Annotated in this window: 51 protein-coding genes, 3 tRNA genes and 3 pseudogenes (2 of these 57 running past the window's edge); 29 read left to right on the top strand and 28 right to left on the bottom strand. The window is 74.3% G+C overall.

The window, feature by feature from the left end; all coding sequences use genetic code 11:
- The 5 genes from ACFY0X_RS03785 to ACFY0X_RS03765 form a co-directional block, all read right to left on the bottom strand.
- Nucleotides 1–776, bottom strand: the 5' portion of a protein-coding gene (locus tag ACFY0X_RS03785; protein WP_387748419.1) for a 1-aminocyclopropane-1-carboxylate deaminase/D-cysteine desulfhydrase. The gene continues 136 nt to the left of window position 1, outside the view; the window shows 776 of its 912 coding nt (coding positions 1–776); its start codon is at nucleotides 774–776; the stop codon falls past the left edge of the window.
- A gap of 101 nt (nucleotides 777–877) precedes the next feature.
- Entirely contained in the window at nucleotides 878–1507 is a 630-nt protein-coding gene (locus ACFY0X_RS03780; protein ID WP_387748417.1) for a GPP34 family phosphoprotein, read from the bottom strand.
- Between the two features lie 38 nt (nucleotides 1508–1545).
- Nucleotides 1546–1818, bottom strand: coding sequence for a hypothetical protein (locus tag ACFY0X_RS03775; RefSeq protein ID WP_387748415.1), 273 nt, complete (start codon nucleotides 1816–1818; stop codon nucleotides 1546–1548).
- Between the two features lie 9 nt (nucleotides 1819–1827).
- Nucleotides 1828–2775: an SPFH domain-containing protein gene (locus ACFY0X_RS03770; RefSeq protein WP_387748413.1), complete on the bottom strand. Its 948-nt coding sequence runs from the start codon at nucleotides 2773–2775 to the stop codon at nucleotides 1828–1830.
- 302 nt (nucleotides 2776–3077) lie between these two features.
- Nucleotides 3078–3151 (bottom strand) — tRNA-Ile (locus tag ACFY0X_RS03765).
- A 188-nt stretch (nucleotides 3152–3339) separates the two neighbouring features.
- On the opposite strand from ACFY0X_RS03765, the gene ACFY0X_RS03760 reads away from it, so the two are divergent.
- Both ACFY0X_RS03760 and ACFY0X_RS03755 read left to right on the top strand, forming a co-directional pair.
- The gene (locus tag ACFY0X_RS03760) at nucleotides 3340–4194 is read left to right on the top strand and encodes a trypsin-like serine peptidase (RefSeq protein ID WP_387748411.1); all 855 of its coding nucleotides are present in this window, start codon (nucleotides 3340–3342) and stop codon (nucleotides 4192–4194) included.
- 118 nt (nucleotides 4195–4312) lie between these two features.
- Entirely contained in the window at nucleotides 4313–5059 is a 747-nt protein-coding gene (locus tag ACFY0X_RS03755; protein ID WP_387748409.1) for a trypsin-like serine peptidase, read from the top strand.
- Nucleotides 5060–5227: 168 nt separating this feature from the next.
- On the opposite strand, the gene ACFY0X_RS03750 is transcribed toward ACFY0X_RS03755, so the two are convergent.
- Together ACFY0X_RS03750 and ACFY0X_RS03745 are read right to left on the bottom strand one after the other, a co-directional pair.
- Nucleotides 5228–5300 (bottom strand) — tRNA-Asn (locus tag ACFY0X_RS03750).
- Between the two features lie 61 nt (nucleotides 5301–5361).
- Nucleotides 5362–5434 (bottom strand) — tRNA-Asn (locus ACFY0X_RS03745).
- Between the two features lie 241 nt (nucleotides 5435–5675).
- Between ACFY0X_RS03745 and ACFY0X_RS03740 the strand changes: the two genes are divergently transcribed.
- From ACFY0X_RS03740 to ACFY0X_RS03725, 4 genes are all read left to right on the top strand, one after another.
- Nucleotides 5676–5969, top strand: a complete 294-nt coding sequence (locus ACFY0X_RS03740; protein WP_387749263.1) for a hypothetical protein — start codon at nucleotides 5676–5678, stop codon at nucleotides 5967–5969.
- 106 nt (nucleotides 5970–6075) lie between these two features.
- Entirely contained in the window at nucleotides 6076–7509 is a 1434-nt protein-coding gene (locus tag ACFY0X_RS03735; protein WP_387748407.1) for an FGGY family carbohydrate kinase, read from the top strand.
- 122 nt (nucleotides 7510–7631) lie between these two features.
- Complete coding sequence (locus ACFY0X_RS03730) at nucleotides 7632–9035, top strand: glutamate decarboxylase (protein ID WP_387748405.1); 1404 nt, start codon at nucleotides 7632–7634, stop codon at nucleotides 9033–9035.
- Between the two features lie 388 nt (nucleotides 9036–9423).
- Nucleotides 9424–10617 (top strand): DUF2690 domain-containing protein, encoded by a 1194-nt coding sequence (locus tag ACFY0X_RS03725; protein WP_387748403.1) that lies wholly within the window; start codon nucleotides 9424–9426, stop codon nucleotides 10615–10617.
- A 27-nt stretch (nucleotides 10618–10644) separates the two neighbouring features.
- Here the strand turns inward: ACFY0X_RS03725 and ACFY0X_RS03720 are convergent, their stop codons facing one another.
- The 5 genes from ACFY0X_RS03720 to ACFY0X_RS03700 all read right to left on the bottom strand — a co-directional run bounded on the left by ACFY0X_RS03720 (nucleotide 10645) and on the right by ACFY0X_RS03700 (nucleotide 17585).
- A complete protein-coding gene (locus ACFY0X_RS03720; RefSeq protein ID WP_387748401.1) occupies nucleotides 10645–11826 on the bottom strand; it encodes an RNA polymerase sigma factor in 1182 nt (393 codons plus the stop codon).
- 142 nt (nucleotides 11827–11968) lie between these two features.
- On the bottom strand, nucleotides 11969–13876 hold the full coding sequence (gene dnaG, locus ACFY0X_RS03715; protein WP_387748399.1) for a DNA primase: 1908 nt from the start codon (nucleotides 13874–13876) through the stop codon (nucleotides 11969–11971).
- A gap of 64 nt (nucleotides 13877–13940) precedes the next feature.
- Nucleotides 13941–15251, bottom strand: coding sequence for a deoxyguanosinetriphosphate triphosphohydrolase (locus ACFY0X_RS03710; RefSeq protein WP_387748397.1), 1311 nt, complete (start codon nucleotides 15249–15251; stop codon nucleotides 13941–13943).
- 168 nt (nucleotides 15252–15419) lie between these two features.
- Nucleotides 15420–16427: an SGNH/GDSL hydrolase family protein gene (locus ACFY0X_RS03705; protein ID WP_387748395.1), complete on the bottom strand. Its 1008-nt coding sequence runs from the start codon at nucleotides 16425–16427 to the stop codon at nucleotides 15420–15422.
- Between the two features lie 213 nt (nucleotides 16428–16640).
- The gene (locus tag ACFY0X_RS03700; RefSeq protein WP_387748393.1) at nucleotides 16641–17585 is read right to left on the bottom strand and encodes a PAC2 family protein; all 945 of its coding nucleotides are present in this window, start codon (nucleotides 17583–17585) and stop codon (nucleotides 16641–16643) included.
- Between the two features lie 730 nt (nucleotides 17586–18315).
- On the opposite strand from ACFY0X_RS03700, the gene ACFY0X_RS03695 reads away from it, so the two are divergent.
- Nucleotides 18316–19050 (top strand): GNAT family N-acetyltransferase, encoded by a 735-nt coding sequence (locus ACFY0X_RS03695; protein WP_387748391.1) that lies wholly within the window; start codon nucleotides 18316–18318, stop codon nucleotides 19048–19050.
- A gap of 370 nt (nucleotides 19051–19420) precedes the next feature.
- On the opposite strand, the pseudogene ACFY0X_RS03690 reads toward ACFY0X_RS03695, so the two are convergent.
- Nucleotides 19421–20317: pseudogene (locus ACFY0X_RS03690) on the bottom strand (ADP-ribosylglycohydrolase family protein); the annotation flags it as partial.
- A gap of 112 nt (nucleotides 20318–20429) precedes the next feature.
- Here ACFY0X_RS03690 and ACFY0X_RS03685 point away from each other — a divergent pair.
- The gene (locus ACFY0X_RS03685; RefSeq protein WP_387748389.1) at nucleotides 20430–21425 is read left to right on the top strand and encodes a hypothetical protein; all 996 of its coding nucleotides are present in this window, start codon (nucleotides 20430–20432) and stop codon (nucleotides 21423–21425) included.
- Nucleotides 21426–21469: 44 nt separating this feature from the next.
- Here the strand turns inward: ACFY0X_RS03685 and ACFY0X_RS03680 are convergent, their stop codons facing one another.
- The 6 genes from ACFY0X_RS03680 to ACFY0X_RS03655 all read right to left on the bottom strand — a co-directional run bounded on the left by ACFY0X_RS03680 (nucleotide 21470) and on the right by ACFY0X_RS03655 (nucleotide 29532).
- Nucleotides 21470–22006, bottom strand: a complete 537-nt coding sequence (locus ACFY0X_RS03680; protein WP_387748387.1) for a ribonuclease — start codon at nucleotides 22004–22006, stop codon at nucleotides 21470–21472.
- Nucleotides 22007–22262: 256 nt separating this feature from the next.
- Nucleotides 22263–24971 (bottom strand): pyruvate, phosphate dikinase, encoded by a 2709-nt coding sequence (gene ppdK / locus ACFY0X_RS03675; RefSeq protein ID WP_387748385.1) that lies wholly within the window; start codon nucleotides 24969–24971, stop codon nucleotides 22263–22265.
- A 564-nt stretch (nucleotides 24972–25535) separates the two neighbouring features.
- On the bottom strand, nucleotides 25536–26705 hold the full coding sequence (gene dusB, locus ACFY0X_RS03670; protein ID WP_387748383.1) for a tRNA dihydrouridine synthase DusB: 1170 nt from the start codon (nucleotides 26703–26705) through the stop codon (nucleotides 25536–25538).
- A gap of 87 nt (nucleotides 26706–26792) precedes the next feature.
- On the bottom strand, nucleotides 26793–27683 hold the full coding sequence (locus tag ACFY0X_RS03665) for a hypothetical protein (protein ID WP_387748381.1): 891 nt from the start codon (nucleotides 27681–27683) through the stop codon (nucleotides 26793–26795).
- A gap of 2 nt (nucleotides 27684–27685) precedes the next feature.
- Entirely contained in the window at nucleotides 27686–28330 is a 645-nt protein-coding gene (locus ACFY0X_RS03660) for a response regulator (RefSeq protein WP_387748379.1), read from the bottom strand.
- Nucleotides 28318–29532, bottom strand: coding sequence for a histidine kinase (locus tag ACFY0X_RS03655; RefSeq protein ID WP_387748377.1), 1215 nt, complete (start codon nucleotides 29530–29532; stop codon nucleotides 28318–28320). Before ACFY0X_RS03655 ends, ACFY0X_RS03660 begins: the two co-directional genes overlap by 13 nt.
- Nucleotides 29533–29922: 390 nt before the next feature.
- Here ACFY0X_RS03655 and ACFY0X_RS03650 point away from each other — a divergent pair, with 390 nt between their 5' ends.
- Both ACFY0X_RS03650 and ACFY0X_RS03645 read left to right on the top strand, forming a co-directional pair.
- Entirely contained in the window at nucleotides 29923–30345 is a 423-nt protein-coding gene (locus ACFY0X_RS03650; protein ID WP_387748375.1) for a hypothetical protein, read from the top strand.
- Nucleotides 30342–30782 carry a hypothetical protein gene (locus tag ACFY0X_RS03645; RefSeq protein WP_387748373.1) on the top strand — a complete coding sequence of 147 codons (441 nt, stop codon included), beginning with the start codon at nucleotides 30342–30344 and terminating at the stop codon, nucleotides 30780–30782. Before ACFY0X_RS03650 ends, ACFY0X_RS03645 begins: the two co-directional genes overlap by 4 nt.
- Before the next feature lie 42 nt (nucleotides 30783–30824).
- On the opposite strand, the gene ACFY0X_RS03640 is transcribed toward ACFY0X_RS03645, so the two are convergent.
- Nucleotides 30825–31751: a helix-turn-helix transcriptional regulator gene (locus tag ACFY0X_RS03640; protein WP_387748371.1), complete on the bottom strand. Its 927-nt coding sequence runs from the start codon at nucleotides 31749–31751 to the stop codon at nucleotides 30825–30827.
- A gap of 102 nt (nucleotides 31752–31853) precedes the next feature.
- On the opposite strand from ACFY0X_RS03640, the gene ACFY0X_RS03635 reads away from it, so the two are divergent.
- From ACFY0X_RS03635 to ACFY0X_RS03625, 3 genes and pseudogenes are all read left to right on the top strand, one after another.
- A complete protein-coding gene (locus tag ACFY0X_RS03635; protein WP_387748369.1) occupies nucleotides 31854–33347 on the top strand; it encodes an MFS transporter in 1494 nt (497 codons plus the stop codon).
- 375 nt (nucleotides 33348–33722) lie between these two features.
- A complete protein-coding gene (locus ACFY0X_RS03630; RefSeq protein ID WP_387748367.1) occupies nucleotides 33723–33989 on the top strand; it encodes a type II toxin-antitoxin system Phd/YefM family antitoxin in 267 nt (88 codons plus the stop codon).
- Between the two features lie 64 nt (nucleotides 33990–34053).
- Nucleotides 34054–34978: pseudogene (locus ACFY0X_RS03625) on the top strand (IS982 family transposase); the annotation flags it as partial.
- Here the strand turns inward: ACFY0X_RS03625 and ACFY0X_RS03620 are convergent.
- Nucleotides 34969–35598 carry an alpha/beta hydrolase gene (locus ACFY0X_RS03620; RefSeq protein ID WP_387748365.1) on the bottom strand — a complete coding sequence of 210 codons (630 nt, stop codon included), beginning with the start codon at nucleotides 35596–35598 and terminating at the stop codon, nucleotides 34969–34971. The pseudogene ACFY0X_RS03625 and the gene ACFY0X_RS03620 sit on opposite strands and share 10 nt — an antisense overlap.
- Nucleotides 35599–35715: 117 nt before the next feature.
- On the opposite strand from ACFY0X_RS03620, the pseudogene ACFY0X_RS03615 reads away from it, so the two are divergent.
- Nucleotides 35716–36357, top strand: a pseudogene (locus ACFY0X_RS03615) (phosphatase PAP2 family protein); the annotation flags it as partial.
- A gap of 285 nt (nucleotides 36358–36642) precedes the next feature.
- Here ACFY0X_RS03615 and ACFY0X_RS03610 read toward each other — a convergent pair.
- Nucleotides 36643–37347, bottom strand: a complete 705-nt coding sequence (locus tag ACFY0X_RS03610; protein ID WP_387748363.1) for a response regulator — start codon at nucleotides 37345–37347, stop codon at nucleotides 36643–36645.
- A gap of 61 nt (nucleotides 37348–37408) precedes the next feature.
- On the bottom strand, nucleotides 37409–39058 hold the full coding sequence (locus ACFY0X_RS03605; RefSeq protein ID WP_387748361.1) for a sensor histidine kinase: 1650 nt from the start codon (nucleotides 39056–39058) through the stop codon (nucleotides 37409–37411).
- A 140-nt stretch (nucleotides 39059–39198) separates the two neighbouring features.
- Between ACFY0X_RS03605 and ACFY0X_RS03600 the strand changes: the two genes are divergently transcribed.
- The 3 genes from ACFY0X_RS03600 to ACFY0X_RS03590 are packed head-to-tail and all read left to right on the top strand — an operon-like array spanning nucleotide 39199 to nucleotide 40393.
- The gene (locus tag ACFY0X_RS03600; RefSeq protein WP_387748359.1) at nucleotides 39199–39597 is read left to right on the top strand and encodes a MarR family winged helix-turn-helix transcriptional regulator; all 399 of its coding nucleotides are present in this window, start codon (nucleotides 39199–39201) and stop codon (nucleotides 39595–39597) included.
- Nucleotides 39594–40109 (top strand): MarR family winged helix-turn-helix transcriptional regulator, encoded by a 516-nt coding sequence (locus ACFY0X_RS03595; RefSeq protein WP_387748357.1) that lies wholly within the window; start codon nucleotides 39594–39596, stop codon nucleotides 40107–40109. The genes ACFY0X_RS03600 and ACFY0X_RS03595 overlap by 4 nt, the downstream gene beginning before the upstream one ends.
- A 50-nt stretch (nucleotides 40110–40159) precedes the next feature.
- Entirely contained in the window at nucleotides 40160–40393 is a 234-nt protein-coding gene (locus ACFY0X_RS03590; RefSeq protein ID WP_387748355.1) for a hypothetical protein, read from the top strand.
- Nucleotides 40394–40481: 88 nt separating this feature from the next.
- Here ACFY0X_RS03590 and ACFY0X_RS03585 read toward each other — a convergent pair whose 3' ends face one another.
- On the bottom strand, nucleotides 40482–41585 hold the full coding sequence (locus ACFY0X_RS03585) for a serine hydrolase domain-containing protein (RefSeq protein ID WP_387749261.1): 1104 nt from the start codon (nucleotides 41583–41585) through the stop codon (nucleotides 40482–40484).
- 142 nt (nucleotides 41586–41727) lie between these two features.
- The gene (locus tag ACFY0X_RS03580; protein WP_387748353.1) at nucleotides 41728–42174 is read right to left on the bottom strand and encodes an Lrp/AsnC family transcriptional regulator; all 447 of its coding nucleotides are present in this window, start codon (nucleotides 42172–42174) and stop codon (nucleotides 41728–41730) included.
- A gap of 93 nt (nucleotides 42175–42267) precedes the next feature.
- Between ACFY0X_RS03580 and ACFY0X_RS03575 the strand changes: the two genes are divergently transcribed.
- From ACFY0X_RS03575 to ACFY0X_RS03565, 3 genes are all read left to right on the top strand, one after another.
- Entirely contained in the window at nucleotides 42268–43077 is an 810-nt protein-coding gene (locus ACFY0X_RS03575) for an LLM class flavin-dependent oxidoreductase (RefSeq protein ID WP_387748351.1), read from the top strand.
- On the top strand, nucleotides 43074–43511 hold the full coding sequence (locus ACFY0X_RS03570) for a nucleoside deaminase (RefSeq protein WP_387748349.1): 438 nt from the start codon (nucleotides 43074–43076) through the stop codon (nucleotides 43509–43511). The genes ACFY0X_RS03575 and ACFY0X_RS03570 overlap by 4 nt, the downstream gene beginning before the upstream one ends.
- Before the next feature lie 84 nt (nucleotides 43512–43595).
- Nucleotides 43596–44150, top strand: coding sequence for a DUF6939 family protein (locus ACFY0X_RS03565; protein ID WP_387748347.1), 555 nt, complete (start codon nucleotides 43596–43598; stop codon nucleotides 44148–44150).
- 94 nt (nucleotides 44151–44244) lie between these two features.
- Here the strand turns inward: ACFY0X_RS03565 and ACFY0X_RS03560 are convergent, their stop codons facing one another.
- Nucleotides 44245–44592 carry a winged helix-turn-helix transcriptional regulator gene (locus ACFY0X_RS03560; protein WP_387748345.1) on the bottom strand — a complete coding sequence of 116 codons (348 nt, stop codon included), beginning with the start codon at nucleotides 44590–44592 and terminating at the stop codon, nucleotides 44245–44247.
- Nucleotides 44593–44688: 96 nt separating this feature from the next.
- Between ACFY0X_RS03560 and ACFY0X_RS03555 the strand changes: the two genes are divergently transcribed.
- From ACFY0X_RS03555 to ACFY0X_RS03535, 5 genes are all read left to right on the top strand, one after another.
- On the top strand, nucleotides 44689–45330 hold the full coding sequence (locus tag ACFY0X_RS03555; RefSeq protein WP_387748343.1) for an NAD(P)-dependent oxidoreductase: 642 nt from the start codon (nucleotides 44689–44691) through the stop codon (nucleotides 45328–45330).
- A 93-nt stretch (nucleotides 45331–45423) separates the two neighbouring features.
- The gene (locus tag ACFY0X_RS03550; protein WP_387748341.1) at nucleotides 45424–46830 is read left to right on the top strand and encodes an SMI1/KNR4 family protein; all 1407 of its coding nucleotides are present in this window, start codon (nucleotides 45424–45426) and stop codon (nucleotides 46828–46830) included.
- A 102-nt stretch (nucleotides 46831–46932) separates the two neighbouring features.
- On the top strand, nucleotides 46933–47514 hold the full coding sequence (locus ACFY0X_RS03545; protein ID WP_387748339.1) for an NADAR family protein: 582 nt from the start codon (nucleotides 46933–46935) through the stop codon (nucleotides 47512–47514).
- Complete coding sequence (locus ACFY0X_RS03540; RefSeq protein ID WP_387748337.1) at nucleotides 47511–48647, top strand: hypothetical protein; 1137 nt, start codon at nucleotides 47511–47513, stop codon at nucleotides 48645–48647. Before ACFY0X_RS03545 ends, ACFY0X_RS03540 begins: the two co-directional genes overlap by 4 nt.
- Nucleotides 48648–48715: 68 nt before the next feature.
- Nucleotides 48716–49891, top strand: coding sequence for a hypothetical protein (locus ACFY0X_RS03535; RefSeq protein WP_387748335.1), 1176 nt, complete (start codon nucleotides 48716–48718; stop codon nucleotides 49889–49891).
- A 99-nt stretch (nucleotides 49892–49990) separates the two neighbouring features.
- Here ACFY0X_RS03535 and ACFY0X_RS03530 read toward each other — a convergent pair whose 3' ends face one another.
- Entirely contained in the window at nucleotides 49991–51373 is a 1383-nt protein-coding gene (locus ACFY0X_RS03530) for a glycine--tRNA ligase (RefSeq protein ID WP_224279482.1), read from the bottom strand.
- A gap of 194 nt (nucleotides 51374–51567) precedes the next feature.
- On the opposite strand from ACFY0X_RS03530, the gene ACFY0X_RS03525 reads away from it, so the two are divergent.
- From ACFY0X_RS03525 to ACFY0X_RS03510, 4 genes are read left to right on the top strand one after another with little or no spacing between them, the layout of a single operon-like run.
- Nucleotides 51568–52656, top strand: a complete 1089-nt coding sequence (locus ACFY0X_RS03525) for a metal ABC transporter substrate-binding protein (RefSeq protein ID WP_387749259.1) — start codon at nucleotides 51568–51570, stop codon at nucleotides 52654–52656.
- Nucleotides 52657–52670: 14 nt separating this feature from the next.
- Nucleotides 52671–53435, top strand: coding sequence for a metal ABC transporter ATP-binding protein (locus ACFY0X_RS03520; protein ID WP_387748333.1), 765 nt, complete (start codon nucleotides 52671–52673; stop codon nucleotides 53433–53435).
- On the top strand, nucleotides 53432–54361 hold the full coding sequence (locus ACFY0X_RS03515; protein WP_387748331.1) for a metal ABC transporter permease: 930 nt from the start codon (nucleotides 53432–53434) through the stop codon (nucleotides 54359–54361). The genes ACFY0X_RS03520 and ACFY0X_RS03515 overlap by 4 nt, the downstream gene beginning before the upstream one ends.
- A 35-nt stretch (nucleotides 54362–54396) precedes the next feature.
- Nucleotides 54397–54807, top strand: a complete 411-nt coding sequence (locus tag ACFY0X_RS03510; protein WP_049651097.1) for a Fur family transcriptional regulator — start codon at nucleotides 54397–54399, stop codon at nucleotides 54805–54807.
- A gap of 71 nt (nucleotides 54808–54878) precedes the next feature.
- On the opposite strand, the gene ACFY0X_RS03505 is transcribed toward ACFY0X_RS03510, so the two are convergent.
- On the bottom strand, nucleotides 54879–55493 hold the 3' portion of the coding sequence (locus tag ACFY0X_RS03505) for an isoprenyl transferase (protein WP_387748328.1). 219 nt of this gene lie beyond the right edge of the window; only the last 615 of its 834 coding nucleotides appear in the window; its start codon lies beyond the right edge, outside the window; the stop codon is at nucleotides 54879–54881.

The raw sequence follows: 55493 nt of genomic DNA, 5'->3' as shown, positions 1-55493 counted from the left end.
CGCTCGAACCGCTCGGCGAAGCCGGCCAGCTCGGCCGGGACCCTGCCGTAGCCGCCGCCGTGGTGCCCGTGGTCGATCCGCCAGTTGTCGAAGCCGCGTCCGTAGGCCGCCCGGTGCAGCCGGGCGACCTCCGCCTCCAGGTAGCCCTCGCCGCCGCGCAGCACGGCGACGCCGAGCGCCCGGGCGCCCGCCGGCAGGCCGGCCGCGATGCCGGCCAGGGTGCCGCCGGTGCCGACCGGGCAGCAGACCACGTCCCGCTCGCCGAGACCGGGCAGTTCGGCCGGGATCGCGGCCGCGCCGACGGCGGCCAGGGCGTTGGAGCCGCCCTCCGGGAGCACCAGGCAGGGGCCCCAGCGGCGGAGCAGGGCGTCCGCGCCGTGCTCCCCGCCGGCCCGGCCGGTGGCCTCCCGGTACTCGGCCCGGGTCAGGAACTCCAGCCGCATCCCGGCCGCCTCGGCGGCCCGCAGCGACCAGTTGCGCGGCCGGTCGGCCAGCTCCTCGCCGCGGACCAGCCCGACGCTCTCCAGTCCGAGCGCCCCGGCGGCGGCCGCGACGGCCCGCAGGTGGGTCGAGTAGGCGCCGCCGAAGGTCAGCAGCCGGGTGTGGCCGCGCTCCACGGCGGCGGCCAGGTTGGGCGCCAGCTTGCGCCACTTGTTGCCGGGGACGGTCGGGTGCAGCAGGTCGTCCCGCTTCAGCCGCAGCTCCACCCCGGCGCGGGCGAAGGCCTCGTCGGCGCAGTCCACCAGCGGGGTCGGCAGCAGCGCGGGTTCGAGCATCCGGCCAGCTTACGCGGGCCGCGAACGGCGGGCCCGGCCGCCGGAAGCGGCGGCCGGGCAGGTGGGACGGGCCGGTCGGCCGGGTGCCCGGGAGGGGCCGGTCAGCCCGCCCCTCCGTCCGCGCTCTGCGCGTTGACGGCCCGGCGCAGGGCGCGCGGGACGGGGCCGGCGGCGGGTGCCAGCTTGTCGATCCGGCCGCGGAACTCCCGGCGCTGGCGCCATGTCAGGGCCGAGCCCAGCCGGGCGGCGTCGACCAGCGCGACCAGGGCCGCGTCCGCCGGGTCGACCCGGCTGAACGGGCCGGTCAGCGCCGCCGCGACACCCGCCACCAGCGCCTTGCGCACCCGGGGCTCCCGCAAGGTGACCCGCACGACCGGGAAGAGCCCGAGCACCCGGTGCTGCTCGACCCGGATCCGGCCGGCGGCCTCGAGCCCGTCGCGGACCACCCGGGCCGAGGCCGCCCGGCGCCCGATCCAGGTCTTCCAACTGCGTCGCCTCTCCTGACGGATCTGCTCCAGCAGCGCGGCCGAGAGCGGGTCGAGGCCGTCCGCCGCGCCGTCCACGCCGACCGGGTGCCGGCCGTCGTCGCGGATCAGCCCGCGGCGGAGGAGTTCGGTGAGCGCTGCCGCCCGCACGGCCAGGTCCAGGTGGAGGGCGGCGGTGACGCGCCCCCGCTCGGGGTCGTAGGCCAGCAGGTACAGCTTCTCGGGAAGGGTGGCGGGCAGGTCCATGTCGGTCTCCGCAAGGTCTCGTGGGCCCGGCCGCCGGGTCAGCTCGGCTCGGAGCCACCGGGTTCGGGGCCGTCCTCGGCCGGGTTCTCCCCGGCCGGGCCGTCCTCGGCCGGGCTCTGCTTGGGTGGGCGTCCTCGCCGGGGAAGCCGGGCCGCGCCACCGGGCATCCGGCCCGCGTCGGTGAGGGCCCGGCGGAGCAGGAACTCGATCTGCGCGTTGGTGCTGCGCAGGTCGTCCGCGGCCCATCGGGCGAGCGCGTCGTGAACTGAAGGGTCCAGTCGCAGCAGGAGCTTCTTCCGTTCCGTCGCCAAGGCCTCGCCTTACTGGTAGAGGGAGCCCGTGTTCACGACGGGCTGGGTGCCGCGTTCGCCGCAGAGCACCACCAGGAGGTTGCTCACCATGGCGGCCTTGCGCTCCTCGTCCAGCTCCACGACATCGCGTTCGGCGAGCCGTTCCAGCGCCTCCTCGACCATGCCGACGGCGCCCTCGACGATCAGCCTGCGCGCCGCGACCACGGCCCCGGCCTGCTGGCGCTGGAGCATCACCTGGGCGACCTCCGGAGCGTACGCGAGCCTGGTGATCCGGGACTCGACGACCCGCACTCCGGCCGAGGCGACCCGGGCGGCGATCTCCGCGGAGAGCATCCGGGCGACCTCGTCCGCGCCGTCGCGCAGCGACAACTGGCCCTCGTGGTGGGCGTCGTACGGGTAGCTGGTGGCGATGTGCCGCACGGCCGTCTCGGTCTGGATGGCGACGAAGTCGGCGTAGTCGTCCACCTCGAACATCGCCATCGCGGTGTCCTCGACCTGCCAGACCACCACGGCGGCGATCTCGATCGGGTTGCCGTCCGCGTCGTTGACCTTGGTGGTCTCGGTCTCGTGGTTGCGGATCCGCAGCGATATGTGCCGGCGGTTGGTGAACGGGTTCAGCCAGGTCAGGCCCTCGGAGCGGACGGTGCCCCGGTAGTTCCCGAGCAGCTGCACCACCCGGGCCTGGCCGGGCGAGACCACGGTCAGCCCGAACGTCAGCAGCAGCGAGCCGAGCACCAGCAGCGGTCCGACGACCACCAGGGCGATGCCCAGACCGCTCGTCCTCCCGGCCAGTTGGGCCGCGCCGACGACGGTCGAGCCGATCCCGGCGAGCAGGCCGAGCAGCGAGCCGCCGAGCACCGGCAGACCGGCCGCCCCGGTGATGACCCGTTCGGTGATCTTGGGGACCGGGAGGTCCAGCACAGGGCCGTCCTCGACGGCGAAAGGCTGTGTGGTCATGGGAGCGACTCCTTCGACGAGCATCCGCATCCGATGGCAAAGTGATATCACTTTTTCGCCGCAGAACGCCAGGGATGGGCACGGGGACGCGTGGACGGACGGCCGCCGAGGGGCGGTGGAAGGCGGTCGGGATCCGCCGGGGCCGATGCCCACGGGCGGGTGAATTCCGGCGCGCCACCCGGGAAAGGCAGTGGCCGCGGCCTAGACTCTGCGACGTCGCAGGAGGTGGGAGAGGTGGCGGGGCTCCGGCCCGACGGCCCGCCCGCGGAGGGTCGTGCGACGCTCGTCGCACGCCGAGAAGGTGGGGCGGGTGGGACTCGAACCCACGACCAAGGGATTATGAGTCCCCTGCTCTAACCGGCTGAGCTACCGCCCCGGTTCGCCGCACGCGCCGGTCGTCGGCACGGCAGCAGCAGCCGGCCCCAGCGAGGCCGTCCCGGGCAGCATAGCCGGTCGATCACCCGTGGTGCGCGCCGGGGGCGCACCTGGGTGCGCGACGGTGCGCACCCCCCGGCGGCGCAACCCGGGTGGCGGCGGGGCACCCGTTCGGGGCAGCCTGGGCGGATGACGACACGTGGGACGGGGGCGGCGGCCGCGGCGTTGGCCCTGGTGCTGGCCGCGGCGGGCTGCACCACCGCGGCGGGACCGGTCGGCGGCGCCCCGACCGTCAGCTCGGCACCGCCCACGGCCGCCGCCCCGGTCGACGGCCACGGCTGGAACCGGCAGCGGCTCAAGGCCGCGGCCGGCCGGCACACCGGGGTCACCCGCACCGCCAAGCCCACCGTGCTCAACGGCCTGGTCGGCGCGGTGTTCACGCGCACCGCCGACGGCGACCACTTCTGCACCGCCAGCGTGGTCGACAGCGCCGGGCTCAACCTCGTCGTCACCGCCGCCCACTGCGTCTGGGACCCGGGGCTCGGCCGGCGCGCCGACCTGGTCTTCGTCCCCGGCTACCGGGACGGCGAGACCCCCAGCGGCGTCTGGCCGCTGCTGGCCGTCACCGTGGACGACGGCTGGAACGACCACGCCGACCCGGACCTGGACGTCGCCTTCGCGATCGTCCAGGCGCAGAACGGCCGGCAGGTCCAACAGGTGCTCGGCGCCAACCGACTGGGCGTCAACCGGGGCTACCGCCTCCCGGTGAAGGTCACCGGCTACCCGAGCAGCAGCGGCGTCCCGATCACCTGCTCCAACACCACCGCCCGGCAGAGCCCCACCCAGCTGCGGATCGACTGCCCCGACTACACCGGCGGCACCAGCGGCAGCCCCTGGGTCACCGACTTCGACCCGGCCACCAGGACCGGCACCGTGGTCGGCGTGATCGGCGGCTACCAGGAGGGCGGCGAGAGCCCGGACACCTCGTACAGCAGCTACTTCGGCGACCGCGTCCAGGCGCTGTACGACCGCGCCACCGGCTGACCGGACGGCGGGCGGGCACCCGGTGGTGGCGCCGCCGGGCACGGCCTGGTAGATCTTCCTCACGAACGGCGGAACGCACGGCCCCGGTGCCCGCCCCGAGGAACGAGACGGAGCCCCGATGGACTCCCGCCCGGCACGGCCCGCGCGCACGGCGCGGACGGTCGCGCTGGCCGCCCTGCTGCTGGCCGTCGGCACCGGGTGCGGCGGGCAGGACGGGGCGCCCACGGCCGAGGTCGCGCAGCGGAGCCCCGCCCGGGACCGGATCGGCACCCTCTCCGTCCACACCGCGCAGGGCCCGCGGGCCTGCACCGCGAGCGTGGTGCGCAGCCCCCGGCGCAACCTGCTGGTCACCGCGGCGCACTGCGTGCAGTCCCGGCGGATCGGCCTGCTGGACGGCCTGGTGTTCACCCCCGGCTACCGCAACGGGTCGACCCCGTACGGGACTTGGCCGGTGCAGGCGATCACCGTCGACCCGCGCTGGGCGGCCGGCGACGACCCGGAGTACGACGTGGCGTTCGTCACCGTGGGCAGCGTCGACGGCCGGCAGGTCGAGGACGCGGTCGGCGGCAACCCGATCGGCACCGGCCAGGGCTTCGGGCTGTCCGTCTCGGTCACCGGCTACCCGAACGAGAGCGACGAGCCGATCACCTGCGCGGCCCGGACCCGCTCGCAGAGCGCCACCCAGGAGCGCTTCGACTGCGGCGGCTACACCGACGGCACCAGCGGCAGCCCGTGGATCGCCGGGGACGGCGCGGTGGTCGGCGTGATCGGCGGCTACCAGGAGGGCGGGAGCACCCCCGGCACCTCGTACAGCATCACCTTCGACCAGCGGGTCGCCGACCTCTACCGGAGGGCGACCGCCTGACCCGGCAGCCGGCCGGGCGCCGGGCGGGGCAGCGGGCGGGGCAGCGGGGCGGGCCGCCGGGCGGTGTCGCGCACGTCACGCCCCGGAGCCGGGCGACGACAACACGAAGGCCCCCCGGTCGACCGAGGGGCCTTCGCTCTGAGCAGTCACCGGGCGGACCCGGCGCAGCTCCCGCAATTGGACTCGAACCAATAACCTGCCGGTTAACAGCCGGCTGCTCTGCCAATTGAGCTATGCGGGATCGCGGTACTGAACTTCCGCACCACGGACGGGAGTCGAGCCCCGAAGGACCTTCTCCCGAGCTCCCCCAATTGGACTCGAACCAATAACCTGCCGATTAACAGTCGGCTGCTCTGCCAATTGAGCTATGGGGGATCGGCTTCCGCTCCGGCCCCCGGTTTCCCGGGCTCCTCGGCGCTCGCTGCGGGACATACATTAGCGCACTCGGGGGGGTGGTCCGCCAATCGCTTTCCCCGGTTGCCGCCGGGCCGCCGCCCGGCGTGCCCCGCGCGCGCCCGGCGACGGGGCCGGGGATGCTGGGGCACGGACGGTTCGCCGTCCCGACGGACGGGTAGGGCAATGCGGCAGAAGCCGCCAGGAGAGGGTGGATCCGACCATGTGGAAGCTGTCGTTGGCCGCGGGTTTCGCGGCCGGCTACGTCCTGGGCTCGCGGGCCGGGCACCGGCGCTACGAACAGATCGCCAAGGTCACCCGGCAGATCGCCCGGAACCCCGCGGTCCAGGGCGCGACCGAGCGGGCCCGGCAGCAGGCCGGGGCGGTGGCCGGGAAGGCCGCCGGCGCGGTCGCCGACCGGGTCGGCGACCGGCTGCCGAGCGCCGTCACGGACCGGGTGCCGTACTTCAACCGCTCCCGGACGGAGGACGACGGCTGGGGCACCTTCCGCCCCTGACGGGAGGGTGACACCAGGGCCGAGCGGGCCCGGCCCGGTGTCGCGAACCGGCAACGGCTCACCCGGCCCGGACGCGTCCCGGGCCGGGCTGAGGCATGATCTCGGCATGGCCATCGTCGCGGGGATAGACAGCTCGACCAACCGCACGCGGATCGTCGCGTGCGACGCCGACACCGGCGCCGTCCTGCGCTCCGGCAAGGCGCCGCACCCCGTCCCCGAGGACCAGGACCTGCGCCCGGGCGAGGCCGATCCGCAGGTCTGGCTGCACTCGCTCGGCGACGCCGCGACCGGCGGCCTGCTGGAGGGCGTCCGGGCGATCGGGGTCAGCGCCCAGCAGCACGGGATGATCGGCCTGGACGCGGGCGGGGTGCAGGTCCGCCCGGCGATCCTGTGGAACGACCCGCGCTCCAGCGGCGCCGCCGCCAAGCTGCTGGACGCCCTCGGCGGCCGGGCCGCCTGGACCGCCGCGATCGGCGCCGTGCCCGCCCCCACGTACACCATCGCCAAGCTGCGCTGGCTGGCCGAGTTCGAGCCGGCCAACGCCCGCCGGGTCGCCGAGGTGCTGCTGCCGCACGACTGGCTGGTCTGGCAGCTGCTCGGCCACCCCAAGCGCCGCACCACCGACCGCGGCGACGCCTCCGGCACCGGCTACTGGTCGCCGATCACCGGCGAGTACCGGCAGGACCTGGTCGAGCTGGCACTCGGCCACGAGCTCAGGCTGCCCGACGTCCTGCCCCCGGCCGAGCCCGCCGGGCACACCCCCGAGGGCCTGCTGATCTCGGCCGGCACCGGGGACAACATGGCCGCCGCGCTGGGCCTGGGCCTCGGCCCGGGCGACGCGGTGGTCTCCCTCGGCAGCGCCGGGACGATCTTCGCGGTGCACGAGGAGGCCGTGGTGGACGCCTCCGGCCTGGTCTCCTCCTTCGCCGACGCCAGCGGCCGGCACCTGCCGATGGTCGCCACCCTCAACGCCGCCCAGGTGCTGCGCTCCACCGCCGACCTGCTCGGCCGGGACCTGGACGGCCTGAGCGACCTCGCCCTGCACTCCTCCCCCGGCTCCTACGGCCTGGTGCTGCTGCCCTACCTGGACGGCGAGCGCACCCCCGCGCTGCCGCACGCGGCCGGCACCCTGACGGGCCTGCGGGCCGAGGCGATGACCCCTCAGCACCTGGCCCGGGCCGCCGTCGAGGGCATGCTGTGCAACATCGCCGACGCCCTCGACGTACTGCGTGCCCGGGGCGTGGCGGTGAAGCGGGTGTTCCTGCTCGGCACGGCCGGGCGGCTGCCCGCCGTCCGGCACATCGCCCCGATGCTGTTCGGCGTCCCGGTCGTGGTGCCGCCGCCGGGCGCGCACGCCGCCCGCGGGGCCGCCCGGCAGGCCGCCTGGGCGCTGGCGGGCACCCCGGAGCCCCCGGAGTGGGAGCTGCCGGACGCCGAGACCGTCGAGCCGGACGGGGAACAGGACCTGGCGATCGGCTCGGCGGTGCGTCAGCAGTACCGGGCCGCCCGCGACCAGATCCACCCGGAGGCGGCGGCCTGACCCCCGGTCCGGGGCGACGGACGCCCCGTCGAGAGCGACGGGACCGCGCGGATGCGTCGCCCCGCACCCGGTGGCAGCGTGGGTCGGGACACGGCCACCGACGCGAAGGGCGGCAGGACGCCATGGCGCTGCACAAGGGGGCCGGCGGCGACCGCCGGCTGAGCACCGGCCCGTACCCGACCGTCGCCGACCCGCTGGGCGCGATGGAGCTGGCCCCGCCACTGCACCGGCTCGGCGACCGCCCGGTCGCGGCCGACACCGCGTACCAGCTGATCCACGACGAGCTGATGCTGGACGGCAACGCGAAGCTCAACCTGGCGACCTTCGTCACCACCTCGATGGAGGCGCAGGCCACCCGGCTGATGACCGAGTGCCTCGACAAGAACATGATCGACAAGGACGAGTACCCGCAGACCGCCGAACTGGAGCGGCGCTGCGTGGCGATCCTCGCCGACCTCTGGCACGCCCCCGACCCGGACCGCGCGGTCGGCTGCTCCACCACCGGCTCCAGCGAGGCCTGCATGCTGGCCGGCATGGCGCTCAAGCGCCGCTGGACGCGCCGCAACGCCGACCGCTACGCCGCCGGGGCCCGGCCCAACCTGGTGATGGGCGTCAACGTACAGGTCTGCTGGGAGAAGTTCTGCAACTTCTGGGAGGTCGAGGCGCGTACCGCGCCGATGGAGGGCACCCGCTTCCACCTGGACGCCGAGCGGGCGGTCGCGCTGTGCGACGAGAACACCATCGGTGTGGTCGGCGTGCTCGGCTCCACCTTCGACGGCTCCTACGAGCCGGTCGCGGAGATCTGCGCGGCGCTGGACGCCTTCCAGGAGCGCACCGGCACCGACGTCCCGGTGCACGTGGACGGCGCCTCCGGCGGCATGGTGGCGCCCTTCCTCGACCCCGGACTGGTCTGGGACTTCCGGCTGCCCCGGGTGGCCTCGATCAACACCTCCGGCCACAAGTACGGCCTGGTGTACCCGGGCGTGGGCTGGGCGCTCTGGCGCGACCAGGAGGCGCTGCCGGAGGAACTGGTCTTCCGGGTCGACTACCTGGGCGGCGAGATGCCGACCTTCGCGCTCAACTTCTCCCGGCCCGGCGCCGAGGTGGTGGCCCAGTACTTCGTCTTCCTGCGGCTCGGCCGGAAGGGCTTCCGGGCCGTCCAGGGCGCCTGCCGCGAGGTCGCCACCCACCTGGCCGGACGGATCGGGGCACTGGACGGCTTCCGGCTGCTGACGAGGGGCGACCAGGTCCCGGTGTTCGCCTTCACCACCGAGGGGGACCTCCCGTTCGACGTGTTCGACGTGTCCCGGCGGCTGCGCGAGCGCGGCTGGCAGGTGCCCGCGTACACCTTCCCGGCGAACCGGGAGGACCTGTCGGTGCTCCGGGTGGTCTGCCGCAACGGCTTCTCCCGGGACCTCGCCGACCTGCTGCTGGGCGACCTCGAGCGGCTGCTGCCGGAGCTGCGGCGCCAGCCCGTCCCGCTCAGGCGGCTCGGGGTGCCGGCCCGCCCGGGCTTCCACCACTGACCGTCCGCCCGGGGAAACCTCACGACCGGGAGGGCGCAGTGAAGCGCCCTCCCGGCCGGAGCGTCCCGGACGGTCCGGGGCAGCCTCCCCCCGCGAGGCTGCCCCGGACCGGTGGGGGGCCGGGAGCGGGTGCGGTCCGACGACGGGTGATCGATCGGCGTCCGAACGGTTCCACCGTCGGGTGGACCGCACCGGCCAGAGAACTCTGCACGATGACCACGGGATTGTTCGAGCGCCTCCGGGGGTTGTGAGACACTTCCGTCCGTCTCAGCGCCATGACCTGGGGTTTGGGACGCCAGGCCGATCGGGTTGGAGACGCCGAGCGGCCCGGGCCGGGGCCCTGCCGCTCATCCGTCCCCCTCCCGTTTCCCTCAATTGGAGCGCCCCATTGGGTTCCGCCTGGAAGCAGCTGCCCGAGGAGCTGTCCGAACCCGCCAGACGCCTGGCGGAGGAGCTCCGGGCCGTCAAGGACACCGCCGGGCTCTCGCTGTCCGACCTGGCCACCCGGACGCACTACAGCCGGGCCTCCTGGGAGCGCTGGCTGAACGGCAAACGGATCGTCACCGAGCAGGCGCTGGAGGCACTGGTCGGGGCGGTCGAGTGCGACGGGGCCGCGCTGCGGGCGCTGTGGCGGCAGGCGACGGCCGCCGCCCCCGGTGAGGCGGTGAAGCGGCCGACCGCCGCCGGCGAGCCCGCGGGCCCGGCCGAGCCCGCTGCCGGGGAGCCCGCGAGCCCCGCGGAGCCCGCTGCCGGGGAGGAGAGCGCCTCCGGCGAGGAGCCGCCCGTTCCGGAGCCCGCCGTCACCGACGCGCCGGTGACCGGGCAGGAGCCCGGGCCCGCCGCCGTCCGCTGGTCGCGGCGCCCGGTGGCACTGGCCTCCGGGGCGGCCGTGCTGGCGCTGCTGCTGGTGCTGGTGGGCCTGCGGATCAGCCGGCACGACGGGCAGGCCGCGGCGGCCGACCAGGCCGCCGCCACGGCCGGCGTCTCCCCCAGCGCCAAACCCGGCCCCACCTCCCCGGCCTGCCGGGCCGTCGGCTGCGCCCACAAGGACCCGAAGACCACCGGCTGCGGCAAGGACGCCCGGACCCTGCAGACCCAGGTGATCGGCAAGGTGGTCGTCTACCTCCGGTACAGCCGGACCTGCCAGGCCGCCTGGGCGGCCATCACCGAGGGCGAGCCCAAGGACTACGCGACGATCAGCGACAACACGGGCGACAGCGAGACGGCGCTCATCCACTGGGGCTACGACAACTACTCGCCGATGCTGAACGCGGCGGACCCGACCGTCGCCTTCCAGGTCTGCGGCTACCAGCCGGCCGGCCACGACTGCACCGCGGTGGTCTCCGACCTGGCCATGGTGGTGGCCTCCACCCCGATCCCGATCGGGCCCGCCTCGCCCCCGCCGGGCACCGGCGCGGGGGCGCCCACCACCCCGGTCCCGGCCACCCCGGCCGAACCGCCGGCTCCGGCCGATCCCGCTCCGGCCGACCCGGCGGCTCCGGCGGCTCCGGTCGACCCCGCGGCGCCGACGGGCTCCGCGGGTCCGTCCCCGTCCCCGTCGCCGTCCGCGTCCACGTCCTAGCACCGGTGACCGGTCACCGGTCACCGGTCAGTCGAGGTAGCCGCGCAGCTGCTCGGCGTAGGCGTGGTCGCGGAGCTTGACCAGGGTCTTCGACTCGATCTGGCGGATCCGCTCCCGCGTCACGCCGAACACCGCGCCGATCTCCTCCAGGGTGCGCGGACGGCCGTCGTCCAGCCCATAGCGGAGCTGGACCACCTGGCGCTCCCGCTCCCCCAGCGTGGCCAGGACGGCCTCCAGGTGCTGGCGCAGCAGCAGGAAGGTCGCGGACTCGGCCGGCGAGGCGGCGTCGGCGTCCTCGATCAGGTCCCCCAGCGCGACGTCCTCCTCCTCGCCGACCGGGGTGTGCAGCGAGATCGGCTCCTGGGCCAGCCGGAGCAGTTCGCGCACCCGCTCCTCGGTCAGCTCCAGGGCGACGGCGATCTCGGCCGCCGTCGGCTCCTGGCCGCGTTCCTGGAGCAGGGAGCGCTTCGCCCGGACCACCCGGTTGATCAGCTCGACCACGTGCACCGGCACCCGGATCGTCCGGGCCTGGTCGGCCAGCGCCCGGCTCATCGCCTGCCGGATCCACCAGGTCGCGTACGTGGAGAACTTGAAGCCGCGGGTGTGGTCGAACTTCTCCACCGCCCGGATCAGGCCCAGGTTGCCCTCCTGGACCAGGTCCAGCAGGGTCAGCCCGCGGCCGACGTAGCGCTTGGCCACCGAGACCACCAGCCGCAGGTTCGCCTCGATCAGCCGGCGCTTGGCGATCCGGCCCCGCACCACCAGGGCGTCCAGCTCGCCGGCCAGCGGGTCGGGCGGCGGCGGGTCGGTGTTCAGCCGCTCCTCGGCGAAGACGCCCGCCTCCACCCGCCGGGCCAGCTCGACCTCCTCCTCGGCGGTGAGCAGCCGGATCCGGCCGATCTCCCGCAGGTACTGGCGCAGCAGGTCGGCGGTCGGCCCGGTGTCGTCCACGGGGCCGCGGCGCTCCTCCGGGTCCTCGGCCCCGAGCTGGACGCCGGGGTCCGGGTCCGGGTCCGGGTCGAGGCTGTCCGGGTGGCCCTCCGGCAGGCCCTGGGCGGGCACCCTGGCACCGTCCGGGAGCACCGCCCCGGCCCGGTCGTGGTGGGTCTCCTGCTCCCCGGGGCCCTGCTCCCGGCCGTCGGCCGGTTCGGCGGGGCTCGCTCCCGTACTGGTGGTGGTCGCTGAGACGAGGCCTTGGTCCACGGGCATCCCCTCGGGGCGGGCGCGACTCTGGCGGACCCGCGCTGTACGGAGGTGGGCGGCCTCCAGTGTGCGGTACGCCACACTCCGTGGCCGAGACTCGTGCGCCGATTTTCTGTGTGCAGGTCCTGCGACGGTGCCGCGGCGGAGGCTACAGCGCCGCCGCGCCCCGGCTGCGCAGCTGCTGCCCGTACTGCTGGAGCTGCCACAGCTCGGTCTGCACCGCGTGCAGCTGCTCGGCCTCGGCCCGGGGGCCGAGCCGCTGGAGGTAGCCGCGGACCTCGGTGATCCGCCGGTCCACCGCCAGCAGGCGCAGCTTGACCAGGAACTCCCCCGCGTAGACCGCGTCCGCCTTGCGGCGCGAGCGCACCGGCTCGACGGTCAGCTCGGTGACCAGCGAGCGCACCTGGTCGTCCGGGGCCGCCTCGCGCACCGCGCTGGTGAAGTCGGGCAGGGTCGCCCCGTACGCGGCGCCGCCGGCCTTGGCGACGGCCTGCCGCACCGCGGTGTACGGCGGCGTCGGGAACTCGTCGTCGCCGTAGTGGTCGAAGGCCGGGCTGACCAGGTCCGGGTGCTGGAGCGCCAGCTTGAGCAGCTCCCGCTCGACGAACTGGGCCGGGTCGCGCGGGTTGAGCCGGAAGGCGGGCCGCGCGGGGCGCTGCGGCTGGGCCGGCTCGGGGCGGCGCTGGGCGGCCGCACCGCGCGGGTTCTGCTGGCGCTCGCGGTCCCAGCGGGCCAGCTGGGAGATCCGGCGGACGACGAACTGCTCGTCCAGGATGCCGAGCATGCCGGCCAGCCGGACGGCGTACTCGTGCTGGATCGAGCGGTCCTTGATCTTGGCGACGATCGGGGCCGCCTCCTCCAGCGCCGCCGAACGCCCCTCCGGGGTGTCCACCCGGTGCCGGGCCACCACCGAGTTCAGCGCGAACTCGAACAGCGGGACCGGGTTGTCGATCAGGTGCTTGACCGCCTCGTCGCCCTGGGCCAGGCGCAGCTCGCACGGGTCCATGCCGCCCGGGCTGACCGCGATGGAGGTCTTGGCGGCGAACTTCTGGTCGTCCTCGAAGGCGCGCAGGGCGGCCTTCTGGCCGGCCGCGTCGCCGTCGAAGGTGAAGACGGTCTCGCCCCGGTACTGCGAGGTGTCCATCAGCAGCCGGCGGATGATCTTGATGTGGTCCTCGGCGAAGGCGGTGCCGCAGGTGGCCACCGCCGAGGTGACCCCGGCCAGGTGGCAGGCCATCACGTCGGTGTAGCCCTCGACCACCACCGCGCGGCCCGACTTGGCGATCTCCTTCTTCGCCAGGTCGATGCCGTACAGCACGTGGGACTTCTTGTAGATCGGCGTCTCGGGGGTGTTGAGGTACTTCGGGCCGTTGTCGTCCTCGCGCAGGCGGCGGGCGCCGAAGCCGACCACCTCGCCGGCGATGTCCCGGATCGGCCAGACCAGCCGGCCCCGGAAGCGGTCGATCAGGCCGCCGCGCTGGCCCTGCGAGGCGAGGCCGCCCAGCAGGATCTCCTTGTCGGTGAAGCCCTTGCCGCGCAGGTAGCGGACCAGGTGCTCCCACCCGGCGGGGGCGTAGCCGACGCCGAAGGTCCTGGCGGCCTCCTCGTCGAAGCCGCGCTCGGCCAGGAAGCGGCGGCCGATCTCCGCCTCCGGCGAGGCCAGCTGCTCCTGGTACCAGGCGGCAGCCACCTTGTGCGCCTCGACCAGCCGGGTGCGCTCGCCCTGCTGGTGGCGGGGGCTGTAGCCGCCCTCCTCGTAGCGCAGGGTGATGCCGGCCTGGGCGGCCATCCGCTCGACGGCCTCGGCGAAGGTGAAGTGCTCGATCTTCATCAGGAAGGCGATGGTGTCGCCGTTCTCCTGGCAGCCGAAGCAGTGGAAGACGCCCTTGGCGGGGTTCACGTAGAAGGAGGCGGACTTCTCGTCGTGGAAGGGGCAGACGCCCTTGTACTCGCCGCCGCCACCGTTGGTCAGCTGTACGTAGTCGCCGACCACCGCGTCGATCGGCAGTGCGCTGCGCACCGCCTGTACGTCTTCGTCCCTGATCCGCCCGGCCACCCCGGAAGTCTACTGGGGCGGCCGGGCTTCCCGGCTGCGCCGGGGGCACGGCCCGCGGGGGCGGTCACGCCCAGGCGGCGCCGACGAGTCGGGCGTGCAGGGCGAGGGCCGAGGCGTCCGTGAGGGTGGCGATCTGGTCGACGACCGTGCGGAGCGCGGCGCGGTCGTCCTCGGCCTCGCGGTACATGGCGGCGAACACCGGGTCCAGCCCCTCGGGGGCGCGCTGGGTGAGGACGTACGCCAGCTCGGCGATCACGATCCGCTGGCGGGCCCGCAGCTGGGCCTGCTCGTCGCGCTGCATCACGTAGCGGACGGCGACCGCCTTGAGCACCGTGCACTCCAGCCGGACGTGCCTCGGCACCACCAGCTCGGCGGCGTAGCGGGTGAGCCGGCCGGGGCCGTAGCGGGCGCGGGTGGCCTGCTCGGCGGCCAGGCAGAAGCGGCCGATCAGCTGGCTGGTGAGGTCCTTGAGCCCGGCCCGGGCGCGGGCGGTGCCGTCGTAGGAGCGGGGCCACCACTCCTGGGCGAGCAGCCGGTCCAGGGCGGCGGCGAGCTCCTCCGGCCCGGCGTCCGGGGCGTAGCGCTCGGCGACCTCGAAGAGCTCGGCGCGCTCGCCGGGGGCGCGCAGGGCGGCCGGGTCGATGTGGCCCGCCTGGAGGCCGTCCTCGACGTCGTGGGTGGAGTAGGCCACGTCGTCGGACCAGTCCATCACGGTGGCCTCGAAGCACTTGCGCCCGGCCGGGGAGCCGGCCCGCAGCCAGCGGAAGACCGACAGGTCGTCGGCGTAGACGCCGTACTTGGGCGAGGCCGGGTCGGTGGGGTGGGCGCCCTTGCTCCACGGGTACTTGGTGGCGGCGTCCAGGGCGGCCCGGCTCAGGTTGAGGCCGACGCTGCGGCCGGGCCAGGGGGCGAGCCGGGCGGCGGGCTGCTCGTCCTGGGGCGCGAAGCGCTTGGGTTCGAGCCGGGTGAGGATGCGCAGCGACTGGGCGTTGCCCTCGAAGCCGCCGCAGGCATCGGCGGCCTGGTCGAGCGCCTCCTCGCCGGTGTGGCCGAACGGCGGGTGGCCGATGTCGTGGGCCAGGCAGGCGGTCTCCACGAGGTCCGGGTCGCAGCCCAGGGCCGCGCCCAACTCCCGCCCCACCTGGGCGCATTCGAGGGAGTGGGTGAGCCGGGTGCGGGGGAAGTCACTGCGCATCGGGGCGACCACCTGGGTGGTGCCGGCCAGCCGGCGCAGCGCGGCCGAGTGCAGCACCCGGGCGCGGTCGCGCTGGAAGGCCGTGCGGCCCGGGCGTTTGTCTGGTTCGGGGACCCAGCGGGCCTCGGCGGCGTGGTCGTACGGGAGCGGGGCGGCGAGGCGGTGCGTGGTGTCGTCCATATGCCCCTCACGGTACGCCGCGCCCCCGACACGCGGGGGGTGCCGCGCGCGAAGGAGCGCGGGCCGGGGCGTGAACGGCGCGCGGCGCGCGGGTGCCCGCCCCGGTGAGTCGGCCCCACCCGGACGGCGCAGCCCCGCGCGCCCCGTACGCCCCCCGGCCGGGAGTCCTCAGCCCTTGATCGCCTTCAGGACCACGCCGGACACCGCCTCCTGGCCCTTGGCGTTGGGGTGGATCGGCGCCAGCCCCTGGGCCGGGAACGGCGGCTCCACCCAGCGCTTGTCCTCCCCCGCGCACATGTCGTGCCCGGCCGAGGGCCCGGAGAGGTCCACGAACACCGCGCCGGCGGCCTCCGCCCGCTTCCTGAGCATGCCGTTGAGCTGTTGCTCCTTCTCCACCAGGAAGCCCAGGTCGGCGGCGGCCACGGCGTTGCCGAGCACCGGCAGGCAGCTCGCCGGGTCGGCCGGGAGCAGCCCGGGGTAGCCGATCACGTACACCCTGGCCTTCGGGGAGCGCTTCCTGACGTCCTGGAGCACCTGGCCGAGCCGGTCGCCGGCCGTGTCCACCTTGCGCTGGACCTCGTCGGTGCCGTTGCCGACGGCGTAGCGGTCACGGCAGGGCGAGTCGCTGATCCGGTGCTCGCTGTCGGTGATCACGCCCTTGACGATGTCCACCAGGTTCTCCTTGGCGCACTCCGTCACGACCTCCATGAAGCCCGCGTCGTTGCCGCCGATCCCCAGGGTGACCAGCCGGGTGTCCGCGGTCAGCGCGTCCAGCTGGGCCGGGTTGGTGCCGTCGGCGACCTTCTGCGGGCTGCTCAGGTCCCCGGTGCGGGCGCCGCTGCAGCTGACGTCCTTGAACTGCCCGGCGGCGAGCGAGAGCCCCTTCGCCACCAGGGACGGGTAGTTGGCCCCGGAGCGGTGGCAGCCGCCCGGCTCGCCGATCTGCGGCTGGATCCTCATCCCGGCGGTGTACGAGTCGCCGAGCGCGACGTACGGGCCGGTGGGCGCCGGGGCAGCGGCCGGCGACGAGGCCGCTCCGGCCTGGACGCGGGCGGGCGTCACGCCCGCGGCGGCGCTCCCCCCGCTGTCCGAGCCGGCGTTGTCGGTGCAGCCGGCCAGCAGCACTGCGGCCAGTCCGACGGTCAGGGCGATGGTCGGGCGTGCGGTCCTCGGCATGGTCTCCCCCCGGGGATACGGGTCACGGTCGGCTCCTCACGGCGGCCCGTCCCCCGAGCGCACCAGGGGGCCAACGAACGGCCGTGGCCGATGACTCCCAGCCCGGCGAAATGGCCGTCCGGCGTACCCGAACCGGCCGGAATCCGACCCCGGCCCGACCGGCCCCGGCCGACCGCGGCCTCCGCCGCCCGCTTTCCGCCCGCCCCGCGCCGGCTACTCCGCGCCGCGCTCGTGCTCGGCCAGGAACTGCTCGAAGCGCCGCCCGAGTTCGTCCGCCGAGGGCAGGTCGACCGGTTCGGCCAGCAGGCTCTCCCGGCCCTCCGCCCCCGCCACGGCGTCGTACTGGCCCTCCATGCCGCGGATCGCCGAGCGCAACTCGCCGTCCCCCTGGGCCAGCTGCTCCTCGATGTCCGCGTAGACCTCGGAGACCTGCTCGCGCAGCCGGGTGCCGGGCAGCACCAGCCCGGTGGCGGACTGCGCCGCCTCCAGGATCTGCACGGCCGCCGCCGGGTAGGCGGAGCGGGCCACGTAGTGCGGGACGTGCACGGCGAAGCCCAGGACGTCGTGCCCGGCCTCGGCCAGGCGGTACTCCACCAGCGCCTGGGCGCTGCCCGGGACCTGCGCCTGCTCGAACCACTGCGGGTAGCCCGGGGCGAGGTCCAGCCGGTTGCCGTGCGGCGTCAGGCCGACCGGGCGGGTGTGCGGCACGCCCATCGGGATGCCGTGGAAGTCGATCGAGAGCCGGACCTCGAAGCGCTCCACCAGCTCGCGGACGGCACGCGCGAAGCGCTCCCACTCGACGTCCGGCTCGGGGCCGGTGAGCAGCAGGAACGGCGCGCCGGCGGCGTCGTGGACGAGCTGGAGCAGGATCTCCGGCGGGTCGTAGGACGTCCAGCGGTCGTGGTCGAAGACCATCGCCGGGCGGCGAGCCCGGTAGTCCACCAGGCGGTCGTGGTCGAAGCGGGCCACCACCTGCGGCGAGCCCGTCTCCAGCAGGTGGGCCACCACCTGGCCGCCGGCCTCCCCGGCGTCCATGAAGCCCTCGAAGTGCTGGAGCAGCACGAGGCCGGCACCGGTGTCGCGCAGCTGCTCGTTGGCCGCGGCGACGGCGGCCACGCCCCGCTGATCCAGCTCGTACAACGCCTGGAAGTCACGCACCGCGCACCCAACCCCGTTCTCTGCTCGTTCCGGTCGACCGGCTTCTCGTCCTCTCCAGCGTGCCGGGCGCCGCCGGAATTCCCGCTCCGGTGCCCGTCCTGCGGACACCCCGTCCGGGGACCGCCGCACCGGCCGCTCCGCGGGCGGCTCCCGGCCCGGCCGGCGGCTCCCCGCGGGACGCGCCCGACGGCCTCGGCCGACCGCTCCGGACCATGATCGCACCCGACGGAAGAGCCCCTGGTCACAGCCCTGTAAGGGGGCCGTCCGCAGGACCCGGGAGCGGCCCGCGCGCCCATTCGCGCGCCGCGAAGTGACGCACCGCCTTCTGGCGGGTATCGTCCTCTCGCTGCCTCGCATCGTCGCGTCGTCGTCACGTCGTCCGTAACGCCGTCGACCACGTCCCGGTCCGGTGCTCGGCCAGCCACCCACGACGCATCTTGCCTTCACCTGGCCGCCTGCTTCCCTTCGCGCTCTCGTTCCCTCTTCGGCCATTTCGCGGACGCACACTGTCCCCTCGCACGTCCCGCCGGACCGGTCCGAGGATCCGTGTCCGTTCCGGCACCCCGCGCCGCCCGTTCCGGGCCGCCGCCCCCGCCCCGTCCGACCGGCTCTCCGGCGTGCGCGGGTACCCGGCGGACGGACCCGGGCCCAGGCGTACCCAGACCAGCGCACCCCGTGCCGCACCCCGGCGTGGGAGGCTCCCTCCGACCGATGAAGGACCGAAGGTTCCGTGCCCGTACCTGTCATCCTCACCGGCCGCACCGTGCGGCTGGAGCCCCTCGCCGCGCACCATGCCGAGGCCATCGCCGAGGCCGGCGCCGAGGACCGTACGACCTACGCCTTCACCCCCGTCCCGCACGGCCTGGAGGCCGCCCGCGACTACGTCGCCCGGGCGCTCGCCGACCAGGCCGCGGGCCGTTCGCTGCCGTTCGCGACGGTGAACGCCGCCGACGGCCGGGTGGTCGGCTCCACCCGGTTCCTGGAACTCGACTACTGGCAGGGCCCGCTGGTGTGGCCGCCCGCGCCCGGGGTCCCGTTCGGCGATCCGGCCACGGCCGTCCCGGACGCGGCCGAGATCGGCAACACCTGGCTCTCGCCGCGCGCCCAGGGCACCGGCATCAACACCGAGGCCAAGCTGCTGATGCTCCGCCACGCCTTCGAGACCTGGGGCGTGCAGCGGATCTCGCTGCGCGCGGACGCCCGCAACCTGCGCTCGCGCGCCGCCATCGAGCGGCTCGGAGCGACCTCCGAGGGCGTCCGCCGGGCGCACTCGCGCGGGCTGGACGGGGTGGTGCGCTCCACCGCCTTCTACTCGATCCTCGACGACGAGTGGCCGGCCGTCCGGGACATCATCGAGCTGCGGATCGCCGCCGCGACCTCGCCGAGCGCCCCGGATCCGGCGATCAACCAGGAGTGCCTTAGACCGGGCGGCAGCGGCGCCGGGCAGCTGATGATCACGGTCTGAAGCCGGTCCCCGGCGGGTCGTAGCCGACGATCGCCAGTGACAGGACGAGCGGCAGGGCGTCGGGGTCGTCCCACGCCCGGTGGTACGCCGGGTCCGCCTCGACCAGCGCCGACACCGGCCGCCAGCCGCCGCCCGGCACCGGGGCGACCCGGACCCGGTAGACCTCCCGGCCGCCCACCCCGCGGTACAGGTGCAGCGTGCCCTCGGAGGTGACGGAGACCCAGCGCTCCTCCACCGCCCGGGGCCGCAGGCCGCGCCTGATCCGCTCCCAGTCGTGGTCGGACCAGATCCGGTCCGGCACCGGGCACGGGCGGGGCAGGCTCATCGGCAGCAGGTGCGGTTCGCCGGCCGCGCGGACGCCGCCCGGCTCAGGGAACGCCCAGGCGGGCAGCGGCTCGCAGGCGGCCAGCCAGGCCCGCGGGATGCCGCCGGTGCCGGTGTGCGCGGCGACCACCCCGCCGGTGATCGCGGCGACGGTGTCCACGTCGCCGCCGGCCGCGATCGCGTCCCACACGGCGGCGCGGTAGTCGGCCAGGTTCCGGGCGGCGCACCACAGCGCGTACGGGACGGTGTCGGCCGCGGACGTCCGGCTGCCGTTGCCGAGCACCCCCGCGACGAACCGGACGTCCGACCGGCCGAGCAGTGCCCGGGCCTCCTCGAGGCCGTCCTTGACCGGCCCGTTCGGGGTGAGGTCGGCCACCGACTCCAGGAAGCGCTCCGGCGTCGGCGGCCGGCTGCGGGTCCGCGCGGCGTACGCGGCCGCCACCGCGACCGCGATCGCGCCGTCCACGGCCTACGGGTGGGTGTGGGTGATCAGGGCGGTGTCGGCGGCGGGGCGCACCACCGCCTTCGGGTCCTCGGCGTGCGCGGCGCCGAGCGGGGCGACCCGCATCGCGGCGCCGTTGCCGTACGAGCCCTGGCCGTCGAAGAGTTCGGCGGCCAGCCGGCTCGCGTCGCCGCCCTCCCGGACCAGCCGCAGCAGCCGGTTGGCGGCCGGGCCGTAGCCGCGGTCGAAGTCGTGGCGGCGGGCGAAGGCGTGGGTGAGGTCGAAGGTGTCGATCGCGCCGCGCTCGGTGTGGGCGGCGTACACCGAGCAGGCCATCTCGGTGTCGTCGGTCCAGGGCCAGGGGCTGAGCGGTTCGGTGCGGGCGGCGAGGTGGGCCCGGGCGGTCTCCGGGACGAAGAACTGGGCCCCGAGGGCGTCGCCGACGGAGAGGCCGAGGAGCGCGTCCAGCGCGGGACCGGCGTGGGTGAATGGAATGGTCATATGGCCCCCAGCTCAACGGCTCCCCCGCCGATCCGTCAACACCCGCGACCGCCACCCCCACCGACGGGGGACGTTTCGCATACCTCCGATCCCGGCGGGCAGGCCCCGGGGCATGACCCGCGCGAATCACCTCGACCCGGTCGCCCTGCTCGGCGCCGACCAGCAGCACATCGCCACCCGGGCGCAGCTGCGCCGGCTCGGGGTGCCCTCCGGCACCATCGCCCACCGGCTGCGCCCGGGCGGCCCCTGGCAGCAGGTGCTGCCCCGGGTGATCTGCCTCCAGAGCGGCCGGCTGACGATCCACCAGAAGATGCGGGCCGCCCTGGCGTACGCGACGCCGAAGGGTTGCGACGCGCGGGCCGGGGAGGTGCTGCTGACCGGCTTCGCGGTGCTGGCCGAGGCCGGGCTGCCGAGCGCCGGGCACCCGTCCGACCTGAGCTCGGTCGATGTCCTGATCCCCGCTCAACGGCGGGTCGGCGACCGGGAGTTCGTCCGGATCCACCGGGCCTCGGGGGCGATGCCGGGCGGCTTCGAGCGGGACGACGGGCTGTGGAGCACCACCGTCGCCCGGGCGCTGGCGGACCTCGCGCCGAAGGAGACGGGGCAGCGCCGGTTCCGGGCGCTGTGCGCGGAGGCCGTGCAGCGGCGGCACTGCGAACTCGGCGAACTGCTCGACCAGTTGCTGTCCCGCCCGGGTGCGCTCGGGCTGCCCCAGGTGGCCGGGGTGGTGGAGGACCTGACGGTCGGGGTGCGGTCGGTGGTGGAGGGCGAGGCCCGTGAGCTGCTGGCGCACGCGGGGCTGCCGGAGCCGCTGTGGAACCCGGTGCTCTTCCTGGACGGCCGCTTCCTCGCCGTCCCGGACGCCTACTGGCCGCACGCCTGCGTCGCCCTGGAGATCGACTCCCGCGCCTGGCACCTGCGCCCGGCCGAGCACGAACGGGGCATGGTCCGCGCCAACCGCCTGACCGCCGCCGGCCTGCCGGTGGTCCGCACCACCCCGGCCCAGCTGCGCCGCGACCCGGCCCCGGTGCTCCACGAGCTGACCGCCCTGGTCACCACCGGTCCGCACGAGCCGCACCCCCGGATCACCTGGCGGCGGGCGCGGTGAGGGGCCGTCGCACGCCCGGGCCGGGGCGGCCTGCCGCGGCCCGCTCAGCAGCGGGAGTCGATCTCCTGGAAGGTGGCGTAGTGGTCGGCGGACCAGTACTGCTCGCCGGAGCCGCCGGTCACCACCCGGCGGGTGCCGCGGTCGTTGGAGCCCGGGGTGACCACGGTGTACTCGTGGTAGTAGCCGCCGGCCTTCCTGGGGAGGCGGTTCTCCCGGTTCTCGAAGACGACGCCGTCGCGGCTGTACGGGTAGGGCCCGCCCTTGGCGATCAGCGTGAGGGTGTCCACGGCCTGGCTGGGCAGCTTGGTGCGGCAGACGTCGGCCATGGCCGGGTCGGTCGGGACCCAGCCGGCGGCCGGGGCGGAGGTGGCGGCGCCCCCGGCGGGCGGGCTCGGCTTGGGGGCCGAGGGCTTGGCCGCCGCGGACCCGGCCGTCGACGGTCCGGCGGTGGCGGCCGCGGTGGGGCTCGCGCCGGCCCCGGGGTGGCCGCTGCCCCGGTCCGTGAGGAGGTACCCGATCCCGGCCAGGACCGCCAGGAGCAGCACGGCCACGACGACGAGCGGGTTCTTGCGGTTGGTCATGCGGTCCAGCTTGGCAGGCGGCCGGTCCGCGCCGGGCGAGCCACCCGCGTGGCCGCCGCCACACCCGGGCCGGACGCGCTCCGCGCCCCGTCCGCGGGCAGACGTACGGCCGGGCGGGAACGGACGCCGTTGTCCGTTCCCGCCCGGCCGTGTCACGTACGCCGGTTCTCCTGCGCCGAGCTCCGGTGTACGCCCTCCCGACGGGAGGGGGAGCGGTCAGTCGTACCCGCGCGTGCGGAGGGGATGCCTACCCTCCTCAGCGCGAGTCGCTGCCCGCCGACTCGATGGCGGCGCGGCCTGCCTCCAGGCGCGCCACCGGGATCCGGAAGGGGGAGCAGGAGACGTAGTCCAGCCCCACCTCGTGGAAGAAGTGGACCGAGTCCGGGTCGCCGCCGTGCTCGCCGCAGACGCCGAGCTTGAGGTCGGGGCGGGTGGCCCGGCCGGCCTCGACGGCGTGCCTGACCAGCGAGCCGACGCCGTCGCGGTCGATGGTCTCGAACGGGGAGACCCCGAAGATGCCCTTCTCCAGGTAGGCGGTGAAGAACGAGGCCTCCACGTCGTCCCGGGAGAAGCCCCAGACCGTCTGGGTCAGGTCGTTGGTGCCGAAGGAGAAGAACTCGGCGGCCTCGGCGATCTGCCCGGCGGTCACCGCGGCGCGCGGCAGCTCGATCATGGTGCCGAGCTTGATGTCCAGTGTCACGCCGGTGGACTTGGCGACCTCGGCGAGCACCCGCTCGCACTCGTCGCGGACCAGCTCCAGCTCCTGGACGGTGCCGACCAGCGGGATCATCACCTCGGGGCGCGGGTCCCCGCCGGCCAGCTTGCGCTCGGCGGCGGCCTCGGCGATGGCCCGGACCTGCATGCCGAACAGGCCGGGGATGACCAGGCCGAGGCGGACGCCGCGCAGGCCGAGCATCGGGTTCTGCTCGTGCAGCTTGTGCACCGCCTGGAGCAGCCGCAGGTCGTTCTCGTTCGGGTCCTTGCGGGCCTCGGCGAGGGCGACGCGCACCGACAGCTCGGTGATGTCCGGCAGGAACTCGTGCAGCGGCGGGTCGAGCAGACGGACGGTGACCGGCAGGCCGTCCATCGCCTGGAACAGCTCCAGGAAGTCGCCCTTCTGCATCGGCAGCAGGGTGGAGAGGGCGAGCTCGCGGTCCTTGTCGTTGTCCGCCAGGATCAGGTGCTCGACCTCCTTGCGGCGCTCCTCGCCGAGGAACATGTGCTCGGTGCGGCACAGGCCGATGCCCTGGGCGCCGTAGCGGCGGGCGCGCGAGCCGTCCTCGGCGTTGTCGGCGTTGGCCCGCACGGCCAGCCGACGGCGGCCGTCGGCGTGCGACATCAGCCGGTGCACGGCCTGGACCAGCCCGCCCTGGACGTCGGCGCCGGCGTGCAGGGTGCCCTCGAAGTACTCGACCACGGGGGACGGCAGGACGGGCACCTCGCCGAGGTAGACCTTGCCGGTGGCGCCGTCGATCGAGACGACGTCGCCCTCGTGGATCACCTGGCCGTCGGCGGTGGTGAACTTGCGGGCCTTGGTGTCGACCTCCAGCTCCTCGGCGCCGCAGACACAGGTCTTGCCCATGCCGCGGGCGACCACGGCCGCGTGCGAGGTCTTGCCGCCGCGCGAGGTCAGGATGCCCTCGGCGGCGATCATGCCGTCCAGGTCGTCCGGGTTGGTCTCGCGGCGGACCAGGATGACCTTCTCGCCGGAGCGGGACCACTTGACGGCGGTGTACGAGTCGAAGACGACCTTGCCGATCGCGGCGCCCGGCGAGGCGGCCAGGCCCCAGGCGATCTGCTGCGACTCGGCGTTCGGGGCGAAGCGGGGGAACATCAGCTGCGAGAGCTGGCCGCCGGTGACCCGCATCAGGGCCTCGTCCAGGTCGATCAGGCCCTGGTCGACCAGCTGGACGGCGATCCGGAAGGCGGCCGCGGCGGTGCGCTTGCCGACGCGGGTCTGCAGCATCCAGAGCTTGCCGCGCTCGATGGTGAACTCGATGTCGCAGAGGTCGCGGTAGTGGTTCTCGAGCGTCTGCATGATCGCCATCAGCTCGTCGTACGACTTCTTGTCGAGCTTCTCCAGCTCGGACAGCTGCAGGGTGTTGCGGATGCCGGCGACGACGTCCTCGCCCTGGGCGTTGGACAGGTAGTCGCCGTAGACGCCCTGGGCGCCGGTGGAGGGGTCGCGGGTGAAGGCGACACCGGTGCCGGAGTCCTCGCCGAGGTTGCCGAAGACCATGGTGCAGACGTTGACCGCGGTGCCCAGGTCGTTCGGGATGCGCTCCTGGCGGCGGTACAGCCGGGCGCGGTCGCCGTTCCAGGAGTGGAAGACGGCGTGGATCGCCAGGTCCATCTGCTCGCGCGGGTCCTGCGGGAAGGCCCGGCCGGTCTCGCGCTCGACGATGCCCTTGAAGACCTCGACCAGGTCCCGGAGGTCGGCGGCGTCCAGGTCCAGGTCGTTGACGGTGCCCTTGGCGTGCTTGGCCTCGTCCAGGGCCTCCTCGAACAGCTCGCCGTCGACGCCCAGCACGGTCTTGCCGAACATCTGGACCAGGCGGCGGTAGGAGTCCCAGGCGAAGCGCTCGTTGCCGGACTGGGCGACCAGGCCGGCCACCGAGGCGTCGGAGAGGCCGATGTTGAGGACGGTGTCCATCATGCCGGGCATGGAGAACTTCGCACCGGAGCGCACCGAGACCAGGAGCGGGTTGTCGGCCTGCCCGAGCTTCTTGCCCATCTCCTGCTCGAGGGCGTCCAGGTGGGCGCTGATCTCCTCGTGGAGGGAGGTGGGCTCGCTACCGGTCTCCAGGAAGACCTTGCAGGCCTCGGTGGTGATGGTGAACCCCGGAGGGACGGGGAGGCCCAGGTTGGTCATCTCGGCCAGGTTCGCGCCCTTGCCGCCAAGAAGATCCTTGAGGTCCTTGTTTCCTTCGGTGAAGGAGTAAACAAACTTCTGCTGGGACGGCACGGGTCGGTCTCCTCGTACGCGGTTGCCCTGACGCCGGAGAACATACCCATTTCGAAGGCGCTTCTCTGCCCTGAATAGGCCACCCGAGGCCGGTACCAAGCGGTAACCCGCTAGATCGAAAGCGCATAAAGGCGTTCACCTCTGTTGGTGAAATCGTCCGCCTGACGCTAGGCAGTGTTCAAGTCTTGAAGACAAGCAAACCCGAAGATCACACGATCCGGACGCAGGGTAACGACCGCGCGTCGGTGGCGTTGCCCCGGCTTGATTTCCTGCACCCGGATCGCCCGATCACCGGCCGACCGGCTTCGGGAAGCGATTCACAGTCGACCTGTCCATTTCGTCCACTGACCGGCCGTCAGTCCTCAGCCTATGTGGCAAGCGTCACCAGCGCATCTCACGGGTCGGGCGTAGAGCGCCTCCGCCGATCGTCGCACTGCGTCCAGAAAGATGCCCGCTCCGTGACGTCCGGACGACGAAAAGGAGCCCTCTTGTCCAGGATGGACAAGAGGGCTGGGACCTAGTGGCAATCACCCCGGAACGGGTGTTTTCGCCGGTCCGTACAGATCATCCGCCAGAGGTGTCCGATTCGGCGTCCGCGCCCGGGCGGGCGCAGTCATACGGATCGTCCAACCAGCCCTCAGGCAGGACCACCCGGTTGTTGCCGCTGGTGCGCCCGCGCGGGCCGTCCGCACCGGTCGGCCAGCCCTGGGACTGCTCCACCTGGGAGAGGGTTTCGGCCAGTTCGGCCAGCGAGGAGGAGTTGGCGAGCCGCACCCGCAGCTCGGAACCGACCGAGAAGCCCTTGGTGTACCAGGCGACGTGCTTGCGGAAGTCGACCACGCCGCGGGCCTCGTCGCCCAGCCACTCGCCGAGCAGCTGCGCGTGCCGCACCATCGCCTCGGCCACGTAGCCGAAGTCGGGGCGGGCGTAGTCCACCTCGCCCTCGAAGATCGCGACCAGGTCCCGGAACAGCCACGGCCGGCCCAGGCAGCCGCGGCCCACCACCACGCCGTCGCAGCCGGTCTCGCGCATCATCCGCACCGCGTCGTCGGCCGACCAGATGTCCCCGTTGCCCAGCACCGGGATGTGCGCCGGGACGGACTCGCGCAGCCGGGCGATCGCCGACCAATCGGCCGTCCCGCCGTAGTGCTGGGCGGCGGTGCGCCCGTGCAGGGCGATCGCGGCCACGCCCTCCTCGGCGCCGATCCGGCCGGCGTCCAGGTAGGTCAGGTGGTCGTCGTCGATGCCCTTGCGCATCTTCATGGTCACCGGCAGGTCGCCCGCGTTGGCGACGGCCTCGCGCAGGATCTCGCGCAGCAGGTTGCGCTTGTACGGCAGCGCCGAGCCGCCGCCCTTGCGGGTGACCTTGGGGACGGGGCAGCCGAAGTTGAGGTCGATGTGGTCGGCCAGGCCCTCCTCGGAGATCATCCGGGCGGCCTTGCCGACGGTCACCGGGTCCACCCCGTACAGCTGGATCGAGCGGGGCTTCTCGCTCGGGTCGAACTTGATCAGCTGCATGGTCTTGGCGTTGCGCTCGACCAGCGCCCGGGTGGTGATCATCTCCGAGACGTACAGGCCCCGGCCGCCGCTCTGCTCGCGGCACAGGGTGCGGAACGGCGCGTTGGTGATGCCGGCCATCGGAGCCAGCACGACGGGCGGCCACACCTGGATCGGGCCGATGTCCAGCGGCGCGAACTCGGCGTCGGACGCGGTGGGTGCGGGCGTGGCTGTCATGCGCGGCTGACCTCGGGTGGTGGGGATGGGACTCTCCATTGTCCCCTACCCGGGTGAGCGGCCTCCGCCCGCTCCGGGGCGCCCCCGTCACGGCGACGGCGACGGCGCCTCGGGGAGGGACGACGGCGACGACGGGAGCGCCGGCTGCGGCGACACCGACGGCTCCGGCGACATCGACGGTTCCGCCGGTTCCGCCGCCGCCGCGGTCTTCGACGGGTTGATCGAGATCGAACCGGAGGTGACCGCGGCGTGCACCCGGTTCGGGCTGGCGGAGTCCGCCAGCACCGGGTCGATCCGGCCGTGGCCGCTGCCCACCTCGCTGGAGAAGGCGTACCGGCTGTCCTTCGGCACGGTCATCTCCACCGAGCCGGAGGTGGCCGTGGCGTCCACCGCGCGCGGGACCCCGGCGAAGCCCAGCGTCACCGAGCCCGAGCCCACCCGCGCCGTCACCCGCCGGGAGCCGAGGTCGGTGCCCTGCACCAGCCCGGAGGTGGCCTGCACGGTCACGTCCCCCGAAGTGTCGGACAGCAGCAGCCGGCCGGAGGTCAGCTCCATCCGCACGGCCCCGCTCAGGCCCTCCACCTGGACGGAGCCGGAGCCCACCGAACCGGACACCTCGGTCGCGGCCGGCACCTCCAGCTCGATCTCGGCCCCGCAGCCGGCGCCCGTGAAGGGCAGGATCAGGCGGCAGCGCATGGAGACGTCGAGCACCCCGTCGACGACGACGGCGGACACCACCGGCTTGCGCACCAGCCAGTCCAGGCTCTGGCGGACCACCACGTGGCCGTCCCGGCCGGCCCGCACCCGAACCGAGGCGCTGCCGGTCTCCAGGTGGACCCGGTGGATCGCCACGTCGTACGGCCGGCTGGTGCTGGTGCGCTGCTGCACCGCCATCGACCAGGTCTGCAGTCCGGCGCCGATCATGACCAGGACGATCACGACCGTCCCGGTGACCCGCCAGCCCTTCGTCCCCTTCACGGCTACCCGACCTCCAGGAAGCGCAGCACCGCCATCACCCGGCGGTGGCTGTCCTCGGCCTGCGGCAGGTGCAGCTTGGTGAAGATCGAGTTGATGTGCTTGGCCACCGCGCTGTCGCTGACCACCAGCGAGCCGGCGATCGCGGCGTTGGAACGGCCCTCCGCCATCAGGGCGAGCACGTCGCGCTCGCGCGGGGTCAGCTTCTCCAGCGGGTCCCGGTGGCGGCGCACCAGCAGCTGGGCGACCACCTCCGGGTCCAGCGCGGTGCCGCCCTCGGCGACCCGCTGGAGCGCGTCCACGAAGTCGTCGACGTTGGCCACCCGCTGCTTGAGCAGGTAGCCGACGCCGCTGGTGTTGGTCGCCAGCAGGTCCGCGGCGTAGCGCTCCTCCACGAACTGGGAGAGCAGCAGGACGGCGGTGTCCGGCCACTGCCGGCGGATCACCATCGCCGCCTTCACCCCCTCGTCGTGGAAGCCCGGCGGCATCCGGACGTCGGCGACCACCACCTTCGGACGGTGCTCCTCGACGGCGGCCAGCAGTTCGGTGGCGTCCCCGACGGCGGCCACCACCTCGAAGCCCACCGCCTCCAGGACCTTGACCAGACCGACCCTCAGCAGGACCGAGTCCTCGGCGATCACAGCGCGCACGGCAACTCCACGGTGATGGTGGTGGGGCCCCCGAGGGGGCTGAGAACGGACAGCGTGCCGTCGACCGAGGCGGCGCGCTTGCGCAGGCCGGTGAGCCCGGTGCCGCGGGACGGGTCCGCGCCGCCCACGCCGTCGTCGCTGATGACCAGGCGCAGCCGGCCGCCGGCCGTCCGCACGGAGAGGTCGACCCGGTTGGCCCTGGCGTGCCTGGCCACGTTGGTGAGCGCCTCGGAGACGGTGAAGTAGGCGACCGCCTCGACGGTCGGGGCGATCTGCTCGGAGAGGTCGACGTCCAGGCGCACCGGCAGCGGGGCCCGGGCCGCGATGCCGGACAGCGCCGCGTCCAGGCCGCGGTCCTCCAGGACGGCGGGGTGCAGCCCGCGGACCAGGTCGCGCAGCTCGTCGATGGCCGCCTGGGCCTCCTCGTGCGCGTCGACGATCACCTGCATCACCTCGGGCGGCACGTCCTTGAGGGTGCGCCGGGCCAGGCCCAGGTTCATCGCGAGGGAGGTGAGCCGCTGCTGGGCGCCGTCGTGCAGGTCGCGCTCGATCCGGCGGCGTTCGGCGTCCACCGCGTCGACCAGCCCGGCCCGGCTCTCGGCGATCTCCTCGACCCGCCGTTCCAGCGCCTCCGCCCGGTCCGGGCCGAGCAGCCGGCGGGCCGCCCACGCCTCCAGCCGGGCCAGCTGCGTCCCCGGCAGCGGAAGGACAGCCAGCAGCAGCACCCCGCCGACGGTGAGCAGGACGTCCTCCCCGGCCAGGCCGGAGCGCAGCGCGGTGCCGGCGGGCAGCAGCCAGATCCAGCCGTACACGGTGGCCAGCACAAGGGCGGTCGCCCAGGCGTACAGCACCCCCAGCGCGGCCACCGCCAGCAGCGGGCCGACCACCAGGTGGTGGAGGACCTGACGCCAGGTCAGTCCGAGCAGGAGGCGCCGGAGTCCGGTCGGCGGCCGCAGCGGCGGCACCTCCACCCCGCGCAGGGCCCGCAGCCGACCGCGCTGGACGCCGGTCAGCGCGCGGGTGCAGAGCAGGACGGCGGCGAGCACGGGGAAGAGCGTTCTCGAGTCGGTGACGGCCAGCCAGACCGGCGCCGCCATGGGTATTCCGGCGGCTGTGAAGCGGACGTCCCGCCAGACCTCGGGCGACCACGGTGGGCGCCGAAGGCTCCTGACGAGCGCTCGGCGCAGCGTGGTGGAGGGCATGCCCGACAGCGTAGGGCCCGGTGATCACGGGCCGCCATGAAGGGGGGTTCCGGGTGGGGGTGTAGCTAGGTACACCCCCGATTCGGTGTGGGGCACCACCGACAGGACGGGGGTCCCGGCGGAAGGCTTGAGGGCATGACGAGCACTGCATCGCACTCCGCCACTCCGCCGCACGGGCGGCCCGGTCCGGGGAGTGCTTCCGGGACGCCGGCGCCGACGAGGGCGCTGCCCGGGGGGCGGCTGTCCGACGGGGGGCTGCTGTCCCCCGGGGCGCCGCTGTCCGACGGGGGGCTGCTGTCCCGTGGGGCGCCGCTGTCCGACGGGGGGCTGCTGTCCCGTGGGGCGCTGCCGGACGGGGCGTCGACTGAGAGGGAGCTGCCTGAGGGGGCGTTGCCGACGGGGGGCGGGCCCTGGTCGGTCCGCGGCGTCGGGCCCGGTCGCGGCCGGGCCGCGCTGGAGCTGTACCAGTACGGGGAGTTGACCGACGTCCTGGTCGCCGCCCGGCTCACCCCGCACCTGCTGCGCGGGGCCCGGTACTGCCCGTCCACCGGGCGGAACCGGCACGTGCTCGCCTGGGGCCGGCTCGCGGCCGACGGCGCCGCGCCCGCGGTGGTGTTCAGCGGGCGGCGGCCGTTCCGCCGGGTGCGGTCGACGGCCGAAGTGGCCACAGTGGCCGGGCGGTTCTGGGTCGCCTGGGCCGAGGGGCCCTTCGACGCGGTACGGGTCGAACACCCGGCGGGCGGGACGGCCGAGCGGCTGCCGCTGGAGCGGGTGCGGGACCGGCACCGAAACCGGGACCGGGGTGCGGCGTGACCACCGCCGTCCTCGCCGCCCGCTCCGACCGCTCCGCGGCCTCGTACGTCCTGCCCGCGCGCTTCGCCCAGGTCCCGGTCATGGCCGCGGTCGCGCTGCTGCCCTGGCTGGCGGTCCTCGCCGTCTGCCACGAGACCCCGTGGGTCGTGCTGGACCTCACCGAGTTCGCCGCCCTGATCTCGCTGGACGCGCTGCTGCGCCGGCGCAGCCCCGCCGCGCTGTGGGCGGGCGCGGCGGTGGCCCTGCTGCTCACCGGGGACGCGCTGGCCGACATCGCCTGCGCCGGTCCGGACCACGCCGTGCTCGCCGCCCTGGTGATGGCCGGCTGCATCGAACTGCCGCTCGCCGTGGTGTGCCTCTGGCTCGGGCGGGACGCGGCGGCGCGGGCCTGGGGCCGGTCGGGCCCGGGTCGGTTGGGCTCGGGCCTGGCGAGTTAGAACCGGGTGGCCGGTACCGGGTTGGCCGCTACCGGACGGCTGCTACCGGATGGGCAGCGCGTCCATCAGCGCGCGGGTCTCGTCGTCCAACGGGGTGTACGTGATCATCCGGGTCCCCCGCTGCGGGCCCAGCCAGAAGTTGGTGTACTCGCAGCGCAACAGCCCGACGCCCGGCACCTGGAAGCGCTTGATGCCGTTGCCCGGCCGCATCACGTCGTGCCGCTGCCAGAGCTCGGCGAAGTCCGGTGAGGCCTTGAGCACCCGGGCCAGCAGCGCCTTCCAGGCCGGCTCCGAACTGTGCTCGGCCATCGCCGAGCGGAACCGGGCCACCATGCCCAGGCGTTCGGTGCGGTAGTCGACCAGCACCTCGCGGAACTGCGAGGGCGTGAACGCCATCCACATCAGGTTCCGGTCCTCGGGCGCCAGGGCACCGAGGTCGCCGACGATCGCGGTGTACTGGGCGTTGTGCGCCAGCACGTCGTAGCGGGAGTTGACCACCACGGCCGGGTAGGGCGCCAGTTGCTCCAGCAGCAGCCGCACGCTCGGGGTCACCGAGGGGCACTCCCTCACCGGCGCCGGGTCGTCCGCGCCGGCCAGGGTGAACAGGTGGGCGCGCTCGCTCGGGTCCAGCAGCAGCGCCCGGGCCACCGAGTCCAGCACCTGGGTGGACACCTGGATGTCCCGCCCCTGCTCCAGCCACGTGTACCAGGTCACCCCGACCGCGGCGAGCTGCGCGACCTCCTCCCGGCGCAGCCCCGGCGTCCGGCGGCGGCCGGTCATCGGCAGGCCCACCTGCTCGGGCGCCAGCCGCTCGCGGCGGCTGCGCAGGAACGCGGCCAGCTCGTGGCGGCGGGCTTCGCCGGGGGTGGTCCGGTGCTGCGCGGCGGCGGTGGCGACCGGACGGGCTTGCGCGGCGGCTCGCGCGGCGGCGGCCGGACGGGCTTGCGCGGAGGGTGTGGCGAGGCTCATGCTCCCCAGCATGCGGCAGCGGCCAGCCTGTTGCCAGGTACTTCTTATACCTGGATAACCACACTCTGGTACCAGGGTACGGCGCGGCGGATCGTAGGACCCGTGACCCAACCACTCGCCGTCGCCCCCGCATCGGGCCGCACCGCCACCACCCCGGGCGCCGCGGCCACCGCCACCGGACCCGCCGGATCAGCCGGATCGGCCACCGGCCCCGCCGCCGCCCTCGGCACCGCCGGGCTGGTCACCGTCCTGCTCGGGGCCTTCCTGCCGATGCTCGACTTCTTCATCGTCAACGTCGCCCTGCCCACCATCGACCACGACCTGGCCGCCGGGCCCGCCGTCCTCGAACTGGTCGCCGCCGGCTACGGCATCGCCTTCGCCGTGCTGCTCGTCCTCGGCGGGCGCCTCGGCGACAGCTACGGCCGCCGCCGGCTCTTCGTCGTCGGCGCCGTCGCCTTCGCCCTCACTTCGCTGGCCTGCGGCCTGGCCCCCGACGCGTGGTCGCTGGTCGCCGCCCGGGCCGCCCAGGGCGCCTCGGCCGCGCTGCTGATCCCGCAGGTGCTCGGCACCATCACCGCCGCCACCGAGGGCGCCCGGCGCGGCCGCGCGCTCAGCGTCTACGGCGCGGTCGGCGGGATCTCCGTGGTGATCGGGCAGGTGCTCGGCGGGATGCTGGTCGCCGCCGACCTGTTCGGCACCGGCTGGCGCTCGGTGTTCCTGCTGAACGTGCCGTTCGCGCTGCTCGCCGTGGTGCTCGCGGTCCGCTACGTCCCGGAGAGCCGGGCCGCGACGGCCGCCCGGGTCGACGTGCCCGGCACCGTCCTGCTCACCGGCACGCTGCTGTCCCTGCTCATCCCGCTGATGGAGGGCCGGGCGGCCGGCTGGCCGCTCTGGTCCTGGGTGCTGCTGGCGCTGTTCCCCGTCCTCGCCGTCGCCTTCGGCGCCGTGGAGCGCCGCGCCGAGCGGCGCGGGGACACCCCGCTGGTGCCGCCGTCCCTGCTGCGCATCCCGGAGATGCGGCGCGGCCTCGGCATCGCGCTCCCCTACTTCGCGGGCTTCGGCGGCTTCATGTTCGTCATCGCGGTGGCCCTCCAGCAGGGCCTGCGGCTCGGCCCGGTGGCGGCCGGCTGGGCGCTCGTCCCGATGGCGGTCGGCTACTTCTCCGCCTCGCTCGCCGGCCCGCGGCTGATCGGCCGCTGGGGCAGCCGGGTGCTCAGCGCGGGTGCCCTCGTCCAGGCCACCGGCCTCGCCGTCCTCGCCGTGACCGTACTGGCCGACTGGGCGCACTTCTCCCCGCTGCGGATGGCGCCGGGCGTCGCCCTCGCCGGCATCGGGCAGGGCCTGATCGGCACCCCGCTGTTCCGGGTCGTCCTCGCCAAGGTGCCCGCCGCCCGGGCCGGCGTCGGCAGCGGCGTCCTCGCCACCGGTCAGCAGTCCAGCCTCGCCCTCGGCGTCGCCACCCTCGGCACCCTCTACCTCTCCCTCTCCCCCGTCCTCGGCATGGACCGGGCCCTCGCCCTCTGCCTGGGCATCCAGCTCCTCGGCTCCTTCACGATCCTCTACCTGACCACCCGCCTTCCCCGCTCCATCGGCTGACGCCGGGCCTCGGGATCCTGGCCCCCAGGCCTCGGCCCCGGCAATGGCGCTCTGCGATGGCGACGCGTGGCCTCCCGACCGGTACGACTCGTACGACCGGTCGGGAGGCCGTCGGCGTCCCCGGCACCACGGGTTCCGTACCCCAACCGGTCGAGCCAGTGGCCCAGCAGGATGCGGAGGGTTTCGCCGGCCTCCTCCTCGACCAGGCCGGCCCGACCACCCTGCCCTGGCCCGCCCTCACCCTCCTCACCGCCGCCCTGGCCACCACCCTCACCGGGCGGCGCGACGGCTTCCCGGCGCTGGGCGGCACTCGTTCGCGTGAAATCGACGCACATTCCTCGCGACAGCCGTACGGGGCGCCGTACCGTGAGCCACATGCCGGTCAACGTCACCATCAGCCAACTCCAGCAGCAGACCGATGAGTTGATCGACCGTGTCGCGGCCGGCGAGCGCATCGGGATCACCCGCGACGGTCGGGTGGTCGCCGTCCTCGCGCCGCCCGGCCCCGAGCAGCGGGGACTGGACGGTCTCGTCCGCGACGTCGGCAAAGCCCCCGAGAACGCCGCCACCGCACGCGGTCCGGCCGACGGGACAGCCCTCGGGCCCGGCGCCCGGCCCGGATCGGGGCACCCCGCCCGTTGATCCGGATCGGCGCTCCGTCGGGTCCGACGGGCACGGTGCCCGGCCCGTTCGGGGTGCCCGGCGGATCCCGGCTGGACGAGTAGTTCCGAAGTCGGCTGGGTCTGAAGAGCTGGACGCCCTCCTGACGGCACTCCACGTGCAGATCGACGATCACCTGCCCCGAACGCGAGGGTTGGGGCGCCCGCCACGGCTGACGGACTCCGAGCTGGTCCGCCTGGCCGTGGCCCAGGCCCTGCCCGGCTTCCACTCCGAGGCCCGCTGGATCCGCTTCGCCCGCGCCCGTCTGCGTGAAATGTTCCCGAACCTGCCCGGCCGGCCCGGATACGACAAGCGCCTGCGGGCCGCCCGGCCGCTGCTCCAGCAGGCCGTCCGCGACCTGGCCCGGGCGACCGACCTGTGGGGTGACCCGGTGTGGATCACCGACTCCACGCCGGTGGAGTGCGGCCGATCCCGCGACACCGTCCGCCGCTCGGCACTGGCCGGCTGGGCCGGCTACGGCTACAGCCGTTCGCAGTCGCGCCGGTTCTGGGGACTGAAGCGGCACCTGGTCTGCACCCCGGCCGGGCCGCCCGTCACCTGGGCCCTGGCCAATCCGAAGGTCGACGAGCGCGAGGTCCTGGCCGCGCTCGTCGAGACCGAGCCCAATCTCGTGCGTGAGCGGCCCGGGCCTGCTGATCGTCGCCGGCAAGGGCTACGTCTCCGCCGAATTCGACCGCGTCCTCGACCAGTACGGCATCCAGCTCCTGCGGCCGTCCTCCCACAACCTCGCCGCTCGCCCGGGCGAGGGGCTGCTGAAGTCGGTCCGCCAGCTGATCGAGTCCGTCAACGACACCCTCGAAGGCCGGCTCGGCCTCGAACAGCACGGCGGTCGCACCATCGAAGGCGTCGGCGCCCGGGTCGGCCAGCGGCTGCCGGCGATGACCTGCGCGATCCGGCACAACCGCACCACCGGCCAACCCGTCACCCGATCGCTGATCGCCTACGACCACGGACCGACATCGGAACCACTCGTCCCACTTCCCGTACCCAGGGCGGCGATGAAGCGGTCCAGTCGCGAGGTGACCTGCCGGAGGACGTCGATCGAGCCCAGGGGGTCGTCGGGCAGTTCGAGGCCGTGGTCGGCGGCGGGCAGTTCGAGGACCTGGTGGCCGGTCGCGTCGGCGGTCGGGCGGTCCCACAGCTTGTCGGCGGTTCCGCCGACGAGGAGGGTCGGCGCCCCGGAGCGGTGCAGGGCGCGGGACACCTGGTCGACGGTCAGGAGGGGGGTGAGCCAGGCCGCCGGGAGGTTCCGGTCGGCCGCGACGGACGCGGCGAGGGAGCCGAGGGACTTGCCGACGAGCAGCCGGCAGACGCCGCGCTCGGCGTCGACGGCTCCGGCGACCTGCCGCTCGACCCACGCGATCCGGTCCTCCGTCGCCAACTCGGCGAAGCCGTCCGGCACGTGCCACCACAGCTCCTGGACCGTCCAGCCGTGCCGGAGGAGGACGGACCGGGCGAAGTGCAGCAGCGGCCGGGCGGGCGAGTAGCCGACGCCGGGGACGATCAGCGCGACCCGGTCGTGGTCGCCGTCGAAGCGGGTGGGGACGGTCGGCGCGTTGGGGACGGACATGGCCGCAGAGTACCCGCGGGCCTCCGGTGAGACGTTGTCAACCCTGACCATGGTCATGGTCGTTGCCTGACTTTCGGGTCGGGTGGAAAGGGCTCCTCGACCTCTACCGTCCGGACCATGACGTACACGGACAGGAAATCCAGGGATTCCGGGGCCGCCGGACGGAGGGCACCGAGGGTGGGTCGGGCAGCCGTCCGGGGCAGGCCCGTCCTCGCCGCGGCCCTGCTCTGCGCGGGGGCCGGGGTGGTGGCCTGGCTGGCGCCGGAGCGGGGCGGCGGCGCGGGGCCGGTGCGGGTGTCGGCCGGGTGGTCGGCCGACGGCTACCGGCGGGTGGCGGAGGCCGTCGCCGACGCCCCGCACGCGGTGGCCTCGCTGTCGGAGCCGGCCACCGAGGCCGGGCTGCTGGTGCTGGGGCTCCTGCTGGCGTTCTGCTGGTGGACGGCCCGGGCCCGGCGGGCCGTCGGGGTGGTCGCGGGGGTGGCGCTGGTCGGGCTCGGAACGGTGCTGGCGTACGGGGCCAGCGAGGTGCTGAAGGTGGTCCTCGACGAGGAGCGTCCCTGCCGGGCCCTGGTCGGGCTGCCGGGCACGGCGGTCGCCGAGTGTCCGACGCCGGGCGACTGGTCGTTCCCCAGCAACCACGCCACCCTGGCGGTCGCGCTGGCGACGGGGCTGGTGCTGCTGCGCCCGCGCTGGGCGCTGCTGGTCATACCCGTCGGCGGCGCCACGGCGGCGCTGCGGGTGGCGGCCGGGGTGCACTACCCGCACGACGTGCTCGCCGGTGCCGCGCTCGGCGGCACGGTCACGGTGGCGGTGGTCCTCGCCCTGCGGCCGGTGGCCACCACCGCGGTGACGGCACTGACCGGGGTGCCCGTCCTCGGGCGGCTGCTGTCGGCGCCGCCGGCACCGCCGATACCGCCGGCCCCGGGCTCGGGAACGGCCCCGGGCTCGGGCACGGGCTCGGGCACGGGCATGGGCTCGGGCACGGGCACGGGCTCGGGCACGGGCACGGGCTCGGGCACGCGCACCGGCCCCGCCCCGGCGGTCTCAGTCCCGTGGGCCGCCCGCGCAGGTCGCGCCGAGGGTCAGCCCGGCCTCGTGCGCGAGCACGGCGGCGGCCGCCCGGTTGGCCACACCCAGCCGCGCCAGGATGGAGCTCACATGGGCCTTCACGGTGCCCTCCACCAACCCCAGCCGACGGGCGATCTGACCGTTGGACAGCCCGGCGGCGATCAGCGTCAGGACGTCCCGTTCCCGGGTGGTCAGGGCGGCCACCTGTTCCCGGGCGCCGGCGCGCCGGTCGGCGGGTCCGCCGGCCCCGGTGGCGGCCAGGTGGGCGACCACCCGGGCGGCCACCTTGGGTGAGAGGTAGGCCGCTCCGCCCGCCACCGCGTGCACCCCGGCGAGCAGTTCCTCGGGCTCGCCGGACTTGATCAGGAAGCCGTTCGCGCCGCCGCTGAGCGCGCGCAGGATGTAGTCGTCCTCCCCGAAGGTGGTCAGCATGAGAACTCCGGTGGCCAGGCCGTTCCGGCGGATCTCCGCGGCGGCCGTGATGCCGTCCGTGCCGGGCATCCGGATGTCCAGCACGGCGACGTCCGGCCGGTGGCGGCGGACGAGTTCGACGGCCTCCCGGCCGTCCCCGGCCTCGGCGACGATCTCGATGCCCGGGTCGGTGGCGAGCACCGCGCGCAGTCCGGCGCGGATCATGGGCTCGTCGTCGGCGAGCAGCACCCGGATCGGTGCGGTGGTCATCGTCGGCTCCTGTCGTTCGGTCGGTACGGAGGTGATGGGGAGAGGGAGGTGCGGCGGGAGGTCAGGAGGCGAGCATGTCGCGGGAGACCAGCCGGGAGTCCTGGAAGCAGAGCCGGTAGGCGTCGCCGGACCGGTCCACGAACAGTTGGGCGGTGATGGCGTAGTACGCGCACGAAACCCCTTCCCCCGACGGCGGCGCGGGCGTCGACGGCCCGCTCGGCGGGTGGTACGGCAGCCGGTGGCCCGGCAGCACCCGCTCGACCGAGGCCTGGTCCTGCCCCACCCGGAGGGAGGCGTAGACCTCCGGGTCGAGCACCGACAGGCTGACGACGTAGAGCGTCCATACTCGCAGCACCACGATCAGCAGCACGGCCGTCGCCAGCGGGACGAGCACCACGGCGGCCAGCGTCCGGCCCACCCTGCGGCGGGCCTGTCGCAGCTCGCGCACCGGCGACGGCGGGGCGGCGGGCGGCGGCGCGACGGGCCCGGCGGTACGGCGGGGCAGGTCGGCCACGACCTCGAACCCGCCGTCCGGGCGGGGCCCGTGGACGAAGGTGCCGCCCGCGAGCCGGACCCGCTCGGCCAGCCCGACCAGTCCGCGACCGCCGGTGGGCGGCACGGCAGGAGCCGGGCCGGGCCGTCCGCCGCGCGCCGCGGTGGAGGTGCCGACGAACGGCCCGGTGAACGCTCCGGAGATCGTCCCGGTGGGCGTTGCGCTGCGCGGGGTTGACACGGACTCCGGCGAAACGGGCTCCGACCATGCGGGTGCCGGCGAAACGGATGCCAGCGGAACGGGCCTCGGCGGAACGGGTGCCGGCAACGACGCCGCCGGGACGGTGGACGCAGGGACGGTGGCCGCGGGGACGGCGGGTACGGGCGCGGGGCCGTTGGCCACCCGGACACGGGCGCCCTCGGCCGAGTACGCCAGCTCCACGGTGACGGCCGCTCCCGGTGCGTGCTTGGCGGCGTTGGTCAGCGCCTCCTGCACCACCCGGTACGCGGCGTGCTCGGTGGCGCGCGGGAGCCCGTCCGGCTCGCCGGTGACGTCCGAGCGGACGTCCAGGCCGGCGGCGGCCGCCTCGGCGACCAGGTGCGGGATGTCCGAGTCGGCCGGCCCCCGGGTTGCCGAGGTGCCGCCGCCCTCGTCCTCGTCGCGCAGGATGCCGATCACCTCGCCGAGCCGGTCGACGGCGGCGGCCGCGCCCGCCCGGATCTCCTGCACAGCCTCCCGGTGGGGCGGCGCCAGGTCGGGGGCGAGCTTGAGGGCCCCGGCACGCAGGGCGATCAGGCTGAGGTCGTGCCCGAGGGCGTCGTGCATGTCCTGGGCGATCCGGGCCCGTTCGCGCAGCCGGGCCTGCTCGGCGATCAGCTGCTGCTCGCGCTCCAGCCGTTCGGCCCGCTCCCACCCGGCACGCACGAGCTCCTGCGACTGCCGCCAGAACCGGCCCAGCAGCCACGGGCCCATCCCGGTGCTCACGGCGAGCGCGATGAACAGCAGGCCCCGAACGATCCAGGAGGGCACCGCTCCGACCACCAGCACACCGGCCGTGACCAGGACGGCGAACACCACCGCCGCCGGCCGTACCCGCTCCGTCCGCAACCCGGCCAGGAAGGAGAACCCGATCGCCGGAAGCGCCCACCAGAGGCTCGTGACACCGAGCCCGATACACACCGACGCCACCACGGGCAGCGCCGCCCCTCTCATCCTCATGCCCACGACCCTACGAGGGCCGCCGTCGCAGCGGATCTGTCGAAAGTCATGTCCGGAGCCGTCACCCGACTCACCTCCCGGGCCGGTTCCCGTCCCGACTCCGGCTCCGGCTCCGACCGGCGGCTCGTAGAACAGTAGCCATGGACATACTGGGGCTGACCCACGCCCAGTACGTGGTGCTGGCCTCGTTGTCCGGCATGTCGCGCTCCGGGCTGCGGCCCAGCCAGCGCCGGCTCGCCGACCGCACCGGGCTCGAAGCCCTCTACGTCTCCAAGCTCGCCCGCGCCCTGGAGGCGGGCGAGCTGGTGGCCCGCACCCGGGATCCGGACGACCCGCGCGCCATGCAGCTGTCACTCACCGAGCAGGGCGGCGACGTCACCCGCCGCGCGATCACGGTGGTCCAGGGCCTCCTGGACCAGTTGCTGGCGCCGCTCGGCGGCCGGCACAGCCCCCGCGCCCGGGAGTTCACCCGCGAACTGGCCGCCCTGCTCGACGCACCTCTTGATCCGCACGCCGAGAACGACGAGGAGCCGACATGACCACCGCCGCCACCGGCGACACCACCGCCCCGGCCACCGCACCCGCACCCGCACCCGCACCGGCACCCGCACCCGCACCCGCACCCCTCAACGGCCGGGTCGTCGCCCTGGCCCACTACGCGGCGCGCGCCGTCCTGGAGGGCGTACTGGAGCGCCACGGCGTCACCTTCCACCAGAGCGTGACGCTCCGGGCCGTCGTGGTCGCGGACGGCGCCATCGCCCGGGACGCGCTCGTCCGCGAGGCCACCGGCTCACTCAAGGCCGAGGAGTCGGTCGTCCACGGCGTGCTCGACGGCCTGACGGCCGCCGGGCTGCTGGAGCAGGACCCGGCGAAGCCGTCCCGGCTGCGCCTCACCGCACCCGGCCGCGAACTGTACGCGCGCACCACCGCCGAGTCCGCCGAGATCACCGCCCGCCTGTACGCCGGCATCCCGGCCGAGGACCTCGCCGCCGCGGGCCGCGTCCTGGCGCTGGTCACGGAACGCGCGAACGCCGAACTGGCCGGCGTCTGAGTCCCGCACGACCGGATTGGACGCACCCGAACCGGGGGAAGGCTGGCGTCATGGGTCTCGTCCTGGTGTTCCTGCTCGTCCTCGTCGCCACCGTCGTCGGCGCCACGGCCTTCCTGCTGCTCCGGGAACGCGCCCGGCGGCACGCGTTCGACACCTCCGAGGGAACGCTGATCGAACAGCAGCGGACGGCCCAGGCCGCACGCATGCGGGCGACGTACTCGAGCCTGTCCGTCCACCACGGCAACGGCGTGGTCGGCGACGAGGGGAACCGCCACCGTTCCTGACCTGACCTGACTCGCCCTCACCCGACTCGCCCTCACCTGGCCCGGCCTCGCCGCAGCAGCCCCGCCCCGGCCCCGCCCGGCAACCCGCTCAGCGGCAGAGGGCGGCGTCCACGACGGCTTCGAGGTGCCGGGTGACGGCGTAGTCGGTCGGGACGGTGGTGACCGCGATGTTCACGGCGCGCCCGTCGTCGGTGGCGCCGCCCCGGGTCTCGTAGCCCGGGATGTCGCCGCCGTGGCCCCAGTAGACCCCGCCGCAGGAGAGCGGCCGACTGAAGACGCCCAGTCCGGAACCGGCGCCGCTGCCCCCGATCGGGACGGTGGTGCGCATCTGGGCGAGCTGGGCCGCGGGCAACAGGCGGTCCGGGACCAGCAGTGCGGTGAAGAAGCGGTCGAGGTCGGCATTGGTGGAGATCATCTGCCCGGCCGCCCAGCCCGCCGACGGGTCCATCTCCGTGAAGTCGGTCAGCGGCCCGTCGGCGGAGTCCCGGCGGTAGCCCCTGGGGTGGGCTTCGCGGATGGTCCGGTCGCCCGCGGCCGGGAAGTAGGTGTGCCGCAGCCCGATGCGCCGGACGATCCGCCGGTCGATCTCCTCGGCGAGCGGCCGGCCGGTCACCCGCTGGACGATCAGTCCGGCCAGCACGTAGTTGGTGCTGCTGTAGCCGAACCTCTCCCCGGGGGCGAAGGCGGGCTTCTGCCGGAGGGCGAGGTCCAGCAGCTCCCGGGGCTCGAAGTACCGGTTCCGGAGGGAGGCTTCGTCCAGCAGCCCCTCGTAGTCGGCCAGGCCGCTGGTGTGCTGGAGGAGCTGCCGGACGGTGACGCCGCTCCCGTCGACGCCCTCGCCGCGGGCCAGGCCGGGGAGGTAGGTCCCGACGGAGGCGTCGAGGTCGACCTTCCCCTCCCCCACCAGCTGGAGCACGACGACGGCGGTGAAGGTCTTGGTGTTGCTGCCGATCCGCACCTGGCCGTCGGCGGGGACCTCGGCGCCGGTGGCCAGGTCCCCCACGCCGGCGGTGTAACCGCGGGTCCGGCCCCGCCCGTCCCGGACGGTCGCGAGCGCGGCGGGCACCCCGTCCGTCCGCACCAGCGCGTTCAGCCCCTGCTGGACGACGTCCGGCGGGGCCGCGGCCGAGGCGGCGGGCGGTGTCTGCATCCCGACGACCGCGGCGGTCGAGAGCGAGAGGGCGAGTGCCATGTGGCGGATGCGCGAACGACGCACGGGTCAACTCCACGGGAATCGTGGGGAGTAGCGAGGAACCCCCCGGTCACGACCGCCAGTCTGGTCGCGCGGCGCTCGCCCGGCCTCCCCCGATCGAGGGAGCGCCGGGCGCCCGGCGTCAGGGCCGGCCGGGCCCGCGGAGCGGCAGCGTCCGGCTGTAGACGACGCTCGTGGTGGTGCTGCCGAAGCCGGCCAGCTCGTCCACCAGGGTTTCCAGGTGCTCCATGGAGGTCGCCGCCAACTTCAGGGTGTAGCAGTCGTCGCCGGTGGTACGCAGGCACTCCAGCAGCTCCCGCCGCTCGGCGAGCAGCCGACGCAACGGCTCGTGGCGGTTGCCCGGGTACTTCAGCCGGACGACGGCGAGCACCGGGTAGCCGACCTTCGCCAGGTCCACCGTCGCGTGGTAGCCGGTGATGACGCCCAGGGACTCCAGGTTGCGGACCCGTTCCGTGGTCGCCGACGGGCTGAGGGACACCCGCCGCCCCAACTCGCTGAGGGAGAGTCGGGCCTCCCGCTGCAGCTGATCGATGATCGCCCAGTCGGTGTCGTCAAGATTCACGGCCATGACGGGAATCTACCGGGAAAACCACGACGACCGGCCCGTCATGCCAGGAGGATTCCGTTCCGTCCGCCATGATCACGGGGATAGCCTCGACCCATGCGACTCGGCGTCAACGTACCGAACTTCGGCCCCGGGACGGACCCCGGCGTGCTGCGCGAGTGGGCCCGGACGGTGGAGGGCCTCGGCTTCGACCTCCTCATGGTGTCGGACCACGTGGCGGTCACCCCGGACGTGGCCGCGCGGTACCCGGAGCCGTTCTACGAGCCCTTCACCACGCTGTCCTGGTTCGCCGGGGCGACCACCGGCCTGCGGCTGGGCACCACCGTGCTCGTCCTGCCCTACCGGAACCCGCTGCTGGTGGCCCGGATGGCGAGCACCCTCGCCCGGCTCAGCGGCGGCCGGTTCGTCCTCGGCGTGGGGGCCGGCTGGGCGCGCCAGGAGTTCGACGCCCTCGGTGTGCCGTTCGGCGCGCGCGGCAGACTGACCGACGAGTACCTGGGCACCCTGCGGGACGCCTGGGCGGGCGAACCCGACCGCCGGGCGGTGCCGGTCTGGGTCGGCGGCCACAGCGGCGCGGCGCTCCGCCGGGCGGTCCGGTTCGGCGACACCTGGCACCCGCTGCGGCTCCCCCTCGCCCGGATGCGGTCGGTCCTGGCCGAACACCCGATGCCGGGCTTCGCGCCCCGCATCGCCCTGCGGCCGACCACCGCACCGGTCGACGACCCGGAGCGGCCGGCCGGCGTCGGCACCGTCGACCAGATCCTGGACGACCTCCGCCGGCTGCGCGACCTCGGCGCCGAGACCGTCGTGTTCGACCCGTACCACGGGGATCCGGAGGAGACCCGCCGGCCGCAACAGGCCTGGCAGGCGCTCACCACCGTGGCCACCCGCTGGAGGACCGCGTGATCACCGAAGCCGACGAGACCCTGCTGCGCCGCGCCATCGCCATCGCCGCCCGCGCGGTGGCCCTGGGCGACGCCCCGTACGGCTCCCTGCTGGCCGGCCCGGACGGCGAGGTCCTCGCCGAGGCCCACAACACCGTACGGCGCGACGACGACATCACGGCCCACCCCGAACTGAAGCTCGCCCGCTGGGCCGCCCGCGAACTCGCCCCGGACGCCGCCGCACGCACCACGCTGTACACCAGCTGCCAGCCCTGCGGCATGTGCGAAGGGGGCATCCTCCGCTCGGGCATCGGCCGCGTCGTGTACGCGCTCTCCACGGAGCAGCTCGTGGGGCTCAACCCCGGCTCGGGCGCGTGGCCGGCGGTGACGACGGACGGCCCGGCGCTGCCCGAGGAGGCCCGGGCCCCGATCCGGTCCTACTACCGGCCCGCCTGAGCCGCCCTCCCGGCTCCGTGGCCGGGATGTCAGAGGCATGGGGGACGCTCGGTGGCCACTACCATCGAGAACGGGAGCCCACGCATGCCGATCCGCGTCGCCGGCCGCCGCCGCACGACGGCCTCACTGACCGCCGCGCACCCCGGCGCGGAGATCATCGACGTGACCTCCAAGGCGCCGGACCCCTGGGTGCGGCTGAGCCCGTTCTACCCGCACGGCGGCATCCCGGTCCCCTACGGCGACGGCGTGACCAGCCAGTCGGTGGAGGGGATCTGGCAGGCCCTCAAGGTCTTCCGGGACGCCGACGTCGACCCCGCGAAGCTGCGCGTCACCACGATGAAGGGCCTCAAGCGGACGGTACGGCGGTTCGGCCCCGTCCTGGGCCACCGGACCGGCCCGCACGGCGACCGGCTGCTGCCCTACGAGACGGCCCGCCGCCGCGTCTACCTGCCGGCCTACCGCTGGGTCCTCGAACACCGCGCCGCCGACCTGGTCGACCGGCTCCGGGAGAAGGAGGAGGTCGTGCTCCTGGACTACACCACCAACGGCGACGTCGCCGACACCTCCAGCCCGCTCTCCCACGCCGCGCTCGTCCGGCTGTACGTGGAGGGCCGCTGGCCCGGCGAAGAGCGGGAATGAACCCGCCGGCCGCGGGGCCCGTCCGGGAGCACCGCCGGTGCGACCACGCCGGACGCGGGCGCCCGTCCGGACGCGGGCCCTCGTCCGCGCGCGATCACCCGCCCGTGCGCGGGAGTTCGTCGAGGTGCTCGCGGGCCCAGGCGCAGGCCACGTCCATCGGGCCGAGCAGCGATCGTCCGAGTTCGGTGAGGGCGTACTCGACCCGCGGCGGGTTCTCGTCGTACGAGGTCCGGGTGAGCCAGCCGTCGCGTTCCATCGCGCGCAGCGTCTCGGTCAGCACCTTCGGGGCGACGCCCCTGAGCGGCGCCTTCAGCTCGGTGAACCGGCGGGGGCCGTCCTCCAGGCAGCGGAGGATCATGCCGGCCCACTTGTCGCCGACCCGGATGGGCATCCGGTGGCTGCAGTGCGGGTCGAACGGGTCGGTGTCCACGCGGGCGGTCATGGCTCCACGATAGGGCCGGTTCCGTTGAAGTAACCGGGCACCTCCCGCTTACCGTCCTCGTGCATCAGGCCCGAACGGGCCGTCGAGGGAGGAACCATGAGCAGGATCGTGATCTTCGGCGCGGGTGGACGCGTGGGGCGCGCGGCCGTGGCCGAAGCGGTGCGGCGGGGGCACACCGTGACGGCGGTGGTGCGGGACCCCGGGAAGTACCGGGAGCTCGGCACGCCGGACGCGGTGACGGTGGTGCGCGGCGACGCGACGGACGCCGAGTCGGTGGCGGCGGTCGCGGCCGGGCACGACGCGGCCGTGAACGCCTCGGCGCGGCTGGACCTGCCCGCCGAGGAGTACTTCACCGCGGCCGCGCGGGCGCTGGTCGAGGGGCTCGGACGGGCGGGAGTGGGACGGCTCCTGGTGCTGGGCATCGCGACCACGCTGGAGGTGTCGCCGGGCGTGCGGGTGATGGACGACCCGCTGTTCCCGGCGGAGTACCGGCTGTTCTCCCAGGGCCACGTCGCGGAGTTCGAGCTGCTGCGGTCCGCCGCGACGGACCTCGACTGGCTGATGGTGGTGCCCCCGATGGACCTGAACGCGGAGGCCGAGGCCACCGGGCGCTACCGCGGTGCGGTCGGCGCGGTGGTGGGGCAGGGCCGGATCTCGCACGCGGACCTGGCGGTGGCGCTGCTGGACGAGATCGAGACGCCGCAGCACCACCGGGTGCAGTGGGCGGTGTCGCACTGAGGCCCGCGGCCGGGCTCGGCACCGCTGTCGGCGGCGGCCGCTAGGGTCCTGCGGACCGTCACCCACGACCGCCGCACCGCCTCGGAGGACACCGTGTCCGCGCTCCACGACTTCGCCACCTGGGAGCCGCTGCTGACGCTCCTTCGCGCCGAGCACGCCGACCGCCCCGCGGCCGGCACCGGCCACCTCGCGGGGACCGTCAGTTCGACGGGGTGGAGTCTGCCCCTGGACCACCGGTCGGTGCAGCCCCGTCGCCGTCAGGCCGTCGCCCGGGCCGGGGCGCCGGTGCAGCGCGCACTCGCGGAGGCGGGCCTGCGCGAGGCGATGTTCGCGGCGGACGTCTCGCCGGACGGGCGGACGGTCCTGCACGTGTTCGGCGACAGCCCCGCCGTGGAGTCCGGGTCCGAGCTCCCGAGCCCGGGCACGCTCGTCCTGGTCGAGGGCGCCGTCGCCGAACCGTGGCGCCGCCTGCCGTCACCGGCTCCCGGAGCGGTGCCGGCGCCGTCCGCGGACCCGGCCCTGCTGGAGCGGACGCTCCGCGAGCGGCTGCCCGACGCCGTCGGCGCGACCGAGGAGGAGATCGCCGCCGCCGAGGAGCGGCTCGGCGTCGCGCTGCCCGAGGAACTCAAGGCGCTCTACCGCGTGACCAGGGTGAGCCCGGCGGGGCCGGGCGGATCGGGGGACTGGGAGGCCGACTTCGCGGAGATCCAGGCCGCCGGGTCCGCCGTCGGCTGCGAACTCAGCTCCCTGGACGGGCTGTTCGTCGCCGACGCGGCCACCCGGCCGTGCCCGTGGCAGTACGCGGCGACGAAGGCGGCCGCCACCCCGCCCGACGCCGCCGTGCAGGCCCTGGTCGGCTCGCCCGGCTGGATCGCCTTCGGCGGCAACGGCGGTGACACCTTCGCCGTCGACCTGACGCCGGGCCCGCGCGGCCACCTCGGTCAGGTCATCCTGATCGACCACGAGCAGAGCATCGGCGCCGAACTGTACGGCGAATCCCTGACGGAGCTGGTCCTGAGCCGCTTCTCGAACGAGGCCCCGGCCGACCACCACGAGCGGCGGCCACCGGTCGCGGCCCGGGTGGGCGACCACCACGAGCTGGACGACCTCGCGTCCGCCGCACACCCCGACCTGGAGGTCGTGAGGATCTTCCGCCGGAGCGGCGCGCCCCTCGGCCTCGCCCCCGTCGCCGGGCTGCCGCGGGTCCGTACCCTCACCGCCCATCCCGGCACTCTCGCCGACCCGTTGGAGGTCACCGGCCTGCCCGGGCTGGAGTACCTGGGCCTCGGTCCCTACGAGTGGCGCGTCCTCCTCGACGCCGGGGCGGTCCCGAGCGGACTGTCCGCGGCCGGCGTCGAGGTGCGGGGCGACGAGCACCCGCTGGCGGTCGTGGCCGTGGCCAACGACCTCCTCGCCCTCCGGGACCGCCCGCCGATCCCCCACACCACCGTCGAGGGACACCTCGGCCCCGCACCTCGACCCCGCGCCCCGCACGCCTGACCCCGCACGCCCCACCCCAGACACCACATCCCGCACGCACCCGCACCCGCACCCGCGGTGAAACGGTTCGCGACCCCGGACCCTTTATGTCAGACTGACGATATGAGCGAGATGCACGTGGGGGACCTGGCCGCCGTCCGCAGCCGCGAGGAGTTGGCCGCGGCGATGGCCGACGGGGTGCGCCCGAAGTGGGTGATGTTCTGGGGGCACACCGAGCGCAAGGGCGGCGGGACGCGACAGGAGTGCCTGAGCCAGTGGTGGCCCGGCGAGTTCACCGTCGACGGCGTGGCGTACGCCTCCGCCGAGCACTGGATGATGGCCGGCAAGGCCCGGATGTTCGGTGACGAGGAGATCGCGCGGCAGGTGCTGGCGGCCCGGACGCCCGCCGAGGCGAAGAAGCTGGGCCGACTGGTCAAGGGATTCGACGACGAGACGTGGACGGCCGGCCGGTTCGAGCTGGTGGTGGCGGGCAACGTCGCGAAGTTCGGGCAGGACGAGGCGCTGCGCGACTACCTGCTGGGCACGGGTGACCGGGTGCTGGTCGAGGCCAGCCCGCTGGACCGGATCTGGGGCATCGGGCTCGCCGCCGACGACATCCGGGCCCAACAGCCGACCGAGTGGCGCGGGTTGAACCTGCTCGGCTTCGCGCTGATGGAGGCACGGGCGCGGCTGGGCGGCGCGTGAGCGTCATCGCTCCGCTGCTGGACGGAACGGTGGTGGCCTCGGCCGCCGCCGCCCTGTTCCTGGCACCGAGGGTGCTGCGGCGCACGGCTCCTCCCCGGCCGCCCGGCCGCGCGTCGGGTCCGGAGCCGGTGCTGGCGGTCGTCGTCGCGCTGATCTACCTCAACCAGGTGCTCGTCGCGGTCTACGTGAACCGGGTGCACCACGGGGACGTGTCCTTCATCGCCAGCCATCTGCCGCCCGGCTGGTTCGACGTGCCACGCCTGGACGCCCTCGCCGCCCGCTTCCCGGCCCCGGAGCTGCTGGCCCCGTCGGTGCTCCGGGTGCCGGCCCTCCTCGAACTTCCGCTGGTGCTGCTGGCGTTCGTCGCCGTCGTCCGGCGGCTGGACCGCGCGCTGTACGTCCGGTTGGCCCGCTCCCCGCTGATCCCGCTCGCCGCCGCCTCCTACACGGTGGCGTTCTGCGCCGTGGAGTGGGACCTGCGGAACCCGTACACCGTGGACGACCTCGTCCTGCGCGTGGTCGCGGCCTGCCTCACCCCTCCCCTGATCGCCCGGCTGGCCCGGCACGAGCCCGTGCCCGAGGGTGAGGGAGGGGCCGACCCCGCCCGCAGCCTGTTCCGCTTCGCGCTCGACCTGTGGGCGTACGGCCAGCTGATGCTGGTGCTGTACGACACCGCGCTGCTCTACAACCTCGCCCGGCTCGGCGGCCACCTCCCCTCCGCCGCGGTCGCGTTGGCGGTGCTGGTCGCGACCCGGGCCGTCCCGGCCCGGCCCGCCGACCCGAGTCGGCCGACCGGCCCGCACAGCGCCGCCCTCGCCGGGACGATCGGCCGGGCACTCGCGCTGTTCCTCGTCCCCGCCCTGTCGATCCGCTACGCGGAGTCCTTCGGCACGCCCGAACTCGCTGCCCTGGCGGGGCTGCTGGTGATCGGGGCGGCGGCCCGCCGGGACGCGACCCGCCTGCTGCTGCCCGCCCTCGCGGGCGCGGTGGTCGGATACGTCGTCGCGACGCTCGCCCCCGGCCCGTACTACGAGGCGACCCTGCTGCGGAGCGCGACCGGCGCACTTCTCGCAACGACCGCCGTCTGTGCGCTCCTTGACACCACTCCGACACGACTGGTCGTGCGCTCTTAACTCCTCAGCCACATACTGACGTCAGGATGTCACGCAGTCAGGGTCTGGATGGACGGGGTGGGGCGATCATGCGCATGCGGCCGACGGCAGAATCCGCAGGCCAGCAGCCGGGGGGCGAGCAACAGGCCGACGAACTGCGAGCGGAACTGGACGAGTTACTCCGTGCGAGCCGCTACGCGAGCCAACGTGAACGACGTCTGAACGAGGCGGTCCGGGCCACCCCCGGCCGCCAGCGGCCGGACGGGGACCTGCTGCGGCAGCTCGCCCAGGCCCGCACCCTCCGCGAGGGCCTGGGTGCCCGCTGCCTCCGACTCAGCGACCAACTGGAGGCGTTGGAGAGCCGGATCAGACACCAGCAGCAGCCACCGCCACCCGGACACGAGCAAGAGCAAGAGCAACAGCAAGAGCAGCAACAGCGACGACAACAGCAACAGCGGGCTTCGCGGCAGCAGTACCAGCAGCAGCCGGCGCAGCAGCAGGCCCCGCCACCGCCCGCCCGCCCCGACCTCGGCGCCCTCACCGAGCGGATCAACGCCCTCCACCGGTCCGGCTCCCTCACCGAGGCCACCGAGGTGATCGACGCGGCCGCCGCCCGCCTCGCCACCGCCGACGCCGCGCTGCTGGTGGGCATGCTGGCCCGGTACGGCCCGACCGGCGCCTCGCTCCACCTCGCCCGCGGCATCGCCCGGGCCGCCCCCGACCACTGCGTCGCCGTGCTCGCCGAGCTGCGCGAACTGGGCCTGGCCGAGGAGGCGGCCGAGGTGTTCCACGCCTTCTGGGGCTACCCGGCCGCCTCCGTCCCCGGTCTGCTCTCCGCGCTGGACCGGGCCGGACTGGCCGCCGACAGCGCGACACTGCTCTGGGAGTGGGGGTCGGCGCCGGTGCCCGAGCTGACCTCGCTGGCCGCCTGCCTCCAGCAGCACGGCCGGGCCGAGGACGTCCGGACCCTCCTGCGCCAGGCCGCCGGCCGCTCCACCGCCGACCTCGCCGACCTCGCGGCCGGCCTGCCGACCGTCCTCGCCACCCTCCTGCTGAACGAACTGGCCGTGCTGCGCCCGCCGGCCGAGGTGGTCCGGCTGGCCTCCGCCCTGAACGGCGCCGGCCACGCCGAGCTGTACGCGCAGTTGCTGGCCGCGATGCTCGCCGACGAGACCCGCCACCGCACCACCCTCGCCGCCCTGCGCACCGCCGGCCTGCCGACCCGCCCGCCGGCGGCCCCGCGCTCCCGCTGGGGATGGCGGTAGCCGGCAGCCGGCACCCGACCTGCCCGGAACACCGTCCGGAACGGCAAGGAGCCCTCGTCCGCCCCGACAGGGCGGACGAGGGCTCCGAGCGGGAACCTGCTAGCAGCCGATCAGCCGCGCGCCCAGGTACGCCTTGACCTGGTCCAGCGACACGCGCTCCTGCGACATGGTGTCGCGGTCGCGGACGGTCACCGCGTTGTCCTCAAGGGTGTCGAAGTCAACCGTGACGCAGAACGGCGTGCCGATCTCGTCCTGGCGGCGGTAGCGCTTGCCGATGGCGCCGGCGTCGTCGAACTCGACGTTCCACGCGGTGCGCAGGTCGGCGGCCAGGCCGCGGGCCTTCGGGGACAGCTCGGCGTTGCGCGACAGCGGCAGGACGGCGACCTTGACCGGGGCCAGGCGCGGGTCGAGCCGCATGCCGACGCGCTTCTCCATGACGCCCTTGGCGTTCGGCGCCTCGTCCTCGAAGTAGGCGTCGATCAGGAAGGCCAGCATGGCGCGGTTGAGGCCCGCCGCCGGCTCGATGACGTACGGGAAGTACCGCTCGCCGGACTCCTGGTCGAAGTACTTCAGGTCCTGGCCGGAGGCCTCGCTGTGCACCCGCAGGTCGTAGTCGGTGCGGTTGGCGACGCCCTCCAGCTCGGAGAACTCGCTGCCGCCGAAGTTGAAGCGGTACTCGATGTCCACGGTGCGCTTGGCGTAGTGGGAGAGCTTCTCCTTCGGGTGCTCGAAGAAGCGCATGTTCTCGGTGCGCAGGCCGAGGCCGACGTACCAGTCCCAGCGCTGCTGGAGCCAGTACTCGTGCCACTGCTCGTCCTCGCCCGGCTTGACGAAGAACTCCATCTCCATCTGCTCGAACTCGCGGGTACGGAAGATGAAGTTGCCGGGGGTGATCTCGTTGCGGAAGCTCTTGCCGGTCTGGGCGATGCCGAACGGCGGCTTCTTGCGCGAAGTGGTCTGGACTGCCTTGAAGTTGGTGAAGATGCCCTGGGCGGTCTCCGGGCGCAGGAACGCCAGGCCGCTCGCCTCCTCGGTGACACCGAGGTGGGTCTTCAGCATGCCCGAGAAGTCCTTGGGCTCGGTGAACTGGCCCTTGGTGCCGCAGTCGGGGCAGTTGACGTCCTTGAGGCCGTTCGGCGGCGGGAAGCCGTGCTTGGCCTCGTACTTCTCCTCCAGGTGGTCGGCCCGGTGGCGCTTGTGGCAGGAGAGGCACTCGGTCAGCGGGTCGTTGAAGGTGGCGACGTGGCCGGAGGCCTCCCAGACCTCGCGGGCGAGGATCACCGACGAGTCGAGTCCGACGACGTCCTCACGGGCCTGGACCATCGCGCGCCACCACTGGCGCTTGATGTTCTCCTTGAGCTCGACACCCAGCGGCCCGTAGTCCCAGGCGGCACGCGTGCCGCCGTAGATCTCGCTGCAGGGGTAGACGAAGCCACGGCGCTTGCTCAGGCTGACGATCGTGTCGATCTTGTCGGCGGCCACAGTGCTCTCTTCAGTACGTACGGCACGGTCAGGGCACGGCTGGTTGCGCGTACCCGAATACCTCAGGTTACCGGCCATACGGGTACGTGATTCAAATCGGTACGGTCCGGCCGCCCCCACCCTCCGTCACCTGCTGTTCACCCTTTCGAGTGATTTGACAATCATTTCCATGTGAGATGAGAATGATTGTCATGATGATCGGACTGCCTCGACTCGGACTCTCCCGCCGCGCCCGCCGCTCCCTGGCCTTCGGCACGACCGCTCTCGCCGCCTCCCTCGCCCTCACCGCCTGCGGAGGCAGCAGCAGCGCCGACAGCGGCAACGGTCGGCTGAAGGTCGTCGCGTCCTTCTATCCGATGGAGTTCCTGGCCCAGCAGATCGGCAAGGAGCACGTCGCGGTCACCGACCTCACCGCGGCCGGGGTCGAGCCGCACGACCTGGAACTCACCGCCAAGCAGGTGGGCACGGTCCAGAAGGCCGACGCGATCATCTACCTCAAGGGCCTCCAGCCCACCGTGGACCAGGCCGTCGCGCAGTCGTCCAGCAAGCACAAGGTCGACGCCACCGCAGCCAGCCCGCTGGTCGACCACCACCTCGACGAGGGCACCGAGGGCGAGGGCGAGGGCCACGGCGACGAGGGCCACAAGCACGAGGAGCCGGCCGGCGACCCGCACGTCTGGCTCGACCCGACCCGCTACGCGGCCATCGCCAAGAGCGTCGGCGACGAGTTCGCCAAGGCCGACCCGGCCCACGCCGAGGACTACCGGAAGAACACCGACGAGCTGGTCACCAGGCTCACCGCGCTCGACCAGGAGTTCCGGGCCGGGCTGAAGGACGCCGGGACCAGGACCTTCGTCACCAGCCACGCCGCCTTCGGCTACCTCGCCGACCACTACGGCCTGACCCAGGTCGCCATCAACGGCGTCGACCCGGAGTCCGAGCCCACCCCGGCCCGCCTCGCCGCGGTGCAGAAGGCCGCCAAGGACAACGGCGTCACCACGGTCTTCTTCGAGACCCTGGTCAGCCCCAAGCTCGCCGACACCGTCGCCAAGGACCTCGGCCTCAAGACCGCCGTCCTGGACCCGCTGGAGGGCGTCAAGGACCCGTCCAAGGACGACTACCTGACGGTCATGAAGCAGAACCTGGCCAACCTCCGGGCCGCCCTCGGCGCCCCGGCCACCCCCGCTCCGGCGGGCACCGCCCCGGCCGCCCCCGCCCCGACGGGCACCGCCCCTGCCGCGACCGCCGGGGCCGACGCCACCACCCCTGCCGCCACCAGCTGACGGGACCGAGCACCATGACCGACCCGATACCCCCGGCCGTCCGCCTCCGTGACGCCGTCGCCTCGCGCGGCGGCCGACCGGTGCTGCGCGGCGTCGACCTCACCGTCCGGCCCGGCGAGGTCGTCGCCCTGCTGGGCGCCAACGGCTCCGGCAAGTCGACCACCGTCAAGGCCGTGATCGGCTCCGTCCCGCTGGAACAGGGCACCCTGGAGCTGTTCGGCACCCCGTACGGCTCCTTCCGCGCCTGGCACCGGATCGGTTACGTCCCGCAGCGCACCACCGCCGCCTCCGGCGTCCCCGCCACCGTCCGCGAGGTGGTCTCCACCGGACGGCTGCCGCAGCACCGGCTGCTGCCCTTCCGCCGCCGGGACCGCGAGGCGGTGGACCGCGCACTGGCCGCCGTCGGCATGCTGGAGCGGGCCTCGGACGGCGTCGCCGACCTGTCCGGCGGCCAGCAGCAGCGGGTGCTGATCGCCCGCGCCCTGGTCGGCTCCCCCGACCTGCTGATCATGGACGAGCCGATGGCCGGCGTGGACGCCGCCAGCCAGCAGGTCCTCGCCGACACCCTGCGCGCCGAGGTCGGCCGGGGCGCCTCCGTCCTCCTCGTGCTGCACGAACTCGGGCCGCTGGAGCCGCTGATCGACCGCGCGGTGGTGCTGCGGGACGGCTGCGTCGCCCACGACGGCCCGCCCGTGCCGAACACCGGCCTGCACGCCCTGCCCGGCCACGACCACGTCCACCCGCACGCCGACCTGACCCCGCCGAGGCTGCTCGCATGACCGAGATGTTCTCCTACGACTTCATGCAGCGCGCCCTGCTCGCCGCCGTCCTGGTCGGGATCACCGCGCCCGCCGTCGGCATCTACCTGGTGCAGCGCCGCCAGGCGCTGATGGGCGACGGCATGGGCCACGTCGCGATGACCGGCGTCGGCCTCGGCTTCGTCTTCCAGACCAGCCCGGTCTGGATGGCCGTGCTGGTCTGCGTGCTCGGCGCCGTCACCATGGAGCTGGTCCGCTCGCGCGGCAACCAGCGCGGCGACATCGCCCTCGCGATGCTCTTCTACGGCGGCATGGCCTGCGGCAAGCTGCTGGTCTCGCTCTCCGCCCAGGCCGGGGCCGGCTCGCTGGAGAGCTACCTGTGGGGCTCGATCCTCACCGTCGCCCCCGCCGACCTGGCCGCCATCGCGGTGCTCGGCGCGGTGGTCGTCGCGGTCACCGTCGGCCTGCGCCGCCAGCTCTTCGCGATCTGCCAGGACGAGGACTTCGCCCGGGTCACCGGCGTGCCGGTGCGCACCCTCAACCTGCTGCTCGCGGTGATGGCCGCGGTCACCGTCACGGTCGCCATGCGGGTGGTCGGGCTGCTGCTGGTCAGCGCGCTGATGGTGGTCCCGGTGGTCGCCGCCCAGCAGCTCACCCGGTCCTTCGCCGCCACCCAGGCCGCCTCGATCGCGCTCGGCGTGGTGGTCTCGCTGGCCGGCGTCACCGGCTCCTACCACCTCGACGTGCCCTCCGGCCCGGCCATCGTGCTGCTCGCCATCGCGGTCTTCGCGGTGTTCAGCCTGCTCGCCGCGCCGCTCGCCCGTCGGCGCCACCGCGGCCCGGGCGAGCACGGGCCGCAGGTGTGCGACGTCGAACTGCCCGGACAGGCCGCCTCCGGGCCGTCCGGCCCGACCACCCCTGAGCGACGTGCGGGGCTGGCACAATGATGTGCGAGACGCCCACGACCCCAGGAGGACCCACGGTGACCACCGCAGGCCCGTCGCCGCGCGCCCGCTCGACCCGGCAGCGTGCCGCCGTCTCGGCGGCCCTGGACGAGATCGCGGACTTCCGCAGCGCCCAGGAGCTCCACGACCTGCTCAAGCACCGCGGGGACTCCGTCGGTCTGACCACGGTCTACCGCACGCTCCAGTCGCTCGCGGACGCCGGCGAGGTGGACGTGCTGCGCACGGCCGACGGCGAGGCGGTCTACCGCCGGTGCAGCAGCGGGCACCACCACCACCTGGTCTGCCGGCACTGCGGCGCGACCGTCGAGGTGGAGGGCCCCGCGGTGGAGCGCTGGGCCAACTCGGTCGCCGCCGAGCACGGTTTCAGCGACATCGCGCACACCCTGGAGATCTTCGGGACCTGCGCGGAGTGCGCCAAGAAGGTCTGAGTCCGGCTCGGACGACGGAAAGGACCCACCGGGAACAGCCCGGTGGGTCCTTTCCGTCGTCCGGTACGGCCTCAGCGCTGGGACGGCACCGGCGCGCCGACCTCGTTCGGGATCGCCCCGCCGAAGCGCCGGTCGCGCATCGCGTACTGCTCGCAGGCGCGCCACAGGTCACGGCGGTCGAAGTCCGGCCAGAGCACGTCCTGGAACACGAACTCGGCGTAAGCGGACTGCCAGAGCAGGAAGTTGGAGGTGCGCTGCTCGCCGCTGGGGCGCAGGAACAGGTCCACGTCCGGCATGTCCGGGTGGTACATGTACCGGGCCAGGGTCTTCTCGTTGACCTTCTTCGGGTCGAGCTTCCCGGCCGCCACGTCCCGGGCGATCGCCTGCGCCGCGTCGGCGAGTTCGGCCCGCCCGCCGTAGTTGACGCACATGTAGAGGGTGACGGCGTCGTTGCCCTTGGTCTGCTCCTCGGCGACCTGGAGCTCCTGGACGACGCTCTTCCACAGCTTGGGCATCCGGCCGGCCCAGCGGATCCGCACGCCCATCGCGTCCATCTCGTCGCGGCGGCGGGCGATGACGTCCCGGTTGAAGTTCATCAGGAACTTCACCTCGTCGGGCGAGCGCTTCCAGTTCTCGGTGGAGAACGCGTACAGCGAGATGTTCTTGACCCCGAGCTCGATGGCGCC

Source organism: Kitasatospora sp. NPDC001547, from assembly GCF_042894165.1.
In the GTDB taxonomy this organism is placed as follows: Bacteria; Actinomycetota; Actinomycetes; order Streptomycetales; family Streptomycetaceae; genus Kitasatospora.
The sequence above is the reverse complement of the archived record's forward strand: the minus strand, read 5'-3'. Positions and strand labels throughout refer to the sequence as shown.

Coding starts and splice junctions, on each gene's coding strand:
- ACFY0X_RS03565 (WP_387748347.1), top strand. CDS start 43,596: ATGCCGATCCGCGTCGCCGGCCGCCGCCGCACGACGGCCTCACTGACC.
- ACFY0X_RS03525 (WP_387749259.1), top strand. CDS start 51,568: ATGATCGGACTGCCTCGACTCGGACTCTCCCGCCGCGCCCGCCGCTCC.
- ACFY0X_RS03735 (WP_387748407.1), top strand. CDS start 6,076: ATGGCCATCGTCGCGGGGATAGACAGCTCGACCAACCGCACGCGGATC.
- ACFY0X_RS03610 (WP_387748363.1), bottom strand. CDS start 37,347: ATGACCACCGCACCGATCCGGGTGCTGCTCGCCGACGACGAGCCCATG.
- ACFY0X_RS03780 (WP_387748417.1), bottom strand. CDS start 1,507: ATGGACCTGCCCGCCACCCTTCCCGAGAAGCTGTACCTGCTGGCCTAC.
- ACFY0X_RS03720 (WP_387748401.1), bottom strand. CDS start 11,826: ATGCCCGTGGACCAAGGCCTCGTCTCAGCGACCACCACCAGTACGGGA.
- ACFY0X_RS03580 (WP_387748353.1), bottom strand. CDS start 42,174: ATGGCCGTGAATCTTGACGACACCGACTGGGCGATCATCGATCAGCTG.
- ACFY0X_RS03520 (WP_387748333.1), top strand. CDS start 52,671: ATGACCGACCCGATACCCCCGGCCGTCCGCCTCCGTGACGCCGTCGCC.
- ACFY0X_RS03630 (WP_387748367.1), top strand. CDS start 33,723: ATGCCGGTCAACGTCACCATCAGCCAACTCCAGCAGCAGACCGATGAG.
- ACFY0X_RS03575 (WP_387748351.1), top strand. CDS start 42,268: ATGCGACTCGGCGTCAACGTACCGAACTTCGGCCCCGGGACGGACCCC.
- ACFY0X_RS03590 (WP_387748355.1), top strand. CDS start 40,160: ATGGGTCTCGTCCTGGTGTTCCTGCTCGTCCTCGTCGCCACCGTCGTC.
- ACFY0X_RS03755 (WP_387748409.1), top strand. CDS start 4,313: ATGGACTCCCGCCCGGCACGGCCCGCGCGCACGGCGCGGACGGTCGCG.
- ACFY0X_RS03710 (WP_387748397.1), bottom strand. CDS start 15,251: ATGGACGACACCACGCACCGCCTCGCCGCCCCGCTCCCGTACGACCAC.
- ACFY0X_RS03655 (WP_387748377.1), bottom strand. CDS start 29,532: ATGCCCTCCACCACGCTGCGCCGAGCGCTCGTCAGGAGCCTTCGGCGC.
- ACFY0X_RS03555 (WP_387748343.1), top strand. CDS start 44,689: ATGAGCAGGATCGTGATCTTCGGCGCGGGTGGACGCGTGGGGCGCGCG.
- ACFY0X_RS03560 (WP_387748345.1), bottom strand. CDS start 44,592: ATGACCGCCCGCGTGGACACCGACCCGTTCGACCCGCACTGCAGCCAC.
- ACFY0X_RS03705 (WP_387748395.1), bottom strand. CDS start 16,427: ATGCCGAGGACCGCACGCCCGACCATCGCCCTGACCGTCGGACTGGCC.
- ACFY0X_RS03595 (WP_387748357.1), top strand. CDS start 39,594: ATGACCACCGCCGCCACCGGCGACACCACCGCCCCGGCCACCGCACCC.
- ACFY0X_RS03515 (WP_387748331.1), top strand. CDS start 53,432: ATGACCGAGATGTTCTCCTACGACTTCATGCAGCGCGCCCTGCTCGCC.
- ACFY0X_RS03545 (WP_387748339.1), top strand. CDS start 46,933: ATGAGCGAGATGCACGTGGGGGACCTGGCCGCCGTCCGCAGCCGCGAG.
- ACFY0X_RS03640 (WP_387748371.1), bottom strand. CDS start 31,751: ATGAGCCTCGCCACACCCTCCGCGCAAGCCCGTCCGGCCGCCGCCGCG.
- ACFY0X_RS03770 (WP_387748413.1), bottom strand. CDS start 2,775: ATGACCACACAGCCTTTCGCCGTCGAGGACGGCCCTGTGCTGGACCTC.
- ACFY0X_RS03740 (WP_387749263.1), top strand. CDS start 5,676: ATGTGGAAGCTGTCGTTGGCCGCGGGTTTCGCGGCCGGCTACGTCCTG.
- ACFY0X_RS03620 (WP_387748365.1), bottom strand. CDS start 35,598: ATGTCCGTCCCCAACGCGCCGACCGTCCCCACCCGCTTCGACGGCGAC.
- ACFY0X_RS03685 (WP_387748389.1), top strand. CDS start 20,430: ATGACCCGCGCGAATCACCTCGACCCGGTCGCCCTGCTCGGCGCCGAC.
- ACFY0X_RS03680 (WP_387748387.1), bottom strand. CDS start 22,006: ATGACCAACCGCAAGAACCCGCTCGTCGTCGTGGCCGTGCTGCTCCTG.
- ACFY0X_RS03585 (WP_387749261.1), bottom strand. CDS start 41,585: ATGGCACTCGCCCTCTCGCTCTCGACCGCCGCGGTCGTCGGGATGCAG.
- ACFY0X_RS03760 (WP_387748411.1), top strand. CDS start 3,340: ATGACGACACGTGGGACGGGGGCGGCGGCCGCGGCGTTGGCCCTGGTG.
- dusB (WP_387748383.1), bottom strand. CDS start 26,705: ATGACAGCCACGCCCGCACCCACCGCGTCCGACGCCGAGTTCGCGCCG.
- ACFY0X_RS03535 (WP_387748335.1), top strand. CDS start 48,716: ATGCGCATGCGGCCGACGGCAGAATCCGCAGGCCAGCAGCCGGGGGGC.
- ACFY0X_RS03730 (WP_387748405.1), top strand. CDS start 7,632: ATGGCGCTGCACAAGGGGGCCGGCGGCGACCGCCGGCTGAGCACCGGC.
- ACFY0X_RS03600 (WP_387748359.1), top strand. CDS start 39,199: ATGGACATACTGGGGCTGACCCACGCCCAGTACGTGGTGCTGGCCTCG.
- ACFY0X_RS03605 (WP_387748361.1), bottom strand. CDS start 39,058: ATGAGGATGAGAGGGGCGGCGCTGCCCGTGGTGGCGTCGGTGTGTATC.